The following is a 54705-nucleotide window of genomic DNA, read 5'->3' as shown; positions in this document are numbered from 1 at the left end:
CGTCTTCGGCAAAGCCCAGTTCTGTCAGCGCCTTGAACTCGTCCATCTCCTGATCGGAAGTGGCAAAATCGCGTCCGCCTACCCAGAAGTAATGCATGTGGGTCTGGTCAATTGGTGTGGTGGCGTGGCTTACCCGAAAACGCCCGGTAATCTGTTTGGAGCCCGGCTCGATCAGATCGACCGCGGCGATCTGCAAGGCCGGGCTCACGAACGAGCCATAGTTCGACCGATCATACGGCGTGCCCACCGGAAGCCCCATGGGCACTGCAAAAGGCGGGGGGAGCGGAGAGGCAGAAAAGGCCTGATGATAGCCGCAAATGTCGCCCTCGCCGGTCAAGCGCGGCGCCTCTACCCAATCGGTGATCTGGAAAGATTTTGCGTGGACAAATCCGAAGTGGGTAAGGTCCAGCACATTCTCTTTCAGCAACAGATAGTTGGCGGCAATGTCAATTCTGCCATGGACTTCAGCGAAAGCCGGATCGGTCGCCCAATCCAGCACATGGGGGGCGGGCACATCATCGATCCTTGCCGGGTCTCCCAGGTAAACCCAGATGAACGGATAGCTCTCGATGACCGGAAAGGCGCGTACACGCAATGCGGGCGGCGGCGTCTTCATCGACGGCACCCGGACACACGAACCATCCGGGCTGAAGGTGAAACCGTGATAGCCGCATTCCACGTTATCGCCCTTGCGACAGCCCAGGCTGAGCGGTGCGGAACGGTGGGGGCAGCGGTCCTCGATCGCGATGGCCGTGCCGTCTTCCCGCCGATAGAGGAGCACCGGGGTGTCGCACAGCCAGCGCCCGAGCAGGTCCTGCGTCACTTCGTCAGCCAACGCGGCCACCCACCAGCAATTCATGGGATAGTTGCGTTCGCCAGCAGGCCGGGGCGGCGGCCAGACATTCTCCGGGGTCGCCTGTGCCTGACCGCTCATTCTCCGGTCTCCGCATCAAGTCCGGCGGCGGCAATGCCAGCCAGGGCGCAGATTTCGTCGTTGTCGGACGTGTCTCCACTGACGCCCACCGCACCCACCAGCTTGCCGTTCGCCTTGACCAGCACGCCGCCGGGCACCGGCAGTATCCCTTTGGGAAAGACTGACTGCAGCCCTGCGAAGAAGCCCGGCATTGCCTCAGCCCGGCGCTTCAGTTCACGCCCGCCGAACCCCATGCCCAAGCATCCCGCAGCCTTCGCTGTGGCAATTTCAGGACGAAAGATGGATGCGCGTTCGTCGCGCAGGGTGACAATGACGTGGCCCCCGATATCGAGAACAACGCAGCACAGGGGTGCGAGGTTGCGCTGCACGCCTTCGGCAAGAGTCCGCTGCGCTATCGTCAGCGCTTGTTCCAGTGTCAGCATCGGGTGGCCCTCTCCCTTGGTGGTCCGGGATGCAAAGCGGGCACCCGGTCGTGGATGATCTGCTTACCCGCACGAGGCACGGGGCGAAAAATCGTTGTTTCAATCCCTGCTATCGAACCAGCCTATATCCGGCGACGTCATCCGTTGTGGCGATGGCAAGCACTCAGGCCCAGCAGTTCTGCCGCATTGGCGCCGACAATCTTGCGGAGCGCATCGTCGCTCAACCCGGCGTGGAAGCCCACTGGATCGGGCTCTGCCATGTCGAACGGATAGTCGGTGCCCAGGCAAAGCCGATCCGCGCCGTGGGTTCTCACCAGGGATATCAATTGGTCATGGTCGAACACCAGCGTGTCGAGCCAGACCTGCCGAAGGTAGGAAGACGGTTCTCTCGTAATATGCTCGCGGCAATCCTCGCGCGCGCGGAAAGCATGATCCATGCGCCCCCAGTACCCTGGCAGAAAACCGCCACCGTGAGCCACGCACAGACGCAACCCCGGATGCTGGTGGAGCACGCCGCCGAAGATCAGGTGGCTGAGAGCGATGGCGGATTCCAGGGGATTGCCCAGGATATTGTCGAGATAATGCCGGGACAGCCGCTGGCCGTGCGTAAAGCCAAGGGGGTGCATGAACAGGAGTACGCCAAGCTCTTCCGCTTCGGCAAAGAATGGGCGGAAGTCAGGATCGGCGAGTTCGCGGCCGTTCACATGCGAGTTGATTTCGATCCCCCGCAATCCCAGTTCACCAACGCAACGCCGCATTTCGGCAATTGCCATCTCGACATTCTGGAGCGGGACCGATCCCATGCCAACCAGCCGATCCGGATAGCGGGCGACCGCATCGGCGATGCCGTTATTAACCATTTGCGCGGCCTCGCGCCCTACTTCAGGCGGAGCGAAATAGTAGTATTGGCCGGGCGATGGGCTGATTGCCTGCACGTCCACCCCCAGCGCGTCCATGTCCCTGATCCGCTCATCCACGCCGTTCAACTTGGGGCCGATGGTGGCAAACAACTTGCCGTTGACCGCCTTCGATGCCGCAGAGGTGAAGGATAATGGATCGGGCGGGTTGTCGATTTGCGAACGGATATAGCCTTCGGCAGCGGGCACGCTGAGGTGGCAATGGATATCGACCACCAGGTGCCGCCCGCGCTGGCTTACCGGAATGGGCTTGCGATCATGGCCGCACGTGGAAACCACTCCCGTCATCAGATAGCCTCCGCCAGACGATGCATGGCCTGCCCCATCATCACGCCGATTTCTTGCGGCGGAGCACCATCGAGCTCTCTCCGCGCAATTGCCAGGCTGGTTTCGACCACGAACTTGCAGCGTTCATACCGGCGGTCGGTGAAGGCATCGAGCGCCACCCCGACGTTCCAGTCGGCCCGGCGAAGCTCTTCAGCCAGCACAAGGCCATCTTCCACCGCGATCCCGGCCCCGCTCGCCAGATGCGGGGTGGTCGCATGGGCTGCATCGCCCACGAGAATGATCCTGCCAGTGCGCCACGGACGCTCCTGGAAGGCGAACTCGAACGGTCGCTGCACGATCGAGGAGTCGGGCCCAAGACTGGCGCGAATCGCAGCCATCGGACCACCAAAGTCGCGCAACAGCTCGCCCACGATGGCGACCTTCTGGTCATCCGGAACACGTGCGGGGTTTGGCTGTGGCTGCAAGATGAAGGCATACACGTTGTCGCGGGAACAAGGGATGATTCCGGCGATATTCTCGTGCCCGAAAAAGAAGCTGGAAACTTCCATTTCCGGAGGACGGGGGGCAACAATTCGCCAACTCATCTGCCCGCAATAGGCGGGCTGGACCGCATTCTCGAACAGCTTTGCCCGGATGTTGGAATAGATGCCATCGGCTCCGACGACCAAGTCATACCGATGAGCTGATCCGTCGGTGAACGTGACGCGGACTCCATCGTCGTCCTGCTGGAAATCGGTAGCGGTCACGCCCAGGCGGACATTTACTCCAAGTCCAAGGATCCGCTCGGACATGATCTCGTGCAGCTTGGGCCGCATGATGCCGCCGGAAGAGGGCAGTCCTTGCTCGATGGAAGGAGATACGGTTTCGGAAAGGAGCGTTCCATTGAACAGGTATAAATGCCCGCCCTTGGAAAAGAAGCCGTGCTCCGCGATATCGTCGAGCAAGCCAAGATCGCGGAACGCTCGCAAAGTGGGGCCGGTAATGGTCAGACCCGCTCCGTAGACCTTCCACTCGGGGTCCAGCTCGACCATGTCGACAGCGGCACCATCTTTTCGCAGCGCGATAGCGGTGGCCATGCCGCCAATGCCGCCTCCGATGATCAAAACTCGGCGCTCGTTTGTCATCCAATTCCTCTCAAACCGCCCTTGGCAGGACCCCTCTTTGCAGTTGTCCTAGACAGGGGGCCTTGCAGCGCAAAAACGAATTACCTGATCGGACCTATCGCGCGTGGCGATTGGTCTGCGCCACCAGCAGCAAGCGTGCTTGGTTGAGGTCATCGGCGTCTGCGAGGATCGCATCGACACAAGACCGCCGAAGATCGGCCTGCTGATCGCGCGACAGGTACTCCACGGGCGATTTGCCATCGATGCGGGCCAGCGCCAGGGCCGGAAGAAGGCGAGCGGCACGCGCTGCGACGGCTGCTGGATCCTCCCAATCGACAAGTCCAAGATAGCTTGCCGTCAAATCATCCAATGCCTGATCAATAGAACTTGCCCACTCCGGCAGGATTCGGCGCTTGATCACCAAGTGGTTGAGGCAGAAAGCCAGATCAAATGCCGGATCACCGAACCACGCGACTTCGGCATCAAGCAGGACCGGCTGCCGGGGGCCGACAAGGATGTTCTTAGGGCTGACATCGCCGTGAACCAGCACCCGGCGCGTCTTCGCGGTCCTGTCAGCAAGCAAGCGAAGCTGCGGGGCGACCTGTGGATTGCGTTCGGCGGCTGCCAGAAAGTACGGTTCCAGCCGCAGCGCGTAGAATGAAGTGTCGGTTGCAAAGCGGGTCGCAAGCTCGCCGTCGTCCGCTGTCGCGGCGTGGATGCGCCCGAGCAGGTCGCCGACAGATGCTGCGAAGGCTGGGTCCACCCTGCCCGCCAATAATCTTGATTTCCAAAGGCCGAAGCGATCTGGCGGAAACCACTCCATCGCGAAAAGACCGGCCACCGGGTCGTGAGCGATCGGTTTGGGTATCGAACCGGGAGCAATCCTGCAGCCGACTTCGAGAAAGGCCCACTCGGTAGCGTTGCGTTCCACCGGCGCTTTCCAGTCACCCGCCACCTTTAACTGCGCCAGAGCCCGCTTGACGCAATAATCGCCTGATTGGGTGCTGACTTTCCAGATATCGGAAGAAACGCCGCCGGCCAGCGGTGTCCAGATTCCCTGGTCCTCTTGATCGGCAAGTCCAGTACGGTGGAGGAAGTCGACGAGTTCCGAGGAAGGCTCGATCATAGCGGCGCGAGACCCGAACGCCCGGCCCAGGCCAGGCCCGCCTCCTCGATGCGCAGCAACTGATTATATTTTGCCTGCCGCTCGGAGTTCCGCGTAGATCCGATCTTGATCTGGCCGCCGGCCACTCCGACAGCAAGATCGGCCAGGAAGTCGTCCTCGGTTTCGCCCGACCGGGCGGAGATCACGGTTGCGTAACCTGCTGCCCTGGCAATCCGGATAGATTCCAGCGTCCCCGTTACCGTGCCGTTCTGATTGACCTTGATCAGGGCCGCATTGGCAATGCCGGCTTCAATGCCGCGCTGGATTCGCGCCGGCTGAGTTGCAAACAGATCGTCGCCCAAAAGCTGGGTCCGGCCAAGCCTACGGGTCAATTCGGGCCAGGCTTCCCAATCGTCTTCGCCCAGGCCATCCTCGATCGATACGATCGGAAACGCATCGATCCACCGGGCCTGCATCTCGATCATCTCGGACGATGTCATGGCCATCCCTTGCCGGGCAAATTGGTACAGCCCGGCCCCGTCAACCAGTGAGGACGATGCCACGTCAATGGCGATGGCACCATCGTGACCCGGCGAAAGGCCCGCCAATTCGAAAGCGCGCACCATCAGTTCAAGCGCCTGCTCGGGCTTCTCGAACCCCGGCGACAACCCGCCCTCGTCCGCCAGCAAGGTGGGTAGGCCCATCCTTTCGCACAGGATGGCAGCGCTGTCGCGCACGCGGCATGTCCATTCCAGCGCCTCGCTGTAGGATCCGGCGTTGATCGGCACGAACAGAAAGTCCTGAACGTCCATGCCCCGACCAGCGTGCAGTCCGCCAGACAGGATGTTAACCATCGGCATCGGCATCGTCGGACTCGCCCCCGACAGTTCGGCAAACCGAGCATAGAGCGGCTGCTGCTGGGCCGCGGCGGCCGCTCGTGCCACCGCCAGGCTGACGCCCAGAACGGCGTTGCCACCCAGCTTTGCCCAGTTCTGCGTGCCGTCCAGCTCGCGCATCCGTTTATCGATGCCCGCTTGATCCAGCACATCCATGCCTGCCACGGCCTGGGCGATTGCGCCGCGCACGTTGGCTACCGCATGGGTGACCCCCCGCCCGCCCCATGCTTCGCCACCATCGCGCAGCTCGATCGCCTCCGCCTTCCCTGTCGAGGCACCGGACGGTGCGGACGCCCGCGCGGTCATGCCATTCGCCAAGGTCAATTCTGCTTCCAGCGTTGGGCGGCCGCGACTGTCGAGGATCTGACGCGCATGAACTTTGGCAATGGACGTGGCGGTCACGCAGTTTTCTCCGGCAGGTTACAGGGGTGTCGCGGGGGTTCACCGGCGAGGACGCGAACAACTTCCTCGGCAGAACGTCGCCGCAGCTCGACGAGCGAAGCCTCCGACGAAAACGCCACGTGGGGGGTAACGATCACGTCGGGACGGTCGATCAGGGCACGCGGCGGGCACGGCTCGCCTTCCACCACGTCCAGACCGGCGCCGGAAAGGTGGCCACTTTCCAGCGCCGCGATCAGCGCATTGTTCTCGACCAACGGTCCCCGGCTGACATTTATCAGATAGGCTCCCGGCTTCATCGCCGGAATCGTTTCGCGATTCAGCAGGTGCGCCGTGGATTGGGTAAGAGGCGCATGGATGATGACGACATCGCTTTGCCCAAGGAGCGTGGGCAGGTCACACGACATGCCGATATCGACAGCCCCGCCGCTGGCACGATTGATCAGGACCTGGCAACCAAAGGCGGATGCCTTCGCGGCTGTGGACCGTCCGATGGGGCCATAGCCGATGATGCCCACGGTCAGATCAGACACCCGGCGCAGCTGAGCCGCTGCGGGATTCCAGTTCCCGTGCTTCACGTCCCTGTCGAAACGGACGGTTCCGCGCGCCCAGTCCAGCAGCAGCGCAATGGCATGGTCGGAGACCTCATGCACGCAATAGTCAGGAACGTTGGCCACCCACGCGCCCCGCGCTGTTGCGGCAGGCACGACAATATTGTCGAGGCCAACGCCAAGCCGCTGGATAATCCGCAAGTCGCCAGGCAGTTCGATGGCAGCCCGGCTTACCTGTGCCCAGCAAGTCATGATGGCTTGGGGATCGTGCCTGGCTACCAACCCTTCAATTTCCTTCGCCGATAGCGGCGTCGATGGGCCGCAAACCAGCCGGTGGCTGGCAGCTTCGATGATGCCACGCTCGATGCTGGTGTCTGGCCAAGCAAAATCGGTCTGCAGAACTGTCGCCATGATGCTTTAAGCCCTCAACGCCACACGCAAGACAATTCGATCCCGCTGCCGATCGGCAGCAGGATCGTTTGGAGGTCAGGCTTTGCGCGGACTGCCGCGCGATAGGCTTCTGCGTCCGCTCGGGCGCTTTCAGGACGCAGGATGTTGTCCGCTGCCACGATGGCGCCCTGGGCCAGCTTGGGATGCAGGATCTCAAGACAAGGCACATAGAGATCCTTCCACAGGTCTATCAGGACGAAGTCGATCCCTTCCTCGACTTCGGCGAGCAGTTCCACCGCATCGCCGCATTGCCAAGTGACATACTCACCCAGGCCTGCCTTGGTTATCTGTTCCCGCGCATGGGCCTGCTTTTCGGCATCGAGCTCGAATGTGACCAGATGCCCGCCGACCTCGCAGGCGGCAGCGGCCAGAAACAAGGTGGAAAAGCCATAGGACGTGCCCACCTCGACCAGGTGCTTCGCCCCCCGCGCGATGATTAGGGATTGCAGCACACGCGCAACCTCCTCGCCAATCTCCAGCAACAGCTCATCCCGGCGGGCGAAAAATGCCGGCCCGCCAGCTTCCAGCAACGTGCGCTCGGCGGCGGCCCGCTCGCGATAGGTTTGGAGAACTTGTTGAAATTGCTGCTTCACGCGGTCAAGTCCCTCAGATTGCTTCAGCGTCGAGCATCGCCTGGATCCTGTGTCGCACCTTCATCGCGTGGATGTCGGACTTTGCCAGAAGCTCGCGCTGTACCGCCGAGGCGACATCGATGCGCACCTCAATCGCCTCGATCGCGTCGATGTCCTGCTGGCGGACTTCGATGTCCATTGCGTCGAGCAAGCGATCGAGCTGCTCGTCGTCCAAGCGGTGATTGCGGGTCGTGAAAGACCAGTAATGCGTCGACGTCGCTGTCTCTGGGGTTATGCCGTGCACAAAGTAGACATGGCCCAGAGCTTCGGAGACTTCGGCGAAGCCTTCGACTGCACTGATGATCGGTCCGCTCGTGCGGATCAGCTCTGGGCCGTAGAAATCGGTGACGGATTCCATTTCGCATGAGCCATCGAAACGATGCTGTGGTCCGAACAGCAGATCAAAAAAGCCGCTCCATTCCGTTTTGACCGATCGCCGCAACTGGTAGGAATGGCTACGCTCTACAGCCACCATCGGCGTCCTCTTGAACGCGTCGCCGCCATCGATCTGGTGATGGATGTAGGGCAGGTGAGTGAGGTCCATCAGATTGTCGACCAGCAACTGGTATCGACCCTTCATGGGTAGGCGAACGAGGCTGGCGTGCGCCCAGCCATCGCCTATTCCGAAGTCTTCATGCGGCGGTATGAGAGCGGGATCGCACTTGCCGGGTTCGCCCATCCAAATCCAGCACAGCGGGCCATGTTCTACGACAGGGTAGCTTGGCTGGCAAAAATCGGCACCGGTTTCCTGCGAGGGAATGCGCGTGCACTTGCCGTCAGCCGCGAAAGTAAAGCCGTGATATCCGCAGACAATGGCGTCGCCATCGAGCCTGCCTTGTGCGAGGGGGAAATAGCGATGAGGGCATAAACCATACATGGCGACCGGCGCACCCGCCTGAGTGCGGTACATGACGACCGGGATGCCGAGAAGCGTACGTTCCATCGGCTCTCGCCCAATTTCGTGAGAAAAGGCGGCGATGTACCAACGGTTTCTGACCATTGAGCGGTCACCGGTGAAGGGGTAGGTCACTCAGCCGCCTCGTTTCTGACCATCGCCTGCACCAGACGCCGCCCCTCGATTGCGGCTCGGTCGGCTGCCACGCTGAATTCGACAGCCTTGTCGTGATCGGCGGTGCAGCGGGCCATTTCCTGGCTGGCTTCGACAATCTCGATGTCTTCGCCAAAAATCACGCTCGCCTGTGCCCGCATTGCCGCGAAATCGAACGGCTGGCCATGATCCCGCGCCATCGCCCAGTAATAATGGGTCTTGCCGATCGAGACCGGCGTGGTCAGGTGAATGATGCGGAGCGCAAAGCGCTCCAGACCGTCCGGACCCGGATCGGGATCGTGCATGTCGACCGCTCCATGGTGGGCGCCCGGGCTTAGCTGCGTCCCCCAGTTGTCGCGATTGACGAGCTTGCCCGGCGCCTTGCCTGCGGGAACGGCATAAATCGCCGGCAGCGGCTGCATGTCGAACAACTGGCGGAAGGTAACCCGCCCGTTGGCCACTTCTACTGCAGGCGGGCGATCCCAGCCGGTGATCTGCGCCGAGTTTTTGTGCAGGAAGGCAAAATGCGTCAGGTCGAGCACATTCTCCTTCATCTGCATGAAATTGCCGCTTACCGGCAGGTATCCCCACACCACGTGCCACGCGGGATCCGAGAGATAGGCCAGATCGGCCGGGATCAGGTCGGGGTCAGCCCGCTCTACCTCACCCGTCCAGACCCACACGAACCCGTAGCGTTCGACCACAGGATATGACCTGACGCGGATGGCCGCAGGGGTCTTCTCCTGGGTCGGCACATTCACGCACTGACCGGAGGGCGCGAACTGGAAGCCGTGATAGGGGCAGACCAGGTTGTCACCTTCGACATCCCCCTTATGCAGCGGGGCAAACCGGTGGGGGCACCGATTGTGCAGCGCAGCCAGGGTTCCTTCAGCCGTGCGATAGAACGCGATCGGCATCTCGGCGATCCACCGCAAGATGGGCTTTTCGGTGACTTCGCTGGCGTGGGCCGCGACCCACCACGAATTGAGCGGCCAATTGCGGTCCGGCCCGGTAGTGCTGGTTCCGGCGCGGACCGGATCGGGCTTCGTCTGTGCTGGATCGTCCATGCGATGTGCCCTTTCCGCTCAATCGGCCCGGTAGGTCGTGCGGGCGTAGTCATAATACGGGGCCGGCTGGACCACCGCGCGAATGGATTGGAAGTCGGGCTGGTAATCCGGACCCGCATCGGGCCCAGGATGCTGGCCCCACAGAACGGTTACCTCAGTACCAGGCTCGGCGTGGGCTACATCGACGATTGCCAGCGAGTGGACCGTTCCCGCCGGGCCCATGTAGGTCGCGTATTCGGACACACCCACGAGAGCGCCGTCGATCTCCACCCGGTCCTTGGTGTAGCTGTGCGCGGCGATCAGATCGGTGCCGAACACCCGCTTCACATCATCGGCATTCCAGACCAGCGTCACCTTGGTCCGCCGGATATCGTCCTTCATCTTTTCGAGCGCTTCGCGGCCGACGAAATCATGGTTGAAAGCGATCGACCGCCCGTAGCCCAGTTCATAAGGCGTGCGGTAATAGTCCCTGATGTCGGGCGAATAGAACGTGCCCTGCAACGCCCCCATCCCCTCATAGGAATAGACGCTGGTGGCCTCGCGGAAGCCCTGGAGTTCGGGCGCCGTGTACACGGCGGCAACCGGCGTAGCATGCCAGCCGCTGTCGACGCCAACGGTGTAATATGCCTCGCCGCCGACCTGCTGGATCCCGTCTACCTGACCGGCCTCAAGCAGCTTCTCCTTCAGGAATGCACCATGCTCCCACGGGCCGAAGAACTCGAACCCGGCCTGACCCGCCATGCCATGGCGCAGGGCAAAGAACTTGCGACCATCGAGCTCGATCTCGCGAAAGTGGAAGAACTTGATCCCGTCAAGCTTGTCGCCGAACAGACGCTCGAGCAACCCGCCCGCCTTCGGTCCCTGCACCTGATACCGGAATAAGACCGGATCGGCACCGCCCCGGTAGTCAGATGAAGGATCGCTGGTGATGGTTACGTCGTAGTTACCGGCCTTGGCGTGGTAGGCGGCCAGATTCTGGATCGTGCCGATGCCGATAACATGGAAACGGTCCTCGGCGAGCCGGAGCATGATGGCGTCCTGGATCAGAAACCCTTCCGGTGAAACGGCAATCAACTGCTTCGCCTGTCCCACCGCGAACTTTTCGTAATTGTTTGCGCTTATGTGGGACAGGAGCTGCTTGGCACCCGGCCCCTCGATCACCGTATCAAACATGTGATGTGAAAGGTCGTACAATGCGACGTCTTCCTCCCAAGCGCGCTGCTCTTCCTGCCAGCCAGCAAACTCGGCGGGAACGACCGGCACCTTGGCGAAAGGCGCACCCGGCTTCCACAGCAACTTCACCGCGCTGCCCGCCTTATCGAGGGCACCCTGGACCGATGGCACGTTCATACTCTTGTCTCCCAATGATATCTGTTCGGCGGGCCTTCGGCCTCACCTTGTGCGTGGCTTGAGTGCAGTTGAAATCACCGCTGGGGCGCTATTTCGCGCCCGAGGTGTCCTGCGCATGATAGGCTTCCTTGTGGGCCACGTTTGGCAGCGCGCCAGCCGCATCGGTAGGCGATACAGGGAGCACCTCGCTAGGCTGCTGCGCATGTGGCTGGGTTTTCCGGGCCGGAGTGGCCCCATCCACATAGGCCACGCTCCAGGGTGCTTCGTCGAAAATCCATGGTTGCAGATTGTGCATAAAGCTCATCGAGCCGAACCGAGAATTCCAAGTGCGAGGAATCCAGCTGTCGTCCAGCACGTCGCTGTCGGTCCCATATTCCGCGTCGCCGCCCGCAGGGCATGGCAGGTACATGAAGACCGAGCTGGCAATCCGGTGCCGCCCCAGGCCCCAGATGGACTTCTGCCATCCGCGCCGCTCCATGTAATTGGCCCCGACCATCACTTCGTCCAGATCTTCCACACCGTAATTGACATGGTTGAAGCGCACTTTGCCGTCGAGGCCCGGGAAAGGCAGATCGGCCTTCAGCCAGTAGATCGAATGGTGCTCGTTAGTCCCGGGTGCCCGAGCAAAGACCCCGAAGCCTTCCTGGACGTCCGAGAGCCGGAAATCCAGGTTGTCGCGATACCATTCCCAGCTCGCCTGCGGATCGGGCACCTGGTAAACTACGTGCTCGATGGTCTTGGGATTGGCCTTCAGCTTCCATTTGCGGTGCTGGTTCATCCGGCCGACATTGCCGAAACTGTTGACGGGATCGGGCGCACCCCAAATCCGCTGCTTGGCATAGATACGGATGCCCATGGCGATGCCATCGCAATCGAAGAAGCGGGCTGTGCCGTCCTCGTCGATCGTCACCTCGGTTGCCCTGCGCAGCTTGTCGACCACGCGGTCGAACTGCTTCTGGTTGGGTACGCCCCAGATGACCTGTTGGACACCGAAGCCTTCGAGTCGCTGAGCGGCCACCACGGCCTCTGCCAAAGGAAGAATGATTACGCTGCAGCCCTGCTCCAACTCGAAAAGAGCGGAGGCACCGGAGGAATGCTCTGTCAGGGGAAGCCCGAAGTCATCGAAATATCGAACGCACTCATCGACATCTGCAACACCGTAAACGACGGTTTCGATCCCGTTAATTCCACGCACGGCTCAACCTCCAGGGCAATTTGTGCTGCTGGATTAGTCCAAGCAGAGTGGACTGCGGAAATCGTTTAGCGTGATACGTTGTATAGCCGAAAGCTGCCCCTCTTCAGAGGGCTCCTGCCGCTTGCTCGATCGTCTTGACGAGCCATTGCACCCCGGCATCTTGCGACCTCATACTGTGCCATTGCGCCACTTCGGTCAACATCGGCACGGGATAGGGCACCGGAAGTACCGAGATAGGCATGACGCGTGCGCAACGCACTGCATACCGTCGCTGGATCGTGGCAAGCCGCTCGGTCCCGATCACTGCATCAGGCAGCATGGTGAAAGTAGGAACGTAAACTTCGATACGTCGATCAATCGCGTGCTGTTCAAAATAAAGCTCGGAAAATGCTGGTGCGCGCGCCGGCCCAAAATAGCTGACCGCGTGGCCCGCAGCGCCAAATGCCTCCCGGTCGATTCCGGCGGCATGCCGCGATCCAGACCAGCAGATAACCGCCTGTTCATCCTTGAACAGCTCCAGCCGGGGAAAATCGGGTCGGACGCGCGTGTCGATCGTGATGAGCAGATCTGCCTCGCCCCGATCGAGGAGGTCCATGGTGCGCTCCTCGGGAGAAAGAATCTCGAAGGAGAGACCAGGGGCAGTCTTGGCTAAGCCTGCTACCATTTCGGCCAAGAACACAAGAAACACATAATCCGAGGCGATTACGCGAAAGGTACGCTCGACCCTTTCCGGATCGAACCGGGCTGGCGTGGTAATGCGGGTGCGGATCAACATCAACGCATCGTTCACCGGTCCCGCCAGTTCTTCCGCCTTGGGAGTAAGGACCATTTGGCGCCCGCTTTGCACGAGCAGCTCGTCGCCAAAGAAGTCGCGTAACCGATTCAACGCGCCGCTTACTGCGGGTTGACTGAGATGTAGGCGACGTGCCGCAGCCGAGACGCTGCGCTCCTCGATCAGCACCGCGAGAGCCACCAGCAGGTTCAGGTCGAGCCGTTCGAAGCGCATGCATCCTCCAGTTTGGGATTTGCTTCTATAAAGCCAAATGCCCACACGAAGGTATCAGAGGTGCTGATAGCTGCATACCGGCGATCCAATTGGACGCGCACACGTTTGAGCAGTTAGCGCTTAACCAGACAGGCTAGCGAGCAGACGCGGGGATCTCGGGCGATGACTTCCACACTAGAAGAGGAACTTTTGCTTCGCGAGAAGGAGCGCCAGGCCGCACTGGTATCGGATGACATGGCGGCGTTTGCCGCGCTGATGTGTGACGATATTGTGCATGTTCACGCGACCGGCAACGTACATGGCAAAAGTGAAGTTCTCGGACATGCGGGCGGCTTTATCCGCTTCCACGCGATTGAACGAGGCGACCTGCTGATCCGCCCCATCGGCGACGACGCGGCAATCATGACAGGTCCGATGACGAATACGGTCGGCCGTCGCGAGAGCGACGAGCGGGTCACGGTGGAGGCGTATGTAACCCAGGTCTGGGTGCGGGAATCGTCCGACTGGAAGATGAAGAGTTTTCACGCGGTGCGCTTGCCGGTTGATGCGCCAACGCAGGCTACCGGGGCGAAAGGCAAGGATAGCGATTAATGACCGAAATGTACGCTCTGGGAACCTTCAATCGCGATGGTGGCCCGCGCTGGCCAGGTGTTGTGCGGGACGGAAAGGTCGCAGCGCTGCAGGACATATTGCCTGACTGCCCCGCAACACTCCTGGACATCTTCGAGAACTGGGAACGGCTTTCGCTTGCTATTGACAACGCCGTTGCCAGAGCACCCGGCGACGCGTGGCGGGATGAAGATCTCTTCGTCGCGCATTTACCGTTGAAACCGGAAAACCTGTTTGGCGCGGGTGCCAATTATCGCAATCATGTCATCGAGCTCGTTGTCGATAGCGGCGCGGGCGGGTTTCAGGATCTGAGCCGCGAGGAACGCAGGGAGCGGGCGACCAGGGAAATGGACGAACGTGCCGCAAGCGGAATGCCCTTTATTTGGGTCGGGCTGCGCAGCGGCATCGCCGGTCCGGCCCGCGGCCTGACGATCCCATACGATATGGAGCAAGTGGATTGGGAACTTGAACTGGCGGTAGTTATCGGCAAGTCAGCCCGGCGGGTCTCGCGCGAAGATGCGCTGGACTATGTGGCCGGCTACACGATCGCCAACGATATCACCGCCCGTGAACTGGTCAGTCGGCCCGACTTGAAAGCTCTGGGCATGGACTGGCTAGCTTGCAAGAGCGCTCCCGGCTTTCACATCTTGGGGCCCTATATCACGCCTGCCCGCTTTGTTTCTGATCCGCAGAAGTTGCACATTCGCCTGTCGTTGAATGGTGAGGTGAAGCAGGATGAGGGGACCAGCGACATGATTTTCGATGTCGCCCGTCTTGTCGAGTTCGCTTCTTCATATGCCCAGCTTCAGCCCGGCGATATCATTATGACAGGGTCGCCATCAGGCAATGGCACTCACTACAACCGGTTTCTGCGGGACGGTGACGTGATGGTTGGCGAAATTGAAGGCATTCTGGGCAAGCAAGTGATCAGATGTTCGGCTGAAGCACCCTGAGCGAGTGGGTTGTTGTCAAGCTAAACACAACTCATCTCCGATTGACGGGGTTCACCTTACCGCAGCCGGCTATGGCCAACAGCGCCGCCACTCGGCAAACTCGCCCGGCTGGTGGGTTAGGCAGATATGTCGTTCGACAAGGCGGCGCCAGAGGCCAAGATGGTCGCCTGGGGCCGAGCCTTCGCGCTCGGCCCCGCTCTTCATCTCGCGATATCGACTGACTTCGGATGCTATTCCGCGACTTTGTCTGCCGGCATCTCGACCGGGTATGGCTGGCCAAAGTCGGCCGACGAACTGACAGCCTGCCAGGTGCGAGCTTCGACGATCTGGCTATCAGAATAGGCGATCGCCCCCTGAACGGCATGATCGCCCAGCAAGAGGTGACTGGGCAGGTTCTTGCGCTTGACCACATCGACAATGATGGCGGCGGCGCGGTTGGGGTCACCGGCCGATTCCATGCTGCGGAGCATCTGCGCGAAGGCACCGACCGTAGCTTCATAGCCTGGTGCCAGCTGCTCGGTCTCCATCGATTTGCCCGCCCAGTCCGTCGCAAACCCACTGGGTTCGATCACCAGGAAGCGAATGCCGAAGACCGCCGTCTCTGACGCGAGAGAGCGGGTAAGGCCATCGACTGCAAACTTCGCTGCAGCGTATGCTCGCTGGCATACTCTGGAGCGCAACACCCCACCGCCAGCTGTGGCCTTGGAAGCGGCAGCGGAGAAACGTGCAGCGATAAGTGTCGCGCAAGAAGCCGGCCTCATCACGTGCTCATTCCCAGCCGAGAACCTGCTCGAACTCATCCTGACCATGTCTAGGGTTGGCGCGGAAAGCTCTTTCGAAGGCGGAGAACCGAGCTCGACTTGCCGCGAGTTGCGCAAGTCCCTAACAGAAGCCGTACGACGTGTCGTCGCCCCTCATCCGCCCGAGAGCGGAAGAGGGGCATGATCCGACTAGTTTGTCCCTTTCGGCGAAAAGGGCCGGGTAATTCTAGGCCGCGCCCAGTGGAACAAGCTCGGCTCAGGCTGCGAGGTAGGGTCGATAACCCTCGCGGACCGCGCTTTGCAGCGGGCTGGGAGCGACGGTTGCGCGCACGGTGCACTGACGGTGACGTTCGACCAGAGGGCGGTTCGACCCGCCGTTCGGTTCGCCCCAAGTCAGTTCCACTTCATCGCCATCTCCAACACTGTTCGCATCCAGCAGGGCCAGTGAAATCCACCGGCGAGCGTTCGAGCTGTAGACTACGTATGTCGAGAAGCCGCCGATCTTCCTACCGTTCTTCATCACCGTGTCGAACGGGAAAGTGGCGTAATAAGCAGCGGGCGCTTCCATGAATTTGCAGCGTTCGTCACCTACGTTGAACTGCGAGCGGAAGATGTCTACCACATCATCGTTGTTCCACAGCAACGTCACCTTCTTCAGGCGCGGCTGGTGCCTGGCGGCCAGCAAAGCATCTCGACCGACGAAGTCGCGATCGAAATCAATGAAATTGTAGCCTGCATCCCACGGCTTGATGTAGTAATCTTCGATGCGGTCGCTCATCAGGCTTCCGCCGAGCGACGCTCCAGCCTCGAAACCGCGATCGGGCAGCCAGTTGCGATAGTCCTTCAGTTTTGGATCGGTGTAGATGGCAGGCAGAACCGAGGCATACCAGCCGCTCTCGGTGCTGGCTGTCGAATAGGCCCTCGCACCACCTTGGATGAGACCAAGGTCACGACCAGCCTCCAGGATCGCGGCACGAACCTCTTCTCCCTCGTCTGCCGGCCCCCAAAGTTCCAGACCAGGAGCTGCCGCCATACCGTGCTTCAGCGCGCGAACGTTGCGACCGGCAATTTTGATCTGACCCATCTGGAAGAACTTGATGTCCTCGATCGGGCCACCGTTAACCCGTTCGAGCACTTCCCAGGCCTTCGGCCCCTGAACCTCGAACCTGTAGGTGCGGCGTCCGCGAGTGCTGGCGATGCTGCGCTCGTCACGGTCCACTACCACGTCGTAGCCGCCGGCTACCGCGTTATACTGAACCCAGTTGGGGATATGCGGACGGCCAACAAGACTGATGCGATTGTCATCGAGGCCGAACAGGACGGCGTCGCCGATCACCTCGCCCTCGTGATTGCAGCACACGAACTGCTTGGCCTTGTTGCGACCAAAACCCTGGAACTTGTTGATGCCGAGCTCGGACAGTAGCCGTATCGTATCCGGCCCCTCGACATAAAGGTCGACCATGTGGTTGGATTGATCGAGCAGAACGGCAGTGTTGTTCCACGCCTCGGCCTCGTCGCGCCAGTTCGAGAACTCCGGCGCGACCGGGAAAACGTAGCTCCCGATCTGGGAGTTGCGCAGCATTGCCAGCGCGCCTCCCGCCTGATCGATCTTGTGCTGCAATGTACCCATAACGTCTCTCCGGATTCGTGATTTCGGCTATGCCTCCTAGAGAAGAAATTCCTTGCTCGCAATCGCATTTGTATCCCAAATTTGGGCAATTTTGGGGGCCTTCCGCACAATTCGGGACGATTTCCAGGAATTTGTATCCCAAACCGGTCGTTCACAATCTAATCAGTTTGACAATCTTCCCCCGCAGCCGTCAAATGTGCCGATGAAGAACGGATCCCTCGAGAACAAGGTGAAGGAGATGATCCTTCGTGAAGACCTCGCTCCTGGCGAGAGATTGACCGAGGCCGGGCTGGCCGAGCGCCTGGGCGTATCCCGCACACCAATACGCAACTTGCTTCCGATGCTGGCATCTCAAGGGTTCATTGAGCCGGTCGGCAAGCGCGGTTTCATGGTTTCGTCGTTCGGTGAGAAGGAAACCTTCGAGGCGCTCGACCTGCGCGCGACCCTCGAAGGCTGGGCTGCACGCAAATTGGCTGAGGATGGCACCAGCAAGGTCATTCTGGCTGCTCTCGATCAGTGCCTCGCAGATGGCGATCGTCTGTTCGAGAAGGGAGAGCTCACTCTAGAGGATGAAAATTTATATGGTGCCATGAATGGTAGGTTCCACCGGCTTATTATCGAAGCATGCAACTCGCCGATCCTGACGTCATTCTTGGAACGCCTGGAACACGTGCCGTTCGTGGCGCCCTCAGTGATCGTCTTTGACCAGATCGGTCTGCGCAAGGCGTTCGAAATGCTGCATCGCGCCCACGGTTTCCACCATGCAATCGTGGAGGCAATTCGGGAACGCGACGGCTCGCGCGCCGAATTTCTCTTCCGCGAGCACGCCAATCACCAGCGGAGGAGCATGTTCGCAAGGCGCAAGACAAGCGGTGACTGAGATACGCACCTCGCCGCCAGCCCAATGCATCCTCAGCGCGTACAACCAGACAAAAGCATCAGAAACGCTCGATGTCGTCGCGCCGCTCCTTGGCCGATCAACGTTCATCTACCGACCTGCCCATCGCACCATCGTGGAAGAACCACGGGCAAGTTCTGATCGGCAAAGCGTTACAATGTGGCGGTTCCTGCGGTCTGCTTCCATGGTCGTATGTCCGAAGACTGGAATAGGCCGACTTGGGCATAGGGGTCGCAGGCGGCAAAATTACGAGCGTCTTCCAGGCTGGCGACCTCGACGATCAGCATCGAGCCGACCATGTTGCCATCATCATCGAGAAACGGTCCGGCAACCTTGACCCCCGAGGACTCGGCGAGGAATTGGAGGTGCTTGGGACGAGTAGCCATGCGCAGGTCGAGCGAGCCCGACCGATCGATGCAACTAATAATGTAAAGTCCCATTTTGTCATCCCCGCGAAAGCCGTAGCCGGCTGCCCACCACAGTCCCTATGCTTGGCCCGACCGACCTTGGGAAATTACATTTTCGCAGCAGTCGCATAGACAACAGTAATAGCTGACCTCTGACGCCGATTGGGGCGTTAATGCGCATCCTGACAATCCGGCGACGACACGTCTCATGCCAGACAGCGCCACGCTTCAGCAGCGACATCTCGAGCGGCTCAAAGCACTACCGTTTCGGCAGATAGCAAGGCGCGCGCAGCTTATGTGCCTTTCAGCTCTGCTGATATCCAGTGGCTGAGGGACTCCTTATGTGAAAGCCCTGCGTGATGCCGGAGCGAACAACATACCGTGGCCGTCGTCCGCTCTCACCGTCAGAGATTTCCGGCGTTTCCGGAGCAGGAGGATGAGAACGAGCAGGAACGACCTGCATTTTTGCTTATCTGGCCAGGATCGGAAATAAACAGGCAAGCGTAAGGAATGTGCATTTCAAACTCTTAATCAAAAACACGTCCAATTTTCGAACCACATTATGTATTCTATTATATTGTCAATTAAATGATTTGCGAAATCCAGTCTTCGATCTCCGCTTCGACCCAGACCGTACACTTTGACCCCAACGAACGCGATTTCGGAAAACGCCCGTCAGCCATTTTCTTGTAGATGGTTGACCGGCTCAGCCCGACTCGGTGTTGCACTTCCTTCAGCCGGATCAGGCGCGAAGCTGGCCGGACCTGCGATTGGTCGGCTTGATCAAATTCAGACACGTGCACCTCCCGCTTCGCCGGCAAAGAAGTTGCCGAGGAACGCATCTTTTCGCTCAAGCTCGACGATGTGATCCGATAGCAGCCGCGCCACACGCAACGCAGTTCCCTTCGCCCAGCGCGGCTTCACATCGGCAATCTGGTTGCCGAGGATACGTTCGAGCGCAACCGGGAACTCTGCGCTGAACTCGGCGAAGAAATCGGCGAGGTCAGATTGCAGCCAGGCCACGGCCTGATCGCTGCCGCAGACCAGGAACAACAGCATCTGCGCGTGCGGCTTGACCTCGCAGGCGGCAAGGATGCGCATGGCTTCGCCGAGGGAAGCCGAGCGTGTTCCGGCAAGGATCCGCCGCAGAGCATCACGGTGGACATGGGCATCGTGCGCGATCTGCCCGCGTGATCGGCCGCTTTCTTCGACTGCGGCAACCAGCAGGCGGGCGAGATCGGCCCGCACCACTTCCTCGGTCAACATCATCGTCGTTCGCATTGGCAGGTCCTTTTTATCCTGATTGCTGGTCGACTCAGGGCTAGACGCGAAGGATTGGTGTAGGAAAACAAAAAGAACATTTGCGGAACATAGGAGAACGCCCGCTGAGCGCGATTTCCAAGATTCGCGCAAAATTCGGATGGCGACGCGCAAGTTCCGGCAGGCCTGGCGCAGTTTCCGGTAGCCGGGACGCAGATCACATCGGGCACCACGCACAAACCGCCCCGACCATCGCCAAATGTCGCTTTTTGCTTGGTCGACCCGGCCAAAATCACAGCAGAGCATTTCCTACACCCCGACGCGTGGCGAAGGAAAGAACATACAGCGAACGAGCAATCGCCCGCTGATGTTCAACCAGGAGCCCCCTCCCATGCATTCCAAGCTTGCCCTGCCTGCCGCGCCGCGCCGCCGCGACTATATCGTGCCGGCCCTCGCCGCTCTGACCATCGCGGGCGCCGCCTATGCCGGCGCCGACACCACGTTCGACCCTGCCCTGCAGAAGTTCACCGACTTCCTTGAAGGCTCGGGCGGCAAGATCATCACGGTCATGTCGCTCGCCGGCGGCCTCATTGCCCTTGCCTCGGGCCGCTTCGCGCTCGGCCAGGTGGCCGTGCCGGTGGCGGTCGGGATCGGTGTCGGCACCGGCGTGCCGATCGTCACCTCGGTCGTGACCGCGGTCATCTGACCCGTCTCTCGCGGTTTACGACACGAAGGAGGGCGGCATGGCCGACAAGTACCTTGTTCCACGGCGGCTCGACGATCCGGAGCTGATCGGCTTCTGGACGATCGACGAGTTTGCGGGGCTGCTGGTCCCGTTCGCCTGGGGCATCCTGGCGCAGCATATCATCATCGGCACGGGCCTTGCGGTCCTGACCTGGTTCGCCTTGCGGAAGGCCAAGGCAGGCAATTCGGGCGCGAAGCTGGTGCATGCTGCCTACTGGTACCTGCCCGGGGGCTTCCTCGGGCTGAAGGCCACGCCGCCCTCCCATTGCCGCCTGCTGGCAGGCTGAGGGAGGACCAGCAATGCACACCGAGTTCGCCCACGCCCAGGCGCAGAAATACCTCGCGCAGCGCAACCGCCTTGCTGTCACCAGCGCCCTACTCGGTGTGGTGAGCGTGCTTGGCCTGGGCGCAGCGATGACTCGCGACCAGGAGATCGTGCTCGTCCCGGTCACGTCGGAGACGCTGACGCTGTCGAGCGGCGGGGTCGATGCGCAGTATCTCGAGCTGATCGCCCGCGACACTGCGCTGATGCTGCTGAATCGCGCGCCCGAAAGCCTCGACTACTGGATGGAGCAGATTCTGAAGGTGGCCGATCCGGCAGCGCACGGACGGCTGAAGGCCGAGCTCGTGGCTATCGTCGAGGAACAGCGCGGCTCGGACATTTCGCAGGCTTTCGTGATCCGCTCGATCACGCCCGACACCGACCATCTCACCGCCGTGGTCAGCGGCACGCTCAAGACCTTCGTCGGGGCGCAGGTGATCGCCAGCCAGCAGCGCAGCTTCCGCTTCACCTGGACGCGGCGCGGCCTGTCGCTCGGGCTCTCCGCCTTCGAACAGCTTTCCAATCCGCAAGAGGACCAGGACCAATGACCCTCCTCCCCCACCCCCTGCGACCCCATATGGCGAGTAGCGGCTTTGCCGTGCTCGCCCTGACGCTTGCCCCTACCTCGGCCCTGGCCGACCAGGTGATCGAAGCGGCGGACAACGCGACGATCGATTGCCAGCTGTCGCGCGGCGAGCTCTCGCGCATCGCTCTCATTGACGATGGCTTTGCCAGCGTCTCGAAGATCGCCAGCGGCTATCCGTACAACGACTTCGAGGTGACGCACGAACCGGTGCGCGGCGACATCTATATATCGGTCCCGCCGCTCTATGCCTCGGACCGGGTGAGCTTCTTCGCCACCAGCACCGCAGGCTATGTCTACCGCTTCGCCTGCCATCTCGCGGGCGAGGACGCGACCCAGCTGTTCATCACCAATCCTGCCTTGCGCCATGCTGATGCAAACGACTGGGAACAGCAGGCCGGACCCGACGAGACCGGGATCCGGTTGATCGAGGCCATGGCGAGCGACGCTGTGCTGCCCGGCTTTACGGCCCGCGCCGAGCTTTCGCGCCCACGCCGGACCGGCGCGATCGAAGTGCAGCAGGTTGCGCAATACGACGGCGCGACGCTCACCGGCCAGCGCTTCGTCATCCGCAATCTCGGCGCAGAGCCGCTCGATCTTGGCAGCGAACGCGAAGGCCCCGCCGGCGCGCTCGCCTTTGCCTATGGCCGCGGCGTGCTGTCGCCGGGCGAGACGACCAGCGCCTTCCTTGTCTTTGCCAGTGGAGGGCTCGAATGATGGCCGACAACAGCAACACCACGCCCGCGCCCACACCCACCTCTGTCGCTGCGTCAGCGCAGAACGACAGTGCCCGCGAGCAGGGCCGCCGCAGTCTCAACAACCAGATCGCGCAGCGCCAGAAGCTGCTGCTTGCAGGGATCGGCGCCGTAGTCCTGATCGGCGGGGCGTGGTTCGTGCTTGGCGACGGCGACGAGGCCGGCAGCGAGGGCGCGGGCTCCGCGACCATCGACACCGGCAGCCTGGTCAACCGCAACCTGTCGCAACGCGAGTTCGTCGCCACTTACGGCAACCGGCTCGATGCACAGGGCCGCGCGATCAAGGACCTGCAGGATACCGCGGTCCCGCGCCCGGCAATCGACCAGGAGCTTGAGGCCCTGCGCGCCGAGAACGCGGCGATGATGAACGACGGGCAGGCAGCAATCGATGCGATCTCGGCCGAGAACCAGGCCTTGCGCAGCGAGCTGCAGCAGGTTCGCAACGCCGAACCTGCCCCTGCCCCGCCGCCGCCCGCCTATGGTCCAGGAGTCATGCCAGCGGGACCGCAGCAGGCAAGTGGTCCCGGTCAGGCTGCACCGAGCGGCGGCGGACTCAGCCTCACCAGCTTTGCGCCGGCGCGCGACACTGCAAGCCGGCCGAGCGGCGAGCGAGCGCCCGCACTGATGCTTGAGGCGAGCCGCGACTACCTGCCGCCCAATTCCTATGCACCGGCAAGGGTCATCGTCGGGGTCGATGCCTCGACCGGGGTGACGAGCCAGAGCGACCCCTTGCCAGTGGTGCTCCGGATCACGGGTCCGGCGCGTTCGGTGATGAGCGGCAATCGCCTGCTCACGACCGATCTCACCGGCTGCCTCGTCAACGGCGCCGCGCGCGGCGATCTCTCGGCCGAGAAGGTCTACGTCAAGCTGGTGCGCATGACCTGCGCACAGCCGGGAGGACGCTTCGCGGTAAGCGAGGTCAAGGGATTCATTGCCTTTGCTGGCAAGTCGGGCGTGCGCGGCCGTGTCGTCAGCCGCGAGGGCAGCCTCGTCAGCCAGGCCCTGCTCGCCGGGATCGTCGGCGGGTTCGGGCGTGGCTTTGCCGCCAAAGCCAATTCTGTGTTCACCCAGAGCAACGGGGCCGACGGCCAGCGCCAGGCGCTGTCACCGACCGACATTCTGGCCGGAGGCCTTGGCCAGGGCGCGGGCGAAGCTGCCGATACGGTCAGCCGCTACCTCATCGAGCGCGCCGAACAATACCAACCAGTCGTCGAGATGCCGACCGGCATCGAGGTCGAGATCGTGTTTCTCGACGGCGTCCACGTCAGGAGCAGCGAGTAACATGACCTATTCCAACCACACGCCCGGCCTCAAGGCCCGCCTCACCCACATGGCGCTCGCCGCCACCGGCGCGGCAACCGTGCTCACCATCGGGCTCGGTGCCGTCACCGCCATGCCCGCCTCTGCGCGCGATGACGCGGTCGAGACCGCACTCAAGCTGCGCCTGCCCAAGACCCCGGTCGATGCACTCACTTGCGATGGGCTCGGCCCCTGGTGCGAGGTCGTCTCGGGCGACACGCTGTTCTACATCGACAAGGCGGCGCGCTACCTGTTCGTCGGGCGGCTCTACGACATGGAACAACGCAGCGACCTGACTGCCGCGCGGCTTCTCGAACTCAATCCCGACCTGATCGCAGCCGGCGGCGCTCGGGCGCAGGCCACTGACAAAGAGGGAGCCAAGGAAAAGCCGCAAGGCCCCGAGCAAGTCGACCTGTCGGGCCTGCCTGCCGAAGGCGCGATCCGCTGGGGCAATCCCGATGGGCCCAAGCTGGTGGTCTTTTCCGACTTCCAGTGCGGCTATTGCAAGCGGCTCGCGGGCGAACTGGCCAAGGCCGGGGTCCTGGTCGAGGAACGCCCGATCTCGATCTTCGGCAAGGAAAGCCGCGACCTCTCCGAGGCGGTGACCTGTGCGGGCGATCCCGTGGCGGCTCTCCATGAAGCCTACGAAGGAAGGGCGCCGCAGGCACAGCACAAGTGCCCAGGTGTGCGCGGTCTCGATGCCAACGAAGCGTTCGCCCGCGCCAACGGCTTTGCCGGAACCCCGGTGATCGTGCGGGCGAGTGATGGCGCGGTACTGCACGGCTTCCGTGATGCCGACACACTGCGGGCCTTTGCAGCTGGCGGCAAGGAGAAGCGCAAGTGAGCGCGCCGCACCGTCCGGCCATCGCGGGCCTGTTCGGCAGCATGCTGCTGGCAGGCTGCAGCACGCTCGGGGGCAATGTCGGCGGCGATTTTGCCTGCCGCGCCCCCGAGGGCACCTGCGCGCCGACCACGCTGATCGACGAGCAGGCAACAGGCCAGGCAACAGGCGTCGCGACCAATGCGCCGGCCATGCCGGTCACGGCGGCGCACACCGCCGCAGCACCCGAGGCGGAAGCAATGGGCCGCACCTTGCAGATCGTGGTAACGGCAAAGCGCGATTCCGCCGGGCGCGAGCACGAGGCGCGCGTGATCCATGTCGTGTTGCCGGAACCTGCCGGAGAAGACTGGCGGCAACCGGCCAGCACCGGCGACCTGCTTCGCGCAATCGGCGCGGCAGTGACCACCGCCACGCCGTCCCCCGACGCGCCGCAGCAAGCGGCACCCGAGTCCTCACCCTTTTTCGCAGCTTCCGGACCAGTTGTTCCCCCCCTCCCCGTCTGGTCCGGGAAACTCCGGTGCCCTCGCGGCGCCGGATCCTGGGGCACCCGGTCGTCCCCCCCTCCCCGACCGGGTGCCCCTTTTGTCCGCCGATCCTGATCTCACTGAGTTCCAACCCCTGTCACCCGGAGTCATGCCATGAGCCTGTCCTTTGCCGCCGCGCGCGATGCCGTGCTCGCTGGCCTCTTCGCCGACAGCGACCGGGCCGAGCGCGGGCCTGCCCCGCTCATGCTCGACATGCTGTCCGATTGGCTGCCCTACCGGGTCTACGACGAGCGCGCGGGGCTCTACCGCAACCGCGCGTCGAAGGGTTTCGTGCTCGAGGTGACCCCGCTCGTCGGGGCCGACGAGCGCACCGGCGAGATCCTCGGCCAGTTCTTTTCCGAAGGGATGCCGCAAGGCGCCTGCCTGCAGATCCTCAACTTTGCCAGTCCGCGGATCGGCAGCGTGGTCGGCCCCTGGTTCGCCCCGCGCTACGAACAGGGCGGGATCTACGAGGCTATTGCCCGCGCGAGGACGGCCAAGCTCTACGACCTCGTCTGGCAATCGGGTTCGGCGCACGCTCCGTTCCACGCCCGCGCCACCCGGCTCGTGGTCTCGCTCGGTGTGCCGGTGCCCGGCCCGGTCACCGACCTAGAACTGACCCAGTGCCGCGACGGGCTTGTCGGCATGCTCCATTCGCTGGGGCTCCATGCCGCCGGGCTCGAACCGCCGGGCCTGCTCGCGCTGGTCGATGAATTGACCTCGCCAACGACCGCGCGCGAGCCCGAGCGGATTGACTGGAACCGGCACGAGACGCTGCAATCGCAGGCCATCCGCCGCGACATTGCGCTCACCGTCGAGGATGACCGCATGACCTTGCGCACCGAGCGGTTCCGCGAGACCGGTCGCGACCGCCAGGGCGTGCCGGCGGTTGGCGAATGCTATCCCGACCGCTTTGACCTGCGGCACTTTGCCGTGCGCTCGGCGCCTGAGCGCTGGGCCCCCTGGGAATGCGCCCGCCTGATCGGCGACATGTTCACCGACAAGCTGCGCTTTCCCTGTCCGGTCGCGACCATGCTGTGCCTCGTCTATCCGGACCAGGAAGCGGCCGCGGCGCGCGCGGGCTACAAGTTCATGCGCACGACCAGCCTCGCCGATACGAAGAGCGCGCGCTTTCTGCCGCGCCTCGCCGAGCAGTCCGCCGAATGGCGCCACGTCCAGGCCGAGCTTCAGCAAGGCAAGAAGCTGGTGAAGCTGTTCTATGGCCTGACCACCATGTCGCCGCTCGGCGAGGGCGATGCCCACGAGCGGGTGGTCAAGGCCATCTACAAGGCGGCAGGCTGGGACCTCACTGACGAGCGCTTCCTGCAATTGCAGGGGCTGATCGCGGCCTTTCCCTTGAGCCTGGCCGATGGCCTCGCCGACGACATGGTACGGCTGAAACGCCTCAGGACCATGCTCTCGACCACAGCGGCCAACGTGGCCCCGCTGCAGGGCGAATACCTCGGCAGCAATGTCCCGCATCTGCTGCTCGTCGGGCGGCGCGGGCAGCCGTTTTTCTGGTCGCCGTTCGAGAACAAGGCCGGCAATCACAACATCGCGATCTGCGGCAAGTCGGGTTCGGGCAAGTCGGTCCTGCTGCAGGAGCTGTGCGCGGCGCTGCGCGGGGCCGGCGCCAAGGTCGTGGTGATCGACGACGGGCGCAGTTTCGAGCACTCGGTCAAGCTGCAGGGTGGGCGATTTGTCGAGTTCACCTTGTCCTCGGGCTTCTCGCTCAATCCGTTCTCGCTGATCGACGATGCCCGCGCATCGCTTGATGACGATTACCGTCTCGACTGCATGGCGATGGTCAAGGCCATCGTCGGCCAGATGGCGCGGCCCTCGACTGCTCCGAGCGATACCGAGCGCGGGCATATCGACCGGGCGATCACCCAGGTGTGGGAGAGCCTCGGCAGTGGCGGGAGCATCGATGATGTCGCCCACAATCTGCACGGCGGCGAGAACGAGGTGGCGCGCGATCTCGCCACCGCGATCGCCCCGTTCTGCCGCGGCGGCTCCTATGCGGCGTTCTTTGCCGGCAAGGCGAGCTTTGCCTTCGAGGATGATTTCACGGTCTTCGAGATGAGCGACCTTGCCTCGCGCGAGGACCTGCGAAGCGTGGTTCTCTCGGCGATCATGTTCATGACCGGCCAGGCGATGACCCGCTCGTCACGCTCAACCCGCAAGCTGCTGCTGATCGACGAGGCCTGGGCCATGCTCAAGGGCGGCTCGATGGGCGAGTTCGTCGAAACCTATGCCCGCACCGCGCGCAAATATGGCGGTGCGCTCGCCACCGCGACCCAGTCCCTCAACGACTACTACAAGTCCGACGGGGCGCGCGCGGCGCTCGAAAACAGCGACTGGATGCTGGTCCTGCAGCAAAAACCCGAGACCATCGCCGACTTCCGCAAGGCCGCACGGCTCGACATGGACGACCGCACCGAGACGTTGATCCGCAGCCTCAAGCGCTCGGGATCGGAATACAGCGAGGTCTTCATCAAGGGACCGGACCTCGAGACGGTCGGCCGCCTGGTGCTCGACCCGCTCTCGGCCACGATCTTCTCGTCCGACCCCGACACTTACGCCGCGATCCAGCGCCATGTCGACGACGGCATGCCGCTCGCCAAAGCCATCGCGCTCGTCGCTGGCATAAAGGGAGACCTCTAGATGTGCCTCGAAATCGAGTCCATGCTTGATCGTATCGAGCACGGCCCGCGGCTGGCCCCGGAAATCGCCTGGCGTCCGTTCATCGAAGGTACCTGCCTGGTGCTGATCGAGACGGCCGGCTTTACCCTGACATCGCTTCTCATCGTGCTCGGCCTGCCGCTGTTCGTGTTCCTGTTCCTTGTGGGATGGGACCTGACGCTGCTGTTTGCCCAGCTCGGCAACCTTGCGGAGCACTACGACAGCGCCGAACCGCTCGCCCGCCGCCTGTTCAGCCGGGACTTGCAGGTTGCCTTCATCGCGCTTGCCGGCGGGTTCGCGCTGCTGCGCCTGCCCATGTTCCTGCGCCATCTGGCTCGCCGTCTCGATGAAGGAGGCCCGGACCATGACTGACCTGCTTCGTATCGAACCGCGCTGGGCAAAGCGCTCGGCGGTCATCCTTGGCACCTGCGCAGTGCTCGTGTGGGGAGGCTGGATCACCCACGAGGTCACCGCCAACCGGCCGCCCGAACTGGTAACCGTGCGGCTTGCCGAGACCATGGCCAGTTTTGTCGACGAGGCTGCACGCGCCGATGCCGACCCGGCCGAGGTTCAGGCGGCAAGCCTCGCCTATCTGCGAGCCGCCGAAGCCGCAGTCGCGGCAATGGATGGCAAGGGCCGCGTGGTGCTGGTCGCCGAGGCCGTGCTCGCGGGCGAAGCCGTGGACGCCACCCCCGAGCTCGAGCGCCGGATCAGTGAGGAACTGAAGAAGGACCAGCGGCCATGACCGACCTCCTCTCCCGCTGGCGCCGCCCATTGGTCCTGACCGGACTCGTCGCCCTGCCGCTCGCCTGGACCCCGCTCGACCAGTTCCGGCAGGATCATGCCCTGCTGATCAACGCCAGCCCGAGCCTGCCCAACTGGGCCTTCTGGCTCGACAGGCAGGCAGCGATCACGCGCGGCAGCCTCGTCTTCTTTGCGCCGCCCACGAGTTCGCTCATCGAGCGGCATTTCGGCAAGGATCCGCAGCTGTTCGGCAAGCGGGTCCTCGGCCTGCCCGGCGACGTGGTCACCCATCAGGGTATGGCGGTGCTGATCAACGGCAAGGCCGTCGCCACGCGGCTTCCTCGCACCCGCCTCGGCATTGCGCTTTCGCGCGGGCCGGAAGGGGTGATCCCCGAGAATTGCTACTATGTCGGCACCGAGCATCCGCGCGGGCTCGACAGCCGCTATGGCGAGATCGGCCTCATCTGCCGCCGACAGATCGTCGGCAGCGGGAGGGCGATCCTGTGACCGCACGCCCTGCTTTGTTCGCCGCCGCCCGTCTTCTCGCCGGTATCGCAGCTGTACTCACTGTGCCGGTGGCGCTGGCGCCGACCGTGGAGGCCCGCGATTACGGCCAGCACGGTGCGGTTTTCCCCGTGATCGAACGCGATCTGCTCGAGCAGATCCATTCCCGGCTCGCCGCCATGGAGCGCTCGGGCGAGACAGCGCGGCGCAATGAAGAGTTGAAACGCCGCACGCTTGCCCGGGTCAACCGCCCCGCTCCCGTCGCCGGAATCGCGCGGGCCAGCGAGGCGCGGCGCTGGCTGTTCGATCCGACCATCACACTTGCCGCCGATATCCGGGGCGCGCGCGGCGAACTGATCCATGCCGCCGGCACCAGGGTCAATCCGCTCGACAGCGTGACCTTGCGCGCCGAGCTGCTGTTTCTCGACGGCGACGATCCCGCGCAGGTCGCCTGGGCGCTGCGGCAAAAGGGTCAGGCCAAGCTCGTCCTCGTGTCGGGCGCACCGCTCGAGCTGATGAAGGCCCGCCAGCGCCGGTTCTATTTCGATCAGGGCGGCACGCTCACGAGCAAATTCGGGATCCGCGCTGTGCCCGCGCGCGTACGCCAGCACGGCCGCGTACGCCTGCGCTCGTGTTGTGGGACAGCGTGGCCAATCGTCCGATCCCAATCGGCTATGGCGTGCTCTCGGCCGACGAGCTGCAGGACCGCATCTATCTCCTGACCTCAAGGGAAGCCGGACATGACTATTAGGATTGCACGCGCCGCACTGGCGCTTGGGCTGACCGGCCTTGTCGCCGCGGCCCTGGCCGCGCCCGCCCTCGCCAATGTCGGCACCAGCATGGACCGGTTCATGGACGACATGGGCGCGGCCGCCAATGTCACTGGCCCCACCGCCTTCGAAGGCCAGGCGGCAGGCTATTACTCGATGGGCAATGTCTGGACGCGGTTTCCGCAGAAGACGACCAACATCGCCAATCTCCAGTTGCCGAGCGCGCGCGCCGGATGCGGCGGGATCGACATCTTTGCCGGGTCCTTCTCGTTCATCAACGCCAGCGAGATGGTCGCAATGCTCAAAGCCGTCGCCAACAACGCGGTCGGTTTTGCCTTCAGCCTCGCGATCGACACCGTTTGCCCCGAGTGCAACAAGATCATGCAGGAGTTCAGCCAGAAGGCTCAACTCATGAACAATCTCTCGATCAACTCGTGCGAGATGGCGCAAGGGCTGGTCGGCGGGGTCTGGCCGCAGGGCGACCTCGCCGACAAGGCGGTGTGCGAGGCGATCGGCAATGCCAGCGGCGTGTTCACCGACTATGCCGCCGCCAAGCACGGCTGCGGCACCAGGGGCCAGCGCGCCTCGACCACTGCCGGTGCTGGCGAAGAGTTCGCTGACGTCAATCCCGGCTTGCCGCGCAATTACACCTGGCACGTACTCAAACAGAGCGCCTTCTTCAGCCCCGGCGGCACCTTCGACCGCGAGCTCGCCGAATATGCCATGACGCTGATCGGCACGGTCATCTACGTCCCGCCAATCGACGATGATCCGGGCAGCTTCGTGCCGTTTGCCGGCGATGCCACCTCGACGCTGGTCACCGCGCTTCTCGACGGGACGCAAGGCCAGAGCGTGCGCGTGCTGCGCTGCGACGAGCCCGATCTCTGCCTCAACCCCACGTTCGAGCAGCTCAGCCTGCCGAGCGACAAGGCGATCCGCCCGCGCGTGGGGGCGCTCATCACCAATATGGTCGAGGCCATTCGCACCGATACCGCCATCGGCCCGAGCGAGATTGAACTGCTCCAGGTCGCCTCGCTGCCGCTTTACAAGATCCTCACCGTTCAGGCCGCCTTCGGGCGCGGCATGGCGACCGACGACCGCGAGACGCTCGCTGAGGTCGCCAGCATCGACCTGCTCCACGCTGTGCTCGAGCGGATCGTCTCGGAAGCCGGGCGCTCGATGGCGACCTTCATCGCCGCCGACGAGGCCAAGCTGGCGATCTGGCGCACACAGGTCGCCGAGGTGCGCGGGCAACTGGCGCAGCGCCAGGCGACCGGCCAGGCGCGGGTCTCGGCCATCGTCCAGATCATCGAGAAGACCGCCATGATCGAGAACATGCTCGCCGCCTCGATGTCGCCCTCGATGGCCGCCGCGCTCGACTGGTCGCGCGGGCTCCAGTCCCGCTCGATCACTCCCTAACTGTCAGGAACCTAAATCCCATGGTCGAGATCTTCACGGTCGGCGGCGGCGAATACGTGGTCCAGGTGCTCAATGCCGTGGCCGCCTGGACCGGCGCGGGCGGCTACAAGAGCCTGATCCAGGTGACCCTGGTCATGGGCATGGCGCTGGCGGTCATTGTCCTCGCGTTCAACCAGGACTGGCGCGCCTGGCTCAACTGGTTCTTGGGTGCCACGCTCATCTACATGTGCCTGATGGTGCCGCGCATGGACGTGCAGGTCACCGACCGCGTCAATCCTGGTCTTGCCCCTGCAACGGTTGCCAATGTGCCATTGGGTCTGGCGTTGATGGCGAGCTTTACCAGCCAGGTGGGCGACTATCTCACCCGCTCGGCCGAGCTGGTGTTCGGTCTGCCCGATGATCTCAATTACTCAAAGAACGGCATGATCTATGGCGCCCGCCTGCTCGAGGCGACGCGGTCCTTGCGCATCTCCGATCCCGAATTTGCCGCCAATTTCGACGAACATGTCCGGCAATGTGTGTTCTACGACCTGCTGCTCGGTCGCTATTCGATGCGCGAGCTCGCGGAGAGCGACGACATCTGGGCGACCATCGCGCCGGGCAGCGCGGCGCGCGCGCAGAAGTTCCTGACCCGGCAAAGCGATGACACCGTCACCGCCACCATCGTCACCTGCCGCGATGCCTACAGCGCCCTCAACAGCCAGTGGACGGGGCTGATCGATGCAATGACGCTGGCCACCGGGCGCCAGCTCTATCCGCGCCAGACTGCCGCCCTCGCCCGCGCCAAGCTGATCGCCGACCTGCCGGTTGCCTACCAGTATCTGACCGACGTCTCGCAAGATGCGAGCGCCATCTTCCGCCAAGTGCTGACCATCAACGCGATGAACCAGGCGATGCACGGTTTTGCCGGAGCCAGCGGAACCTCAAGCGTCGATGTCTTTGCCCAGACCCGCGCCGATATCCAGACCGAGCGAACCTATGCCTCGATCGCGCACAATGCGATGAAGTGGGTGCCGATCCTCAACGTCGTGCTGACCGTGGTGTTCTATGCTTTGTTCCCGGTGCTGTTTCCGCTGTTCCTGATGCCACGCACCGGACCCATTGCGCTCAAGGGCTATGTCACCGGCTTCTTCTACCTTGCCGCCTGGGGACCGCTGTTCGTGATCCTCCACATGATCCTCATGTTCAAGGGCGCGAGCGATGTGGCCGCCGCCGCCAACGGCACCGGGCTCAGCCTCGCAACCTTTACCGGGATGAGCGACGTCAACTCGGATATTGGCATTCTTGCTGGCTATCTCGTCGCCTCGGTGCCATTCTTGGCAGGCGGCGTCGCCAAAGGTGCGATGGCGATCTCTGGCCAGGCCACGAGCTATCTCAATCCCAGCCAGAACGCGGCCGAGGAGGCGGCGCGTGAGGCAAGCACCGGCAACGTCTCGCTCGGCAATGCCAATATCGACAACTCGAACGTGTTCTCGCGCCAGTTCGCGCAGGGCAATCTGGCACCGAGCGTGACCTATGGTGCGGGACAGATGCGCAGCGTCGGCGACAGCGGCACGCAGACCACGACTTTCCCCGAGGCCGAGTTCGCCCATGTGCCAAACTCGAGCTATCCGTTCATACCCACGCTGGGGCGGGATTTCAGCAGCAGGCTGGCAACGATTGCCGGGCAAAGCCGCAGCCAGAGCGAGACCTATGCCAACCTCGCCCAGCAATCGACCAGCTCGGCGGTCACCCGCTTCCACGAACTGCGCGAGGCCTGGTCGGCGAGCCGCTCAAACGACAGTGTTTCGGGAACGTCGGAGAGCGACAGCATCGGCACCGCCTTCAGCGAGATCGACAATGCCTCGCGCACGCTGCAGCAGCAGTTCGGCCTGTCACGCCGCGCGGCGGACGACATCACGGTTTCCTGGTTTCTTAATGGTGATGCTGGCATCAGCCTCAGGGGCGAACGGGGCCCAGTCAGGGGCACTTTGGGCCTTCGTGGCGGTCGCAATCAGAGCTGGACCGACAGCGATATCGGCATCGCCTCCGAGGATCGTTCACGACTTTTGGGTGCGCTGCACCAGATCTCGGACAGCCAGAACTGGTCGAGCACGCGTGAGGGCTTCCTGCGCGAGACCAGCTCGAGCTCGGAAGCCCTGGTATCGAGCAATGCCGCGGGTATGACCACCTCGCTGACCGAAGCGCAAAGCTACTCGGTCGAAGCGCGCCGTTCGGAAGAACTGGCGAGCCGGCTCGAGAGCCAGGCGAGCTTCTACGAAGGAGCCAGCGCCGCCGGCTCGCTGAACCTCAGCCAGGCTTACCGCGAATGGGGTTTGGCCGAGATCGAGGCCAACCGGGACTATTACGGCCCTGTGCGCTTTGACGACATCGCGTTCCAGATGAGTGGCCAGGGCCGCCAGTTGCAGGCTCGCTTCATTGAGGACTATTCTGGGCGAATCCGCGAGGATATTGCCGAAGAGCTGGTCTTGCCTTCTGCGCCTCCGGTCTCACGGCCAGGCATCGGCAGCGCGGGCGATGTCCGCGGCTCCGAGCGGATCGGCGGAGTACCGCAAGGCCTGCCGGATCCAGACGACAGGCGGACCGAAATCGGCGACGAGGTTGACCGGGTGCAGCAGCAGGGCGACCAGCGGCTCGGCACCGTGCGCGTTCACCTGCGCGAACTGACCAACAATGCCCGTGGCGCCTCGGCCGAAGCTGCCGATGAGGTCAAGGAATGGTAGGTCAGATAAGGCCGTCGTAGATCGCCACAAACAAGACGAATGCCGTGAACAGCAATCCGAACACAATAAACCCAAACTTGCCCCATGGGTCGGCCCATGCCTTCTTCCAGGTGTAGGCCGTCAGCCGGTTGTCGGCCATGGCCTGGTCAAGCTCGCGCAGGCCGCTCCACTCCCCGCTCATCGGGAGCTGGCTATCGTCTCGATCGGTCATGCGCGTTCTCCTTCGCCACCAGCCTGCAGGGCAGCCTTTGCTCCCCGCGCGACCTGCCCCGCCATGCGCGAGTTTAGCGCAATCCCTCCCGGAATTGAATCGCCATTCCTCGTTTTGCTGAGGCCAGTTGCACAGGGTGGCAGCGATGCCGGAGCCTTGGCTGCAGCCACAGGGTCCGCACTTTCACCCAATCCGGCGAGATAGGTTTCCAGCCTGGCGATCGTCTTGCGACGCGGACTGCGTCCATTGCGCAGGTCAAGCACAAAACGCGGATCACCGACCGCCAACCGGCCAAACCGCGTTGCGGAAATCCCACGCTCTTTCAGGTGGTTCTCGATCCAGTCGAGCAAGGTCGGGTTTTGCATTGGGCGAATCCGCAAATAGCTTGTGTTCCTGTTTTGTTCGTAGTAGGAAATCCTCCTTGAGTCTAGGAATTTTCCTGCAAAAGCCGTCAAGGGACGCACCACATGGAACAGGTTCGCGAGGAACTGGATCGCCTTATCCACCAGCGGAAAGTCGGCTACGCGGCCGTCTCGCGCATGCTTGATCGCAACCCGAGCTACATCCAGCAGTTCATCAAGCGCGGCTCGCCACGCCGGCTCGAAAGCGAGGACATCACGCGGCTCGCCAGGTTCTTCGGCGTGAAGGAGCAGGTGCTCGGCGGCTCGCCGGAAGGGACCGAAGGCATGGTAGAGATCCCGATCCTCGACCTCGAGGCCTCGGCCGGGTTCGGGGCGATTGCCTCAGGCGAGAACACCTACACCCGGTTCGGGTTCGATGAGCGTTGGCTACGCAATCTGACCGCGGCAAAGCCGGGAAGCCTGTCGATCATCCATGTGGCTGGGGACTCGATGGAGCCGACCTTGAGTGCGGGAGACGAGGTCCTGGTCGATGCTTCGGACAATGGCCGACGGCTACGAGACGGTATCTATGTTATCCGCACCGATGACCATCTTATGGTCAAGCGGATCGCCATGACGCCCGGCAGCCGGCTGATCACTATCGCCAGCGACAACCCCGCCTACCCCACCTGGAATGACATGGATCCGGCAGAGGTGCACTTTGTCGGGCGGGTGATCTGGTTCGGGCGATCGGTGTAGGTCTGTCGGCACAGTGCAGACCGCCGGAATTCTGCATCCTCAAAATGATCCTGGGATGGCGAACGAATTGGAACGTTGCGCGTTTGGCCGCACCGCGACCGTCGCACACGCAACGTCTCGAAAGCGCCTATGTCTTCGCAAGAGCCCTTCAGGTAATGTGCTGTTACGGATTGCCGATCTTCTATCGGCCGCATCCGCTACGACAGATCAGTTGCATGTCTCGCACGTCACGCGGCTTTCAGAATCCAGCGCCGGAGAAGCGTCAGACGCTGCAGCAGGCAAGGCGGGTGCCACTGAAGCCTGAAGCGGTTGCGCTCCGGCGTTGGGGTCAGTCGCGGTAAGAGGCTCTTCGGCCCTTCTCGGCACATATCCGGCGGGCACCGCGACCGGCAGATCCTGCTCGGTGTGCGCCATGGGTTCGCGGCCCCGAGGTATGACGCCGCTCTTGCCCGTGATGAAAGCCGCAAAAGGCCCGGCAAGGATGACGCCTCCGACAGTTGCGACAGTGTTGCCTTCGCCTTCCTGGCGATAGGTGCCGTTGACCGCGATCCTCCGGCCCCTCACTTCGACGTATTCGAGCTCAATATCCATTTTACCTGATTTGCCGAACATGCCCTTGTCGGTCAGCCAGGTGATGCGGCCGATGCCACGGCTGCCTCGCGGAATGACGATGAGGCCGTCGACCATGACATCGTGAACCACGCTCATTTCAAACGTGTCGCCTTCATTCCAGCGATCCCCGCGCGTGGTGACCTCCTCGTTCATCGAGAGGAGGATCTCGGAATTGGCCGGAAGGAGAATGCTGGGCGCTGCTTCAGGAGCGACGGCCATCAATGGCGGAGCGTCCTGAGCGGAAGCCGCACATGCGCACATCAACAAGCCAGCACCAATTACGATCTTGAGCATCATTACCCCCAGTTCACTCAGCCGAATCAACCCCTAGACCGAGAGACTAGATCGACTGCCACAGAAAACTATCCGAAAATCGGGTAGTGGGTCAGTTTGAAATCCAGCCGTCTTGACGCAGACTGGAATGCTTAGCGGTAAGGTGCCATATGCACGCTATGACCGATAGCCCGAAACGCCCCCGCGACCCAAACCAGCTTGCGAAGCTGATTGTCGACATTGCGACCGGTGATGAACCTGACACGGCGGGCCAGCCGAAAGACGCGGCTGCGCAGGCTATGGGCAAGAAGGGTGGTCAGGCAAGGGCGGCGACAATGTCACCAGAGCGGCGGGCAGAAATAGCGCGGAAGGCAGCGGCCAAGCGTTGGTCGAAACCTGTCCAATCTTAAAAAAAATATTCCAGGTCTATTCCATCTGCGGTTGAAGTGTGGTAGCGCACCTCCCGAACAACAGGGAATTCTGAGCGTGCCGATCCGTAGTGCTGCTGATGCCGAGGCCGAGATCGGCCACCATTTCGCCGGCCTTGCCCAGGTTGGGCGCGAGGCTCACGCTTTCTTCCAGTCCGAATGTCGCAGTGTCGCCCCGCTGATGGAATCTCGCACCCGCGCTTCCTTGTACCGCGACATCATCGTGCGGAAGCTGCGTGATTACTGTGATGGCACTGCTGGTGCCCACCTTCACCGGAAGAACCAGTTGACGCTTATCGGCCTTGAGAGCCTCTACGCTTTGCGAGTCAAGCGTTTGGCGGCAGGCTTTTCCGTCGGCGTGAGTCCGACCCGTGCGTCAGAGCAGTATGATGCCAACGAAATGCCGGAGTACGCCACGGACCTATTCCCTGATGCCCCAGCCGCGACGCTGCTTTACTTCGGGTGGAGCGTCCCTGAAAACGCCCCTAACGAATTCAAAATGTATCTGGTCTGCAACGATGCGAACCGCGACGTGCTGTGGGCAATTGCGCTTGATGATGGTGAAGATGATGGCCGTGGGATTTCGACCCCGCTGCCGCTCGACGGAGACGATGCAGGAGTCGGAATCCGTGTGCTGGTGAAGGGCAACGAACGGAAGGCCAATGGATAAGCTGTTCAATGGCTCTTTGCTTACTTTGGCGCGGCAGGTCCGGCGCAAAGGGCAGGCTGAGCTAGTGGCCCTACTTGAAGGGGCGATTACACAGGGCACACTTTCCAAATTGGAGCATGGTCGCATTCAGCCGCAACCAGAACTGGTAGAGAAGCTCGCTGCCGCTCTGCGCGTCCGACCGAGCTTCTTTTATCGTTCGGCATACGTTCGCGAGCCGATGGTGAGTTACCATCGGAAGCGGGCGAAGCTTGCCGTGAAAGACCAGGATGCGGTTCACGGGTTGGCTGAGATTTTCCGCCTCAACCTAAAGTCCCTGTTGGCATCGGTAGAGTTGGATCCAACCCTGCCGCCGCTTCCGGTGGTTGATCCTGACGAATGCGGCCGTGATATCGAAGAGATTGCACGGATGCTGCGGCAGCGTTGGCAGTTGCCCAAGGGGCCGGTGGATGATCTCACCAAACTCGCAGAGCGAGCCGGAATCATTGTGATCGCGTTCGATTTCGGGAGTGAGCTGATTGATGGCTTTTGCCAGCATGCATGCGACGGACTTCCGCCGCTCGTTTACATCAATTCCAATCAGCCAAAAGATCGATACCGGTTTAGTCTGGCGCATGAGATTGGGCATTTGATTTGCCACCAGACCCCCCACAAAGAGCAGGAAATAGAGGCAAATCGGTTTGCCTCAGAGTTTCTAATGCCAACTCGCGATATCAGAAATGATTTCGAGCCTCATTCTTTGACTAAATTCATGGATTTGAAATTGTATTGGGGAACCTCAATGCAAGCCTTGATTTACAAGGCGTGGCAAATCGGATCACTTTCTGATCGCATGTACAAGTATTACATGATTGAAATGTCGAAGCGCGGTTTCCGAAAGCGAGAGCCGGTCGAGGCATCACATCTTGTCGAGAAACCGGCCACACTTCGTTCTATCATTCGGTCGCACCTCAACGATTTGGAGTACAGCGTTGACGAGTTGGGGGAACTGTTTGGTTTGGTGACTGAGGATGTCGAGAGCCTATACCCAGTCCCATCCGCAAGGCCACGCCTTCGCCTAGTTTCGTAATATCCTTTTTCCTTGACGCTAAGCATAAAGGTCCATATAAAATGGACATGAGAAAGCTTGCCCCTAAAGACCGTGCTCAAATCCTCCACATGCTTTGCGAGGGGATGAGCATCCGTGCGATCACCCGTATGACGGGTGCAAGCAAGAACACAGTCGCCAAGCTGCTGGTGGATGCTGGGAAGGTTTGCGCTGCCTATCACGATGCCAACGTCCGTAACGTGAAGGCCGCGCGCGTTCAGGTCGATGAGATTTGGTCGTTCACCTATGCCAAGCAAAAGAATGTCGCGACCGCCAAGGCCGCACCGGAAGCCGCTGGTGATACCTGGACGTGGACCGCGATTGACGCTGATAGCAAGCTGATCGTTTCGTATCTCGTTGGTGGCCGTGACAGCGAATATGCCAACTGGTTTATCGATGATCTGGCATCGCGCCTTGCAACCCGCGTTCAACTCACCAGCGATGGCCACCGTGCCTACCTTGAAGCCGTTGAAGGCGCGTTTGGTGCTGATGTTGACTATGCACAGCTGGTGAAGCTGTATGGCTCTGTGGGCGGCAAGGGGACTGAGGTCCGCTACAGCCCCGCTGAATGCACTGGCATTCGCAAGCGCACCGTTGAGGGCAAGCCCGATGAGGCGCACGTTTCGACTAGCTACGTCGAGCGGCAGAACCTCACCATGCGTATGCACATGCGCCGCTTCACACGCCTGACCAATGCGTTTTCAAAGAAGGTGGAGAACCACGCGCACGCGGTTGCGCTGCATATGATGTATTACAACTTCATCCGTATCCATAAGACGCTCCGCGTGACCCCTGCTATGGCAGCTGGTGTTGCTGATCGGCTTTGGGAGATTGGCGACATTGTTGCGTTGATCGAAGCGGATGAGGCGAGCCAGCCTCGCTCTCGCGGCCCCTACAAAAAGCGCGCTTAATCGCCATATGGGAACCATTAAGGAAGCCAATGTTATTGACTTCATAAGGCTTGAATCGTAGTGACCGATCAAGGCCGCGCTACGGCCAAAGGGATAAACCAGCGAGCCAGTCGATCCTCTATGTTCCGCAGTAAGCGGTGCTTGGGTCGGCTGGCTCCGAGTTTTTTATGTTCCTAGCTCGCTACGCCATATTGCTCGACGGTGGCTTCGTAACAAAGAAGCTCCAGCAAAAGCTCAAACAGCCAGCTACCGCTGACGATATTGTCGCGCTTTGCGGCGAGATTAGCGCGCACGCTGAGTTGCGGCACTATGAGTTGCTAAGAACCTACTTTTATGATGCTCCGCCTTCGCTGGAATCGCTTAATCAGCCCGTGAGCGGTGAGCGCTACAATCTGGCAGTCACCGAAAGGGCGAAGCACGCGCAAAGCCTTTATGATCAACTTGAGTTGAAGCCAGGCTTCGCTCTGCGCATGGGCGAAACGCGACTGACTCCGCAGCAATGGAAATTGAAGCCCCGCTCCGTGCAGCAAATTAAGGCAGAGCCGCGTCCTCTTGTAGATGATGACTTCCTGTTGGACATCAACCAAAAGGGGGTCGACATTAGGATCGGTCTCGACATGGCCCGGCTGGCGCTGCGCGATATGGTGCGCGCCGTTGTCGTGGTAACTGGCGACAGTGACTTCGTTCCAGCGTTCAAGTTCGTGCGGCGTGAAGGGGTAAAAGTGATGCTTTGCACTCTCGGCCACGCCAGCGCACGGCGCGAATTGAAGGCGCACGCCGACTTTGTTCTATCCTGAAATTTCAGACTGACCCACTACCGAAAATCGGTCTTCTTGCTGGAGAGACGATCAACACTTTAGACTTCGATAATTTCCGCCAAAAATTCTGGCGGTAATGCTGAGACATCAGCGGGCACGACCGCCCTTATTGGACTGCTCGATCGAGTACGGAATAGTAGGCTATTCCGCTGCGCAATTTTTCCGCGCCACGCTTGAATTTTTTGATCCCTAGTCGAACGAACGAAGTAGCCGCTGTCCTAGTATGATCCGGGCGACCATCGGCAGAGAAGCCTGAGAAATCCTGGCGAATGGGTCTGTCTTGCTCTCAAGGCTTCTTTTTGCGTCGACCGGGACGTTGCCCTGGCTTGCGGCCAAGGCCGATCTTCTTGGCCAGTTCACGCCGCTTCTGGGCATAGTCGGGGGCAACCAGCGGATAATCTGCCGACAGGCCAAACCGCTCCTTGTACTCGTCCGGCGACAGACCGTGATCGGTCGAGAGGTGGCGCTTCAACATCTTCATCTTCTGCCCGCACTCGAGGCAAACGATGTGGTCGGCCTTGACCGAAGCGCGGATCGAGACAGCGGGTTCCGGCTTTTGCTCCACTACAGCTGGAGTTCCCAAGCCCGCCAGAGCGCCATAGACACTGGAAATCAGGCCAGGCAGCGCCGATCCATCGACCTCGTTGTTGACCACATGCGCGGTAATGATGTCAGCGGTCAGCGTGATCAGCATTTCGCTGTTGTTGGTGTCTCAATTTTCCATGGCCTCACCCCTCCCCTGCTCTTGCTGGCCCGATGGTATTGGCAGAACCAACCATCCAACTTCCAAAATAGACTACGGCAACTTGGTGGCATTGCAATTCGTGTTCGCACCAATTTCTGGAAATGCAGAGTCACGAGCCCCCTCGATGAGGACTTGGCCAGCTACTCGCAGCCCACTCCGTCACCGTCGCGGTCAAGGTGGCGCCCATAGCCTGGTTGGCCGACCCTGACCGGCGCCGCACCAGCCGCACGCGCGGCGGCACAGTTTGGATAGTAGACATCGCGGCCACCACCACGCTCGGGAACCGGGGTTGCTCCCGCGCTCGGCCCCCTGTGGCAATGCCGGACACCGGCACTGCGATCCATATGGCAACCATCCGCAGCAAGCCCTCCGGGGTGCGCAAAGGCCGGCACAACCCAGAATGCGACCGTGGCAATAGCACCTAAGATGAGAAGGCCAATCCAAGTATAGCCTTCAGCCAGCAAAAGACGATCTGGCTTGTCATCCTTTGAGGGGTCTGGAGTGCCCTCAGTCATGAGAATTGTCCCGCAGAGAAGGCGATCAGCACCATGGTTCACGCCTTCCGGTCCATGTCCGCGCCGGACCTTCGGCGACCAGCCTGTCGCCAAGCGAATTGCCCTCTCTAATAACAACACGGAGCTTACGACCGTACTGGTCTTCATCGCGCGTCCCGACCGGTTCCAGCGCAAATGGCCCTTCGTTGAGGAGATCTCGCAGACGGTCGCGCGCACGGATGCCAAGGGCATATTCGGCGTCACAGCGCGGTTCCGAAATCTCGGGCGTATCGATGTCGGCGATGCGGATCTTTACCCCTTCAAGCCAGAACGTATCGCCATCGACGACACAGGTTCGACGAACCATCCCGCAAATTGCGAAGTCAGGACCTGCCTCCGCAGCTTGCGCAACATTTCCCGAACCAAACGGCCCGAAGTCGCTAATCGCCACCAGCCCCAGCAGGGCTCCGAACCCGACACCACCTGCGAGCATGACGAGCGTGCGCAGCCGCTTCGTCCGCACTCGCGCCTTCTCATTGGCGCGGTACACCCGGCCCAGCTTGATAGGCACTGCTGCTTCACTCTTTCGTCGTGCCATAATTGCTGCCTAAGTGATCGACGACATTGGGAAGATGCCACACTTTGCCATCCAAGTGCAGTATTCAGTCGAATGATTAAGGAGTCTCAAGTGGACGATGATGAGCGCCGCCTCAACTTGAGCCGAGACCAAGAGATCTGGGGTATGGCCCTGTGGGTCGACCGGGTGCACGGAGAAAACGGCTGGTTCCACATTGCCACCCAGCAAGATCGGCTTCTGTCTGAAGGCGATCTCGACGGGGTTGACCTTTGGCGCAACGTCCAGCGCCAATGGGAAAAGCTGCAAAACGCCAAGGAAAAGCGCCACTAACCGTTGCGGAGCGCCTGATGGTAGCGTGATCGATGGAGCCAATGACCATCGAGGAGCGTTCGATGCCCGAGGAACCCAATCTCTCTCTGAAGCGGTGCGCCATCTATACGAGAAAGAGCACCAATCATCTGCTCGACCGGGACATAAACTCACTCGTCACCCAGCGAGAAATCTGCACCGCCTACATCGCCAGCCAGCGCTATCGCGGATGGGCTGAGGTCACCCAGCAATACGACGACGGCGGACACTCGGGCAGCGGCCTGGAGCGCCCTGCGCTTGCCCGGCTGATGCACGACATTGAGGCAGGGCTTGTCGATGCGGTTGTGGTCTACAAGATCGACCGACTGACTCGCAGCCTGCTCGATTTCGTCCGCTTGATCGAGATCTTCGACCGGCGTGGCATTGCCCTTGTGTCGATCTCGCAGGCTTTCGACACCTCGGACAGCATGGGCCGGATGATCCTCAATATCCTGCTGACGTTCTCACAATTCGAGCGCGAGCTCATCTCTGAACGGGTGCGCGACAGCATCCGCACACGCAAGCGCCATGGCAAGATACACGGCGGGACGGCTCCGTTCGGCTATGACTACACATCTGACGGCTTAAGCATCGTCGAGGAGGAGGCAGCCATTGTCCGCTTCATATTCGCCGAGTTTCTGCGATCACGCCGCTACACGTCGGTCATGACAGCGGTCCGCGAGGCGGGGCTGAAGAGTACGGTAAAATACACCAAGCGAGGAGCCCAGCGCGGCGGCACCCAGATCTGCGCAGGGCTGGTCTACAACGTGCTGCGCAACCCGATCTACGTCGGTGAGATCAGGGGGCACGACCGGACCTATCCCGGTCAGCACCCGCCGATCATCTCTCGCGAAACGTGGGATGCGGCGCAAGAATTGAGCGCCGAAAGAGCCAAGCGACGGCCGCACGCCAAGGATACCGATCATTTCCTTGCTGGGCTTCTATGGGACGACCTTGGCCGGCACATGTACCTTGAAGTCGACTGGCATAGAGGCAAGCCGTACTACTGCTATGCCTCCAGCAATGCGATGTGGTCGCATGCCGAGTTCCGCCGCGCCGATCGCAGCAATGCCGACCGTTTGGAAAGCCTGGTGACTGCCGCGATCCAGACTTTCCTTGCTGATCGCGGCAAGTTGCGTGAAGCTCTGAAGAGCCTTGGCCTCTATGGTTCCGATCTGGATGGGCTCGCGGCGAAGGGAGGCCAAGCCGCAGAAATGCTGGGCAACATCCCGAGAGAATGCATGGAGGAGGCTATCCAGGCTCTCGTCGAGCGGATCGAGATCGGCGAGGAGAGCCTCTCGATAGCCTTCCGATCGATCGAATTGCAGCGCTTCCTTCAGTGGATTGGCAAGGATGCATTTCGCGGCAGGCCAGCGGATTGGCCATGCAGCAGCGCCAGGTTTGAGCTCCATGTGCCGGTCTGCGCCATTTCCGCTGAGCGATGGCCGGTTCTAAATGTTACTCCCAGCGATTCTGAAGCGAGAGAAAAGCCCGACCCAAAATTGCTGGCCCTGCTGAAACGCGCGCGCAAGGCGCAGGAACTACTGGAATGCCGAAGGGACGAGACGCTCGCACAGCTCGCTCACAGAATGGAATGCCGGCCCGGCTTTTTCTCGCGCCTCATTCGATTGAACTACCTTGCCCCAGATATCACAACCGCAATCATCGACGGATCTCAGCCGGCTCAATTGGATGCCAGTACGCTTATCAAGGCTAACCTGCCGATGGACTGGCCACTGCAGCGCAAACTGCTTGGGTTCCCCTCCCCAAAACGAGACTTCACCCCTCGCAATCTTTTTCAGCGAGGCATGTGGCCAGAAGGGCCCAAGTGATGAACTCTAGGCTTAGGCAGCGTCCCCGATTGGGCCGATAGTAGACAGTCAGCTTGCGAGCGAGATTTCGCAAATGCTGCCATTCGACGCAACCAAACCGCACTTCAACCAGTACTCTGATCTTTTGCCATCCGCTCAACCATCCGGTTGAAGATCGTGACCGGCCGATCGTGCGCCGTCGGCATCACGGTTGGGTTTGGCGTCAGGGCGATGATCTTGTGCTGCGCTTCGATCATCACCTTGTCCTCATTGAAGGCCTGCAGGGCGAGATTGATGAGCAGGTCACGCAGCTTCTCATCGCCATGGTCGCGGTGGGGACCCCAGCAGAAGAAGTAGCGCGCGGTCCCGTCCGTCATGGGCGTGACTGCCTGGCTGGTGAAGGTCACGTTGGCGCAGGCCTGCGAACGATCGGGTGGCCCGAAAGCGCAAGCTTCGGCAGTGCCCGCCGGAAAGCCGCCGCTCCACATCAGCAGTACGCCCGGCACCAGGAACTCGTAGCTCATGTAGTTGTCGAGCAGATCTTCCGACCGGCGGCCCACCGGCCCCCGCGCATTGGGTGCCCAGCGTGAGTAGCGGATGCCGCGATCCAGCGTCTCGATCTTCGGCAGGCTGTGGGCGAACTGGTCACCGGCTTCGAAGCTGGCGGCATGGACATAGGTCAGGTGGCTGAAATCGAGCAGGTTATCGTTGATCAGTCGGGCCTCGGCGTCATAGTCGAGGAACCCCTGGCCCATGATGTAGTCCGGATGATCAGGGCCGATCGAGGGCGGGATCAGCGCCTCGTCAGCCTTGTCGGCATCGCCGAGCCACACCCACAGCCAGCTGGCCCGCTCAACAACGGGATAGGCCCTGACGCGGGCCTTGGGCGGGATCAGGTCCTGGCCGGGAATTTCCCGCGTCACGCCATCGGGCCCGAACAGCAGGCCGTGATACATGCAGCGCAGGTTCTCCCCTTCGCAGCGGCCAAGCGAAAGCGGAGCCAGCCGGTGGACACAGCGATCTTCCAGCGCCACCAGGCGGTCGCTGCCCACTGCGCGGTAGATCACGATGGGTTCGCCCAGGATCCTGATCGCGAACGGCTTGCCTGGCTCGAGATCGCTGCTCCAGCCAGCGACGTACCAGGCATTGCGTGTGTACATATTCTGGCTCCCAATCATGGCGTGGAGCGCGCCAGGCGCGCCTCTTCCCGCTCGCGGTCCATCATCCGCTGAAGAATCCTCCTACCCAGCACGGCCGTGCCGTCGCTCTTGAGCATTAGTTCGGGCGGCAGGTCGTCGAGCGTCTGGACGATCTTCTCGATCTCAACTGTGGCGAACATGTCTTCGGCGAGGACCGGTTTCAGGTATTCGACCATATCGTCCACGCCCTGACGGTCGGTCGAACCCATGGCGAAGAAATAGTTGGTGGTGAATGTCTTGGCCGGGGTCACCGCGTGCCACACGCGTGAAAAGTTGATCAGTTCACCGGCCCGCTCATGACCTTCGGGCAGGCGCACCTCGCCAATCCCCGCGTGGAAGCCGGGAAAGTAGAATTCCATGCCCGAAACCCGGTCAACCAGACCTTCGATGGCGTGTTTGGCCCTGACCGCCGGGGTGGGCGGCGTGTTACGCATGACCCGCCGGCTGCTGACACGGCGATCGGTCACGTCGCGCTCTTCCGGCGTTGCGGCATCGTCGGTGGTGCCGATGCTGGTGCCGTGGAGGTAGCCCAGGTGGCTCAGGTCGAGCAGGTTGTCGTTCAGCAGCTGATAGCGGCCATCGACATCGTGCGCATAGAATGGCTTGGCGTAGATGCCCTCGATCTCAAACCCGATTTCCGCCAGCGTGGGGATCAGGCTTTCATCAGCCTTGGCCGGATCACCCGGCCAGATCCAAGCCCACAGGCCGCGCTCGACCAGCGGGTAACTGCGGATCGTGTAGACGCCGGGGATCTTCTCCTGGCTGGGCACGAAAGTGCATTTGCCAGCCGCGTCAAAGGTGATGCCGTGATAGCCGCACTGGATGGCATCGCCCACGCGCTTGCTGGCTCCCAGCGGGAAGTGGCGGTGCGGGCAGCGTCCTTCGACGGCTACCGCCGTGCCATCGTCCTTGCGGTACATCACGACCGGCTGGTTGAGGATCCAGCGGCTGAGCAGGTCGTCGCCGATCTCGTTCCGGAATGCCGCTACATACCAGCCATTGCGGGGTGCATAGCTGCCTTCGGTGAAGGGATACATCGAACAATCTCCGGGAAGGAGCCGGGGCTGCCGGGGAGGAACCTGGCAGCCCCGACAAGGGAGTCAGAACCGGCGCCGGATACTGAGCGACCATTCCCGCGGGCGACCCACCACGCCGGTGGCCAGGCCGAAGTTGGCGGCGTTTTCGCTGGCGGCCACGTAGTAGAACTTGTCGAACAGGTTGGTGACGTTGGCGCTGACCTGCCAGTTGCCGTCGGCCGTCTCGTAGGCCAGCCGGGCATTGACCAGCGACCGCCCGTCGATGCGGTTGAGCGGATTGTTGACCGAGCCGTAGAAGAAGCTCGACTGGTAGGTCCAGTCCAACCGCGGCGACAGCGTGCCTGAAGTGCCCAGGTCGACATCGTACTGGGCGCTTGCCGACAGGTTCCACTCGCTGGTGAACGGCGCGACCATGTCCAGCGTGATGAAGGTTATCGTAGGTGCCCGAGACGCGGGCATAGAGCCCTTCACCAAGCGTCACCCCGGCGCTGCCCCGCAGGCTGATCCGGTCAAGGCTGCCATAAGTGGCTTCCAGGAAGCCGCCACCGTTCTCGTCCGGCACCTGGGTGAACAGCTTGACCGCGCCGCCCAGCGAGTTCTTGCCCGCCAGGGTGCCCTGCGGCCCGCGCAGGACTTCGACCCGCTCCAGGTCAACCAGGTCAAGCACCGCGCCAAAGGTCGTGCCGTAATAGACATCGTCGATGTAGATGCCGACGCCCGGTTCCAGCGCGAAGCTGGAATCGTCCTGCCCGATACCGCGGATGTAGGCGCTGAGCGAGTTGGAGTTGATCGCGGTCGATTGCGACAGGTTCACGTTGGGCACGTACTGGCCGATGTCGGCAATGGTCGTCTGGTTGCGCGCCTCGATTGTCTCGGCCGAGACGGCAGTGATCGCCAGCGGTGTATCCTGCAGACGCTGCTCGCGGAACTGGGCGGTGACGGTAATCACGTCGTCGCCGCTATCTTCGGTCGCATCCTGCGCCCAAACGGGCTGGGCCAGACCCACCATCAGCGCGATGAGCGAGGCCTGCGCCAAGCGGCTGGTGTACATGTGCTTCATAGATCCTCTCCCTAGGCTTGGCGCAGGTACCGGTTTGCCCGGAATGCCCCCGCTTTGATCCGCCTTCTAACGGTGTTCGAGAGAATGTCTAACACTGTTCGAAAAATGGTGCAACACTGCTATTTGCGGCTGGTCAGAGCCGGAGGAGCGGCTAAAGAATGTACGCATGGCAAGGCGCAACCTGACTTCGGAAGAGATCGTCAGCGAGGCGATCAAGCTTGTTCGCGAACAGGGCGTTGATGGCTTGAGCATGCGAAAGCTCGCCAGCCGGCTCAAGGTTCAAGCACCCACCCTCTACTATTACATCCCCGATAAGTCCGCCTTGCTGAACGAGATTCTCACGGAGCTATTCGCGAGTTGCTTTGCGCGGATACCGCCTTGCAAAACGTGGCAGGACTGGATGCGCGCATATGGCGCGGCGATTTGGGATGTTCAGCAGGAAGAGCGTTTCGCACCTCTCCTCATCCTCAATACCCAGCTCGACGAGGCGCATTTCCAGGACACGCTGGTGCGGATCAAATCGCAACTGTCAGCCTTTCCTGTCGACCAGGAAAAGCTGTTCTTCCTGCAAAGCGCAGTCCAGGCGGTGGTCACTGGATGGTCCGTTTTTGCCAATGCCCGGTATGCAGAAAAGGTCGAGCAGTTCTTCGACTTCAAGGACGCTGCGATGGATAGCGTCGATTCCCTCGTGAAGAGCTGGGAACCCAAAATCCACTGACGTGACCGCCGTGAAAGGGCGGTGCGTCATCGGCTCGAAATGGTCGAGGGTTGACGAAGGCGTCGCTTCGCTGCAATTTCTAACACTGTTAGATAAAGGCACGTGGAGAGGCGATTCGGTATGGCAAACACCCTTCAGCAGAAGATCGATCAGGCAGGCGGGCCGCTGGCCATGCTGCGCGACACGGGGGCTGGCGGCTACGTGTTCCCCGTCGTGCCGGGCGAGCAGACAAGCTGGCAGAACGAGCAGCGCGCGTGGATGGAAGACTGCGTCCTGATGGACCAGACGCACCACATGGATGACCTCTACATCGAGGGGCCGGATATCGTCCGCTTGCTGAGCGATACGGGGATCAACAACTTCGCCAAGTTCCGGCCTGGCATGGCCAAGCAGCACATCATGTGCAACGCCGAGGGCTACCTGATCGCGGACAACATCGTGGCCTGGCTAAATGACGGGCGCGCCATGTCGGCAGGCCTTGGGCCGGGTAACAATTGGCTGGAATACCAGGCCCTGACGGGCGGCTATGACGTGCAGTTGACCAAGAGCCCGCGCACCCCGCCGTTCTGGGATGGCCGGCCCATCGAGCGGGCCTACTGGCGCTTTCAGATCCAGGGGCCCAAGGCCTGGGCCCTGATCGAGAAGCTGAACGGCGCATCGGTGGCCGACATCGGCTTTTTCCGCATGACCACGATCAACATCGCCGGCCGTCAGGTCGAAGCCCTGCGCCACGGCATGGCGGGGGCTGCAGGACTGGAGATCTGGGGCCCGATTGCCGAGCAGCAGGAAATCCTCGGCACTATACTTGAGGCCGGCAAGGAGTTCGGCCTGCAGCAGGTCGGTAATCGTGCCTATGCCACCAGCGCCGTGGAATCGGGCTGGCTGGGTGCATTGTTCCCCGCCGTCTACACCTCGCCTTCGATGCAGGCCTATCGCGAGTGGTTGCCGGCACTGACGCTGGAAGGGTTCTTCCAGCTTGGCGGCAGCTTCGAATCCACGCGGATGGAGGACTATTACAAGACCCCCTTCGATGTGAACTATGACCCGTTCATCCACTTCGACCACGATTTCATCGGCCGAGATGCCCTGCGTGCGATGATGGCCGACAAGGACGCCCAGCGGCGCAAGGTGACGCTGGAGTGGAACGGCGAGGACGTGGCGCGCATCTATGGCTCGCTCTACACCGACGGGCCGCAGTACAAGTTCCCCGACATTCCTGTGGCCCTCTATGCCTTCGGCCTCAACGACCGGGTGGAGCTGGATGGCAGGCTGGTTGGCCTGTCAATGATCCCCGCCACCACGCTCAACGCCCGGCGGATGATCTCGCTCGCCTCGCTGGATCGCGATGTGCCGATCGATGCGCAAGTGGAGCTGGTCTGGGGCGAACGTCCCGGTGCCTACACCAACGTCCGCGTGGAGCCGCACGAACAGACCCGCGTGCGCGCCACCGTGCGCCCGTCGCCCTACACCAAGGTCGCTCGCGAAGAGCTGCGCCAGCGCTGAAGGAACACACCCGATGACCCGCGAAGACTATGAAAACTACCTGCGCCTGTTCAACGCCAAGGATTATGACGCGGTGTTCAACCACTTCACCGACGATTGCGAGGTGGTGTTCGCCGGCTACTGCTTCCAGGGCAAGGACACGATCCGCAAGTTCTACGACTTCTTCCACGCCCACACGAAGGAGACGATCACACTCCAGCGGTTCGTTGCGGGGGATGACACGGTTGCTCTGGAGGCGATTGTCCGGCTGGAAGGCCTGAAGACCATCACTCCGGAAATGATGGCTGCGATGGGTATGCCGCGCCTCGCGGCAATGCCGGAAGGCGGCTTGTTCGAGATGCAGCAGTTCATCCATTACCACTTGGAAAACGGGAAATTCAAACGGGCGATGTGCGCCATTTTCGAGCCCGGCACCGAGGTGATCAGCTCGCTGCCCTGACACGCGCCATCAGCCACTTCCCAAAGCTCATCCCACAAAGGATCACCCCATGAACCGCGAGCAATACGCGCACTACGTCGACCTGTTTCACGCCCGTGATTACGATGCCGTCCTCGACCACTATGCCCCTGACGGCGAGTTTGAGGTCACTTTCTTTGGGCAGAGCCTGCGGTCGCGAGCCGAAGTGAAGCGTTTCTACGGCTTCTTCCACGACCGCGTGAAAGAGGAAATTCTGGTCCACCAGTTTATCTCCAACGACCAGATGGTCGCTGCAGAGGTCACGGTAAGGATCACAGCTTTCGCAGATTTGACCAAGGAAGCGGCGGCGGAGGCCGGTATCGACATCGAATACCCGATCGCCAACGGGCAGGTTCTCGAAGTGCCACAATTCGTCCACTACCATCTGAAGGATGGCAAGATCGTCGCGGCGCTTTGCGCGTTGTTCCAACCCGCCTAAATTCATCCGGTTTGGGAACCTTGGACAATCCTATGCAGCGGCTACAGTTATCCAGAGCCCGACCATCAATGAGGTAAGTTCACGGCTGATCCTGCTGAAGGGAAGCGACCCGCACGTAGTCGTCGTGACGCTTAAGTGGCGGCGTTTGGTTGCGCTCACAGCAGCTCTCTACCCTTATTGTGGCCACCTGCACCTTGCTGAGCGGATACTAAAGGCGGTCGACCGATCTCACCGGCCGACCGCAGAAGGGAATCAGATTTCGGTGCGCTCCGCGAGCAAGAGCGCATCTTCCACGTCCACACCGAGGTAGCGGACCGTGTTCTCGATCTTGGTGTGCCCCAGCAGGATCTGAATTGCCCGAATGTTGCCGGTAGCTCGATAGATCATCGCAGCTTTCGTCCGTCGAAGCGAATGCGTTCCGTAATCAGATTTCCGCAATCCGATCGCCGTCACCCATTCGTCGACGAGGCGTGCATACTGGCGGGTACTCATATGTCCGGCGCGATTCACGCGGCTTGGGAACAGATAATCGCTGACCAAACCACCCCGCCGCTCCAGCCACGCATGAAGCGTCGCGCGAACGTCAGCCGTGAGCTCGAACTGCACAGGTCGATGAGTCTTTTGTTGGATGATGATGGCACGGTTGCGCACATCAGAGCCCGCGACGACATCGCCAATTTTGATTTTCACCAGGTCACAGCCCCGCAGCTTACTGTCGATGGCAAGATCGAACAGGGCCTTGTCTCGCAGCCGGCCCTCGCGATCCAGATGGAAGCGGATCGCCCAGATCTGCTTTTGCGTTAGCGGGCGCTTGGTCCCGATATTCTTGCCGGCATTCCACGCTGCGCGTCCTTGCATGGCGGGGTCAAATCGAGAGTATCCCATTGCTCTTCTCCTTGGCCGCTATTGGCCAAGGAGGAGCCTGAAATTGGTAAGTGGCGATCAATAGCCGATACTGCGACGGCGCGGCGCCAATGACCGCTTTCGGGCGATCTAGGTGACCAACCTAACGACAGGGATAAGGCGCATAGCCGACCTGCTTAAGCCTGCACGTCACCCTGCAGATAGCAGGCCCAGTCAGTCATAAGTGGCTTGCGCTTGTCGAGATAATTGGTTCGCCGATAAGCCGCTTCGACCCTGTTCGCGTTGGTGTGAGCCAAAGCAGCTTCTGCAATTTCCCCAGGATAACTGGTCGTTTCAGCAACCCAATCGCGAAACGATGAACGAAAACCATGGACTGTGACGTCGTCTCCCTTGTCGCGCAGGATCTTGAGCAAGGTCATGTCGGACAGTGGCCGTCTGGGATTTTGGCCAGGAAAGACAAGATCACTGACTGGTGATCGATAAATCGCCGCTCGATCCAGCAAGTCCAACGCGGCCTTCGTGAGCGGAACGACATGTTCTGTTCCTGCTTTCATGCGCACGGCCGGGATCGTCCACACCTTCTTCTTGAGATCGATCTCACTCCAGCACGCACCGCGAACTTCACCAGAGCGTGATGCATTCAAAATGACAAATTCGAGCGCCAGACGACCGACAGTGGTCCTCTCGCGCAACCACACGAAGAACTTGGGTAGCTCGGGGTAAGGCATCGCTACAAAGTGTCCTTGCTTCTTAGGCTGGCGTGGCAGCCCCCGCATGACCGAACGCATCGGAGCCTCCGTCTCGCGAAAGCCTTTCGCGCACGCCCAGTCGAGCACAGAGACAATCCGCTGCCGTACTCTTCGGGCGGTCTCCGGCTTGGTCAGCCAGATCGGCGCCAGCACTTCACGAATTGCCGACCCGTCGATATCCGTGACAAGCTTGGCACCTATTGTCGGGAAGGCGTAAGTCTCGAGAGTGTTGATCCACTGGGACTGGTGCTTGCCATTCTTCCAGGCGATCTTGTGCTCCTCGTGAACGGTCTTGGCCGCCTCTCGAAATGTCGGGATGACGAGCGCTTCCTTGTCGCGCTCAGCCACGACATCCACTCCGGCCTTCATGTCCTTGCGAATGGCGCGCGCCGCGTCACGCGCTTCAGCTAATGGAAGGTCAGCCAAAGAGCCCAATCCGACATCCCTGCGTTTTCCATGTGCCTGTACGCGAACGATCCAGCTGCCTTTGCCGCGTCCAGCGAACTTGAGGATCAGGCCCTCACCATCAGAATATCGTCCGGGCTCCTTGAGATTTCTGATTCCGACAGCTGTCAGCTTGCCCATTTCCATGTCCTTTCAGACCCACACCCAGACCCACACTCGCATCCAGATGGCGCGAAACATATAGAGAACATCTTGGATAACGAAAAGGGCCAGAATGCCGCATTTCTGCGGTTTTTAGGACTATATGGGATGGTGTGAGAAAGGCTAGCTGGCGGAGAGGGTGGGATTCGAACCCACGTTACGGTTGCCCGTAAACCGCATTTCGAGTGCGGCGCATTCGACCACTCTGCCACCTCTCCGCGAGGCGGGCGGGCGCTTGCGAACAAGGCCGGCCGGTCAGGAAGGGCGGCGGTTAGCCGATGATGCGGCGCTTGCCAAGCCTGCTTATCGCCGCTTTTTGCCATGCGGTGGATTGCTGGCCCTGCCGCCTTGTCCGGCGGGCGCAAAAGCCTATATTGGCGGCATGGAAAGCCCGGATTTCTCCTTTCCGCAGGCGCGCCACCCCCTTGGTGCCCCCCGCAAGTCAAGCGCCCGCTTCGCCATTGGCGACGTGGTGCGCCACAAGCTGTTCGATTTCCGCGGCGTGGTGTTCGATATCGACCCGGTGTTCGCCAACAGCGAGGAATGGTACGAGGCGATTCCCGAAGAGGTGCGCCCCAGGCGGGACCAGCCGTTCTATCACCTGATGGCCGAAAACGAGGACGCCAGCTACATCGCCTATGTCAGCCAGCAGAACCTGGAGCATGACGGCGACGGCGGCCCGGTGGATCACCCCGGCCTGGGCCAGTTGTTCGATGACTATGCCAAGGGCCGCTATCGCCTGCGCCGCAAGCTGACGCATTGATGGTTGCGGGTTAGCATACGACCCACCCCACCGCCCCACCCGGCAACCATTGATACCACCAGGCTATGGTGGCCGGGTTAGCGGTGGGGCGGGAGGTTTGACCCCCAAAAAAGAGCTCTTCAGCTCTTGATCTTCCAGCCGCTTTTCAGCGCGCGGTAGCAGACGAAGCCCAGCACCAGGTTCAGCAGCCCCATCGCCAGCGCCGCCATGGCCACGTGGGCATTGGTGTTGCCGATATCGCTCTGCCCCAAAAAGCCGAAGCGGAAGCCGCTGATCATGTAGAAGAACGGGTTGGCGCGGCTGATCGCCTGGAAAGCCGGGGCCAGGTTCGAGATGACATAGAACGTGCCCGACAGCAGGCTGAGCGGGGAAACGATGAAGTTGGTGACGGCCGCGTTGTGGTCGAACTTTTCGGCCCACAGGCTGGCCAGCAGGCCCATCAGCGCCAGCAGCATGGCTCCCATCAGGCCGAACCACACGATCGCCCACGGGTGCGCCGCCTGCATGTCCACCCCCGGCCACAGCGCCATGGCCAGGGCCACGGCCCCGCCCACCATCACCGCCCGCGTCATCGCCGCGCCGACGATGGCGATCATCAGTTCGGCAGCGGACAGCGGCGGCATCAGATAATCGATGATGGTCCCCTGCATCTTGCCGCCCAGCAGGCTGAAGCTGGCATTGGCAAAGGCATTCTGCATCATGCCCATCATGATAAGGCCGGGAGCCACGAAAGTGGCGAAGTTGACGCCCAGGATCTGCCGGTCCCCCCGCCCCATCGCCACGCTGAAAATGACGAGGAACAGGAGGGTCGTGATCGCCGGGGCCCAGACGGTCTGCGTCTGCACCTTGAGAAACCGGCGGATCTCCTTAATATAGAGGCTCCACAGCCCCACCCGGTTGATGCCGGTGATCAGCGCTTGGCCCTTGGGCGGAAAATTCCGTGCCACCACAGCTTGTGCGGCATCCTGTTGCGGGGTGTCTGCTTGGGCTTGATCGGCCATACGCTGCCGCCTATCGGCATGGCACAAGGCTGGCAAGCCATTGCCGGGGGAAGCCCCCCGCTTTGCATGATGAAAGTTGACTGATGAGTTGGACCGAAGAACGCATCGCCACCCTCACCAAGATGTGGGAAGGCGGCGCCACTGCCAGCCAGATCGCCGACGAGCTGGGCGGCGTGTCGCGCAACGCGGTGATCGGCAAGGCCCACCGCTTGGGCCTGAAGTCGCGCCCCTCGCCGGTCAAGGCGAACGAGGCGAAGGTGGAGCGCAAGAAGGACGCAGCGGTAGAGGCCCGCCCCGCCGCTGCGCCCAAGCCCAAGGCGCCCGCTCCCGCGCCAGCCCCGCGTGCTGAAGCCCGCCCTGCCGCGCCGTTCCGCCAGCATCGACGATATCTTCCGCAACCGTAGCGGGGACCGACGCCGCCCGGGTGGCGGTGGCG

At 61.7% G+C, this 54705-nt stretch carries 61 protein-coding genes, 1 tRNA gene and 3 pseudogenes (1 of these 65 only partly in view); 33 read left to right on the top strand and 32 right to left on the bottom strand.

Annotated elements, in window-relative coordinates; all coding sequences use genetic code 11:
* The 13 genes from GRI99_RS09125 to GRI99_RS09065 all read right to left on the bottom strand — a co-directional run.
* Positions 1-934, bottom strand: the 5' portion of a protein-coding gene (locus GRI99_RS09125; protein ID WP_160771758.1) for a Rieske 2Fe-2S domain-containing protein. 143 nt of this gene lie to the left of the window's left edge; the window shows 934 of its 1077 coding nt (coding positions 1-934); its start codon is at positions 932-934; the stop codon falls past the left edge of the window.
* Positions 931-1356 (bottom strand): GlcG/HbpS family heme-binding protein, encoded by a 426-nt coding sequence (locus GRI99_RS09120; RefSeq protein WP_160771757.1) that lies wholly within the window; start codon positions 1354-1356, stop codon positions 931-933. Before GRI99_RS09120 ends, GRI99_RS09125 begins: the two co-directional genes overlap by 4 nt.
* A gap of 137 nt (positions 1357-1493) precedes the next feature.
* Positions 1494-2561 carry an amidohydrolase family protein gene (locus GRI99_RS09115; RefSeq protein WP_160771756.1) on the bottom strand — a complete coding sequence of 356 codons (1068 nt, stop codon included), beginning with the start codon at positions 2559-2561 and terminating at the stop codon, positions 1494-1496.
* Positions 2561-3685, bottom strand: coding sequence for an FAD-dependent monooxygenase (locus GRI99_RS09110; RefSeq protein ID WP_160771755.1), 1125 nt, complete (start codon positions 3683-3685; stop codon positions 2561-2563). The genes GRI99_RS09115 and GRI99_RS09110 overlap by 1 nt, the downstream gene beginning before the upstream one ends.
* Positions 3686-3779: 94 nt before the next feature.
* Positions 3780-4790 carry a phosphotransferase family protein gene (locus GRI99_RS09105; RefSeq protein WP_160771754.1) on the bottom strand — a complete coding sequence of 337 codons (1011 nt, stop codon included), beginning with the start codon at positions 4788-4790 and terminating at the stop codon, positions 3780-3782.
* A complete protein-coding gene (eno, locus tag GRI99_RS09100) occupies positions 4787-6067 on the bottom strand; it encodes a phosphopyruvate hydratase (protein ID WP_160771753.1) in 1281 nt (426 codons plus the stop codon). Before eno ends, GRI99_RS09105 begins: the two co-directional genes overlap by 4 nt.
* Positions 6064-7026, bottom strand: coding sequence for a C-terminal binding protein (locus tag GRI99_RS09095; protein ID WP_202393021.1), 963 nt, complete (start codon positions 7024-7026; stop codon positions 6064-6066). Before GRI99_RS09095 ends, eno begins: the two co-directional genes overlap by 4 nt.
* A gap of 14 nt (positions 7027-7040) precedes the next feature.
* Positions 7041-7658: a class I SAM-dependent methyltransferase gene (locus GRI99_RS09090; protein ID WP_160771752.1), complete on the bottom strand. Its 618-nt coding sequence runs from the start codon at positions 7656-7658 to the stop codon at positions 7041-7043.
* 13 nt (positions 7659-7671) lie between these two features.
* Complete coding sequence (locus GRI99_RS09085) at positions 7672-8727, bottom strand: Rieske 2Fe-2S domain-containing protein (protein WP_337192894.1); 1056 nt, start codon at positions 8725-8727, stop codon at positions 7672-7674.
* On the bottom strand, positions 8724-9812 hold the full coding sequence (locus GRI99_RS09080) for a Rieske 2Fe-2S domain-containing protein (protein ID WP_160771751.1): 1089 nt from the start codon (positions 9810-9812) through the stop codon (positions 8724-8726). Before GRI99_RS09080 ends, GRI99_RS09085 begins: the two co-directional genes overlap by 4 nt.
* 18 nt (positions 9813-9830) lie before the next feature.
* The gene (locus tag GRI99_RS09075; protein ID WP_160771750.1) at positions 9831-11162 is read right to left on the bottom strand and encodes an aminomethyl transferase family protein; all 1332 of its coding nucleotides are present in this window, start codon (positions 11160-11162) and stop codon (positions 9831-9833) included.
* Between the two features lie 88 nt (positions 11163-11250).
* Entirely contained in the window at positions 11251-12357 is a 1107-nt protein-coding gene (locus GRI99_RS18980; protein ID WP_160771749.1) for a VOC family protein, read from the bottom strand.
* Positions 12358-12460: 103 nt separating this feature from the next.
* Entirely contained in the window at positions 12461-13363 is a 903-nt protein-coding gene (locus GRI99_RS09065; RefSeq protein WP_160771748.1) for a LysR family transcriptional regulator, read from the bottom strand.
* Between the two features lie 162 nt (positions 13364-13525).
* On the opposite strand from GRI99_RS09065, the gene GRI99_RS09060 reads away from it, so the two are divergent.
* Positions 13526-13954: a nuclear transport factor 2 family protein gene (locus tag GRI99_RS09060; RefSeq protein WP_160771747.1), complete on the top strand. Its 429-nt coding sequence runs from the start codon at positions 13526-13528 to the stop codon at positions 13952-13954.
* Positions 13954-14925 (top strand): fumarylacetoacetate hydrolase family protein, encoded by a 972-nt coding sequence (locus tag GRI99_RS09055; protein ID WP_160771746.1) that lies wholly within the window; start codon positions 13954-13956, stop codon positions 14923-14925. The genes GRI99_RS09060 and GRI99_RS09055 overlap by 1 nt, the downstream gene beginning before the upstream one ends.
* Positions 14926-15155: 230 nt before the next feature.
* On the opposite strand, the gene GRI99_RS18685 is transcribed toward GRI99_RS09055, so the two are convergent.
* Positions 15156-15608, bottom strand: coding sequence for an SDR family NAD(P)-dependent oxidoreductase (locus tag GRI99_RS18685; RefSeq protein WP_369126901.1), 453 nt, complete (start codon positions 15606-15608; stop codon positions 15156-15158).
* On the opposite strand from GRI99_RS18685, the gene GRI99_RS19005 reads away from it, so the two are divergent.
* Complete coding sequence (locus tag GRI99_RS19005; RefSeq protein ID WP_202393019.1) at positions 15508-15870, top strand: hypothetical protein; 363 nt, start codon at positions 15508-15510, stop codon at positions 15868-15870. The genes GRI99_RS18685 and GRI99_RS19005 overlap by 101 nt on opposite strands.
* Before the next feature lie 72 nt (positions 15871-15942).
* Here GRI99_RS19005 and GRI99_RS09045 read toward each other — a convergent pair whose 3' ends face one another.
* Positions 15943-17316, bottom strand: coding sequence for an aminomethyl transferase family protein (locus tag GRI99_RS09045; protein ID WP_160771744.1), 1374 nt, complete (start codon positions 17314-17316; stop codon positions 15943-15945).
* A gap of 202 nt (positions 17317-17518) precedes the next feature.
* On the opposite strand from GRI99_RS09045, the gene GRI99_RS09040 reads away from it, so the two are divergent.
* Complete coding sequence (locus GRI99_RS09040) at positions 17519-18196, top strand: GntR family transcriptional regulator (protein WP_160771743.1); 678 nt, start codon at positions 17519-17521, stop codon at positions 18194-18196.
* Between the two features lie 170 nt (positions 18197-18366).
* Here the strand turns inward: GRI99_RS09040 and GRI99_RS09035 are convergent, their stop codons facing one another.
* From GRI99_RS09035 to GRI99_RS09025, 3 genes are all read right to left on the bottom strand, one after another.
* Positions 18367-18654: a YciI family protein gene (locus GRI99_RS09035; protein ID WP_160771742.1), complete on the bottom strand. Its 288-nt coding sequence runs from the start codon at positions 18652-18654 to the stop codon at positions 18367-18369.
* 551 nt (positions 18655-19205) lie between these two features.
* On the bottom strand, positions 19206-19418 hold the full coding sequence (locus GRI99_RS18680) for a helix-turn-helix transcriptional regulator (RefSeq protein WP_337192893.1): 213 nt from the start codon (positions 19416-19418) through the stop codon (positions 19206-19208).
* Entirely contained in the window at positions 19411-19902 is a 492-nt protein-coding gene (locus GRI99_RS09025) for a helix-turn-helix transcriptional regulator (RefSeq protein ID WP_160771741.1), read from the bottom strand. Before GRI99_RS09025 ends, GRI99_RS18680 begins: the two co-directional genes overlap by 8 nt.
* Positions 19903-20272: 370 nt before the next feature.
* Between GRI99_RS09025 and GRI99_RS09020 the strand changes: the two genes are divergently transcribed.
* The 15 genes and pseudogenes from GRI99_RS09020 (at position 20273) to GRI99_RS08955 (ending at position 33791) form a co-directional block, all read left to right on the top strand.
* Complete coding sequence (locus GRI99_RS09020; protein WP_160771740.1) at positions 20273-20587, top strand: hypothetical protein; 315 nt, start codon at positions 20273-20275, stop codon at positions 20585-20587.
* Positions 20588-20624: 37 nt separating this feature from the next.
* Positions 20625-20912 (top strand): type IV conjugative transfer system protein TraL, encoded by a 288-nt coding sequence (gene traL, locus GRI99_RS09015; protein ID WP_160771739.1) that lies wholly within the window; start codon positions 20625-20627, stop codon positions 20910-20912.
* Between the two features lie 13 nt (positions 20913-20925).
* A complete protein-coding gene (locus GRI99_RS09010; RefSeq protein ID WP_160771738.1) occupies positions 20926-21495 on the top strand; it encodes a type IV conjugative transfer system protein TraE in 570 nt (189 codons plus the stop codon).
* Positions 21492-22247, top strand: a complete 756-nt coding sequence (locus GRI99_RS09005) for a type-F conjugative transfer system secretin TraK (protein ID WP_160771737.1) — start codon at positions 21492-21494, stop codon at positions 22245-22247. The genes GRI99_RS09010 and GRI99_RS09005 overlap by 4 nt, the downstream gene beginning before the upstream one ends.
* A complete protein-coding gene (locus GRI99_RS09000; RefSeq protein WP_439098431.1) occupies positions 22244-23566 on the top strand; it encodes a TrbI/VirB10 family protein in 1323 nt (440 codons plus the stop codon). The genes GRI99_RS09005 and GRI99_RS09000 overlap by 4 nt, the downstream gene beginning before the upstream one ends.
* A 1-nt stretch (position 23567) precedes the next feature.
* Positions 23568-24428 carry a DsbC family protein gene (locus GRI99_RS08995; RefSeq protein WP_160771736.1) on the top strand — a complete coding sequence of 287 codons (861 nt, stop codon included), beginning with the start codon at positions 23568-23570 and terminating at the stop codon, positions 24426-24428.
* Positions 24425-25024 carry a hypothetical protein gene (locus GRI99_RS08990; protein ID WP_202393018.1) on the top strand — a complete coding sequence of 200 codons (600 nt, stop codon included), beginning with the start codon at positions 24425-24427 and terminating at the stop codon, positions 25022-25024. The genes GRI99_RS08995 and GRI99_RS08990 overlap by 4 nt, the downstream gene beginning before the upstream one ends.
* 39 nt (positions 25025-25063) lie before the next feature.
* Complete coding sequence (gene traC, locus GRI99_RS08985; RefSeq protein ID WP_160771735.1) at positions 25064-27613, top strand: type IV secretion system protein TraC; 2550 nt, start codon at positions 25064-25066, stop codon at positions 27611-27613.
* Entirely contained in the window at positions 27614-28003 is a 390-nt protein-coding gene (locus tag GRI99_RS08980) for a hypothetical protein (RefSeq protein WP_160771734.1), read from the top strand. It begins immediately after the preceding gene.
* Positions 27996-28376, top strand: coding sequence for a TrbI F-type domain-containing protein (locus tag GRI99_RS08975; protein WP_160771733.1), 381 nt, complete (start codon positions 27996-27998; stop codon positions 28374-28376). Before GRI99_RS08980 ends, GRI99_RS08975 begins: the two co-directional genes overlap by 8 nt.
* On the top strand, positions 28373-28882 hold the full coding sequence (locus GRI99_RS08970) for a S26 family signal peptidase (RefSeq protein ID WP_160771732.1): 510 nt from the start codon (positions 28373-28375) through the stop codon (positions 28880-28882). Before GRI99_RS08975 ends, GRI99_RS08970 begins: the two co-directional genes overlap by 4 nt.
* Before the next feature lie 44 nt (positions 28883-28926).
* Positions 28927-29496 (top strand): annotated as a pseudogene (gene traW / locus GRI99_RS08965) (type-F conjugative transfer system protein TraW); the annotation flags it as partial.
* Positions 29497-29510: 14 nt separating this feature from the next.
* Positions 29511-29630 carry a hypothetical protein gene (locus GRI99_RS19000; RefSeq protein WP_439098430.1) on the top strand — a complete coding sequence of 40 codons (120 nt, stop codon included), beginning with the start codon at positions 29511-29513 and terminating at the stop codon, positions 29628-29630.
* The gene (locus GRI99_RS08960; RefSeq protein WP_160771731.1) at positions 29620-31068 is read left to right on the top strand and encodes a conjugal transfer protein TraH; all 1449 of its coding nucleotides are present in this window, start codon (positions 29620-29622) and stop codon (positions 31066-31068) included. The genes GRI99_RS19000 and GRI99_RS08960 overlap by 11 nt, the downstream gene beginning before the upstream one ends.
* Positions 31069-31088: 20 nt before the next feature.
* Positions 31089-33791, top strand: coding sequence for a conjugal transfer protein TraG N-terminal domain-containing protein (locus tag GRI99_RS08955; RefSeq protein ID WP_160771730.1), 2703 nt, complete (start codon positions 31089-31091; stop codon positions 33789-33791).
* A gap of 1 nt (position 33792) precedes the next feature.
* Here GRI99_RS08955 and GRI99_RS08950 read toward each other — a convergent pair whose 3' ends face one another.
* Positions 33793-34002, bottom strand: coding sequence for a hypothetical protein (locus tag GRI99_RS08950; RefSeq protein WP_160771729.1), 210 nt, complete (start codon positions 34000-34002; stop codon positions 33793-33795).
* Positions 33999-34508, bottom strand: a complete 510-nt coding sequence (locus GRI99_RS18460; protein ID WP_202393050.1) for a hypothetical protein — start codon at positions 34506-34508, stop codon at positions 33999-34001. Before GRI99_RS18460 ends, GRI99_RS08950 begins: the two co-directional genes overlap by 4 nt.
* Between GRI99_RS18460 and GRI99_RS08945 the strand changes: the two genes are divergently transcribed.
* A complete protein-coding gene (locus GRI99_RS08945; RefSeq protein WP_160771728.1) occupies positions 34470-35102 on the top strand; it encodes a S24 family peptidase in 633 nt (210 codons plus the stop codon). The two genes, GRI99_RS18460 and GRI99_RS08945, sit on opposite strands and share 39 nt — an antisense overlap.
* A gap of 207 nt (positions 35103-35309) precedes the next feature.
* Here the strand turns inward: GRI99_RS08945 and GRI99_RS08940 are convergent, their stop codons facing one another.
* Positions 35310-36011 (bottom strand): hypothetical protein, encoded by a 702-nt coding sequence (locus GRI99_RS08940; RefSeq protein WP_160771727.1) that lies wholly within the window; start codon positions 36009-36011, stop codon positions 35310-35312.
* A 155-nt stretch (positions 36012-36166) separates the two neighbouring features.
* Here GRI99_RS08940 and GRI99_RS18670 point away from each other — a divergent pair, with 155 nt between their 5' ends.
* The 5 genes from GRI99_RS18670 to GRI99_RS08920 all read left to right on the top strand — a co-directional run bounded on the left by GRI99_RS18670 (position 36167) and on the right by GRI99_RS08920 (position 39877).
* Entirely contained in the window at positions 36167-36397 is a 231-nt protein-coding gene (locus GRI99_RS18670; RefSeq protein ID WP_237438248.1) for a hypothetical protein, read from the top strand.
* A 76-nt stretch (positions 36398-36473) separates the two neighbouring features.
* Entirely contained in the window at positions 36474-37085 is a 612-nt protein-coding gene (locus GRI99_RS08935; protein WP_160771726.1) for a hypothetical protein, read from the top strand.
* Positions 37078-38151 carry a helix-turn-helix domain-containing protein gene (locus tag GRI99_RS08930; RefSeq protein ID WP_160771725.1) on the top strand — a complete coding sequence of 358 codons (1074 nt, stop codon included), beginning with the start codon at positions 37078-37080 and terminating at the stop codon, positions 38149-38151. Before GRI99_RS08935 ends, GRI99_RS08930 begins: the two co-directional genes overlap by 8 nt.
* 47 nt (positions 38152-38198) lie before the next feature.
* Positions 38199-39080, top strand: a complete 882-nt coding sequence (locus GRI99_RS08925) for an IS1 family transposase (RefSeq protein WP_160771724.1) — start codon at positions 38199-38201, stop codon at positions 39078-39080.
* Between the two features lie 167 nt (positions 39081-39247).
* Positions 39248-39877: an NYN domain-containing protein gene (locus tag GRI99_RS08920; protein WP_160771723.1), complete on the top strand. Its 630-nt coding sequence runs from the start codon at positions 39248-39250 to the stop codon at positions 39875-39877.
* Between the two features lie 307 nt (positions 39878-40184).
* On the opposite strand, the gene GRI99_RS08915 is transcribed toward GRI99_RS08920, so the two are convergent.
* The 3 genes from GRI99_RS08915 to GRI99_RS08905 all read right to left on the bottom strand — a co-directional run bounded on the left by GRI99_RS08915 (position 40185) and on the right by GRI99_RS08905 (position 41708).
* On the bottom strand, positions 40185-40592 hold the full coding sequence (locus GRI99_RS08915) for a Ros/MucR family transcriptional regulator (protein WP_160771722.1): 408 nt from the start codon (positions 40590-40592) through the stop codon (positions 40185-40187).
* A 191-nt stretch (positions 40593-40783) separates the two neighbouring features.
* A complete protein-coding gene (locus tag GRI99_RS08910) occupies positions 40784-41158 on the bottom strand; it encodes an excalibur calcium-binding domain-containing protein (RefSeq protein ID WP_160771721.1) in 375 nt (124 codons plus the stop codon).
* Between the two features lie 25 nt (positions 41159-41183).
* On the bottom strand, positions 41184-41708 hold the full coding sequence (locus GRI99_RS08905) for a thermonuclease family protein (RefSeq protein WP_337192892.1): 525 nt from the start codon (positions 41706-41708) through the stop codon (positions 41184-41186).
* A gap of 117 nt (positions 41709-41825) precedes the next feature.
* Between GRI99_RS08905 and GRI99_RS08900 the strand changes: the two genes are divergently transcribed.
* Both GRI99_RS08900 and GRI99_RS08895 read left to right on the top strand, forming a co-directional pair.
* Positions 41826-42044, top strand: a complete 219-nt coding sequence (locus GRI99_RS08900) for a DUF6961 family protein (protein WP_237438290.1) — start codon at positions 41826-41828, stop codon at positions 42042-42044.
* Positions 42045-42085: 41 nt separating this feature from the next.
* Entirely contained in the window at positions 42086-43894 is a 1809-nt protein-coding gene (locus GRI99_RS08895) for a recombinase family protein (RefSeq protein WP_160771719.1), read from the top strand.
* A gap of 104 nt (positions 43895-43998) precedes the next feature.
* Here GRI99_RS08895 and GRI99_RS08890 read toward each other — a convergent pair whose 3' ends face one another.
* The 4 genes and pseudogenes from GRI99_RS08890 to GRI99_RS18995 all read right to left on the bottom strand — a co-directional run.
* Positions 43999-45033, bottom strand: a complete 1035-nt coding sequence (locus GRI99_RS08890; protein ID WP_160771718.1) for a Rieske 2Fe-2S domain-containing protein — start codon at positions 45031-45033, stop codon at positions 43999-44001.
* Between the two features lie 14 nt (positions 45034-45047).
* Positions 45048-46109 carry a Rieske 2Fe-2S domain-containing protein gene (locus GRI99_RS08885; RefSeq protein WP_160771717.1) on the bottom strand — a complete coding sequence of 354 codons (1062 nt, stop codon included), beginning with the start codon at positions 46107-46109 and terminating at the stop codon, positions 45048-45050.
* A 63-nt stretch (positions 46110-46172) separates the two neighbouring features.
* Positions 46173-46523, bottom strand: a complete 351-nt coding sequence (locus GRI99_RS08880; protein ID WP_160771716.1) for a TonB-dependent receptor — start codon at positions 46521-46523, stop codon at positions 46173-46175.
* A gap of 226 nt (positions 46524-46749) precedes the next feature.
* Positions 46750-47118 (bottom strand): annotated as a pseudogene (locus GRI99_RS18995) (TonB-dependent receptor plug domain-containing protein); the annotation flags it as partial.
* Between the two features lie 217 nt (positions 47119-47335).
* On the opposite strand from GRI99_RS18995, the gene GRI99_RS08870 reads away from it, so the two are divergent.
* From GRI99_RS08870 to GRI99_RS08855, 4 genes are all read left to right on the top strand, one after another.
* Complete coding sequence (locus GRI99_RS08870) at positions 47336-47887, top strand: TetR/AcrR family transcriptional regulator (RefSeq protein WP_160771715.1); 552 nt, start codon at positions 47336-47338, stop codon at positions 47885-47887.
* 120 nt (positions 47888-48007) lie between these two features.
* Positions 48008-49390, top strand: coding sequence for an aminomethyl transferase family protein (locus tag GRI99_RS08865; RefSeq protein WP_160771714.1), 1383 nt, complete (start codon positions 48008-48010; stop codon positions 49388-49390).
* A 13-nt stretch (positions 49391-49403) separates the two neighbouring features.
* Positions 49404-49829 carry a nuclear transport factor 2 family protein gene (locus GRI99_RS08860; protein WP_160771713.1) on the top strand — a complete coding sequence of 142 codons (426 nt, stop codon included), beginning with the start codon at positions 49404-49406 and terminating at the stop codon, positions 49827-49829.
* 49 nt (positions 49830-49878) lie between these two features.
* On the top strand, positions 49879-50286 hold the full coding sequence (locus tag GRI99_RS08855) for a nuclear transport factor 2 family protein (RefSeq protein ID WP_160771712.1): 408 nt from the start codon (positions 49879-49881) through the stop codon (positions 50284-50286).
* 252 nt (positions 50287-50538) lie between these two features.
* Here the strand turns inward: GRI99_RS08855 and GRI99_RS08850 are convergent, their stop codons facing one another.
* The 3 genes from GRI99_RS08850 to GRI99_RS08840 form a co-directional block, all read right to left on the bottom strand.
* Positions 50539-51171: a tyrosine-type recombinase/integrase gene (locus tag GRI99_RS08850; RefSeq protein ID WP_160771711.1), complete on the bottom strand. Its 633-nt coding sequence runs from the start codon at positions 51169-51171 to the stop codon at positions 50539-50541.
* A gap of 155 nt (positions 51172-51326) precedes the next feature.
* Complete coding sequence (locus tag GRI99_RS08845) at positions 51327-52484, bottom strand: tyrosine-type recombinase/integrase (protein WP_160771710.1); 1158 nt, start codon at positions 52482-52484, stop codon at positions 51327-51329.
* Positions 52485-52633: 149 nt separating this feature from the next.
* Positions 52634-52723, bottom strand: a tRNA-Ser gene (locus GRI99_RS08840).
* Positions 52724-52887: 164 nt separating this feature from the next.
* Here GRI99_RS08840 and hspQ point away from each other — a divergent pair.
* Positions 52888-53268: a heat shock protein HspQ gene (gene hspQ / locus GRI99_RS08835; protein ID WP_160771709.1), complete on the top strand. Its 381-nt coding sequence runs from the start codon at positions 52888-52890 to the stop codon at positions 53266-53268.
* Positions 53269-53387: 119 nt separating this feature from the next.
* Here the strand turns inward: hspQ and GRI99_RS08830 are convergent, their stop codons facing one another.
* Positions 53388-54269 carry an ABC transporter permease gene (locus GRI99_RS08830; protein WP_160771708.1) on the bottom strand — a complete coding sequence of 294 codons (882 nt, stop codon included), beginning with the start codon at positions 54267-54269 and terminating at the stop codon, positions 53388-53390.
* 83 nt (positions 54270-54352) lie between these two features.
* On the opposite strand from GRI99_RS08830, the pseudogene GRI99_RS08825 reads away from it, so the two are divergent.
* Positions 54353-54637, top strand: a pseudogene (locus tag GRI99_RS08825) (GcrA family cell cycle regulator); the annotation flags it as partial.
* Positions 54638-54705 lie beyond the last annotated feature (68 nt).

Source organism: Alteraurantiacibacter buctensis (assembly GCF_009827655.1).
Classification (GTDB): Bacteria; Pseudomonadota; Alphaproteobacteria; order Sphingomonadales; family Sphingomonadaceae; genus Alteraurantiacibacter; species Alteraurantiacibacter buctensis.
Note: the sequence above shows the minus strand (reverse complement) of the source record. Positions and strands in the feature narration are given on the sequence as shown.

Excerpts from the sequence above, each read along its gene's own strand:
- GRI99_RS08850 (WP_160771711.1), bottom strand. The coding sequence starts at position 51,171 with ATGGGATACTCTCGATTTGACCCCGCCATGCAAGGACGCGCAGCGTGG.
- GRI99_RS08855 (WP_160771712.1), top strand. The coding sequence starts at position 49,879 with ATGAACCGCGAGCAATACGCGCACTACGTCGACCTGTTTCACGCCCGT.
- GRI99_RS08865 (WP_160771714.1), top strand. The coding sequence starts at position 48,008 with ATGGCAAACACCCTTCAGCAGAAGATCGATCAGGCAGGCGGGCCGCTG.
- traC (WP_160771735.1), top strand. The coding sequence starts at position 25,064 with ATGAGCCTGTCCTTTGCCGCCGCGCGCGATGCCGTGCTCGCTGGCCTC.
- GRI99_RS08910 (WP_160771721.1), bottom strand. The coding sequence starts at position 41,158 with ATGACTGAGGGCACTCCAGACCCCTCAAAGGATGACAAGCCAGATCGT.
- GRI99_RS09095 (WP_202393021.1), bottom strand. The coding sequence starts at position 7,026 with ATGGCGACAGTTCTGCAGACCGATTTTGCTTGGCCAGACACCAGCATC.
- GRI99_RS08890 (WP_160771718.1), bottom strand. The coding sequence starts at position 45,033 with ATGTACACACGCAATGCCTGGTACGTCGCTGGCTGGAGCAGCGATCTC.
- GRI99_RS09055 (WP_160771746.1), top strand. The coding sequence starts at position 13,954 with ATGACCGAAATGTACGCTCTGGGAACCTTCAATCGCGATGGTGGCCCG.
- GRI99_RS09045 (WP_160771744.1), bottom strand. The coding sequence starts at position 17,316 with ATGGGTACATTGCAGCACAAGATCGATCAGGCGGGAGGCGCGCTGGCA.
- GRI99_RS09040 (WP_160771743.1), top strand. The coding sequence starts at position 17,519 with ATGAAGAACGGATCCCTCGAGAACAAGGTGAAGGAGATGATCCTTCGT.
- GRI99_RS08920 (WP_160771723.1), top strand. The coding sequence starts at position 39,248 with ATGTTCCTAGCTCGCTACGCCATATTGCTCGACGGTGGCTTCGTAACA.
- GRI99_RS09020 (WP_160771740.1), top strand. The coding sequence starts at position 20,273 with ATGCATTCCAAGCTTGCCCTGCCTGCCGCGCCGCGCCGCCGCGACTAT.
- hspQ (WP_160771709.1), top strand. The coding sequence starts at position 52,888 with ATGGAAAGCCCGGATTTCTCCTTTCCGCAGGCGCGCCACCCCCTTGGT.
- GRI99_RS08915 (WP_160771722.1), bottom strand. The coding sequence starts at position 40,592 with ATGCTGATCACGCTGACCGCTGACATCATTACCGCGCATGTGGTCAAC.
- GRI99_RS18670 (WP_237438248.1), top strand. The coding sequence starts at position 36,167 with ATGACCGATAGCCCGAAACGCCCCCGCGACCCAAACCAGCTTGCGAAG.
- GRI99_RS08870 (WP_160771715.1), top strand. The coding sequence starts at position 47,336 with ATGGCAAGGCGCAACCTGACTTCGGAAGAGATCGTCAGCGAGGCGATC.
- GRI99_RS09105 (WP_160771754.1), bottom strand. The coding sequence starts at position 4,790 with ATGATCGAGCCTTCCTCGGAACTCGTCGACTTCCTCCACCGTACTGGA.
- GRI99_RS08930 (WP_160771725.1), top strand. The coding sequence starts at position 37,078 with ATGGATAAGCTGTTCAATGGCTCTTTGCTTACTTTGGCGCGGCAGGTC.
- GRI99_RS09115 (WP_160771756.1), bottom strand. The coding sequence starts at position 2,561 with ATGACGGGAGTGGTTTCCACGTGCGGCCATGATCGCAAGCCCATTCCG.
- GRI99_RS09120 (WP_160771757.1), bottom strand. The coding sequence starts at position 1,356 with ATGCTGACACTGGAACAAGCGCTGACGATAGCGCAGCGGACTCTTGCC.
- GRI99_RS08970 (WP_160771732.1), top strand. The coding sequence starts at position 28,373 with ATGACCGACCTCCTCTCCCGCTGGCGCCGCCCATTGGTCCTGACCGGA.
- GRI99_RS08885 (WP_160771717.1), bottom strand. The coding sequence starts at position 46,109 with ATGTATCCCTTCACCGAAGGCAGCTATGCACCCCGCAATGGCTGGTAT.
- GRI99_RS08940 (WP_160771727.1), bottom strand. The coding sequence starts at position 36,011 with ATGATGCTCAAGATCGTAATTGGTGCTGGCTTGTTGATGTGCGCATGT.
- GRI99_RS09110 (WP_160771755.1), bottom strand. The coding sequence starts at position 3,685 with ATGACAAACGAGCGCCGAGTTTTGATCATCGGAGGCGGCATTGGCGGC.
- GRI99_RS09005 (WP_160771737.1), top strand. The coding sequence starts at position 21,492 with ATGACCCTCCTCCCCCACCCCCTGCGACCCCATATGGCGAGTAGCGGC.
- GRI99_RS09080 (WP_160771751.1), bottom strand. The coding sequence starts at position 9,812 with ATGGACGATCCAGCACAGACGAAGCCCGATCCGGTCCGCGCCGGAACC.
- GRI99_RS19005 (WP_202393019.1), top strand. The coding sequence starts at position 15,508 with ATGCCGAAGACCGCCGTCTCTGACGCGAGAGAGCGGGTAAGGCCATCG.
- GRI99_RS09010 (WP_160771738.1), top strand. The coding sequence starts at position 20,926 with ATGCACACCGAGTTCGCCCACGCCCAGGCGCAGAAATACCTCGCGCAG.
- GRI99_RS09025 (WP_160771741.1), bottom strand. The coding sequence starts at position 19,902 with ATGCGAACGACGATGATGTTGACCGAGGAAGTGGTGCGGGCCGATCTC.
- GRI99_RS09075 (WP_160771750.1), bottom strand. The coding sequence starts at position 11,162 with ATGAACGTGCCATCGGTCCAGGGTGCCCTCGATAAGGCGGGCAGCGCG.
- GRI99_RS09060 (WP_160771747.1), top strand. The coding sequence starts at position 13,526 with ATGACTTCCACACTAGAAGAGGAACTTTTGCTTCGCGAGAAGGAGCGC.
- GRI99_RS08895 (WP_160771719.1), top strand. The coding sequence starts at position 42,086 with ATGACCATCGAGGAGCGTTCGATGCCCGAGGAACCCAATCTCTCTCTG.
- GRI99_RS08975 (WP_160771733.1), top strand. The coding sequence starts at position 27,996 with ATGACTGACCTGCTTCGTATCGAACCGCGCTGGGCAAAGCGCTCGGCG.
- GRI99_RS08995 (WP_160771736.1), top strand. The coding sequence starts at position 23,568 with ATGACCTATTCCAACCACACGCCCGGCCTCAAGGCCCGCCTCACCCAC.
- GRI99_RS08950 (WP_160771729.1), bottom strand. The coding sequence starts at position 34,002 with ATGACCGATCGAGACGATAGCCAGCTCCCGATGAGCGGGGAGTGGAGC.
- GRI99_RS09065 (WP_160771748.1), bottom strand. The coding sequence starts at position 13,363 with ATGCGCTTCGAACGGCTCGACCTGAACCTGCTGGTGGCTCTCGCGGTG.
- GRI99_RS08845 (WP_160771710.1), bottom strand. The coding sequence starts at position 52,484 with ATGGGCAAGCTGACAGCTGTCGGAATCAGAAATCTCAAGGAGCCCGGA.
- GRI99_RS08960 (WP_160771731.1), top strand. The coding sequence starts at position 29,620 with ATGACTATTAGGATTGCACGCGCCGCACTGGCGCTTGGGCTGACCGGC.
- GRI99_RS08860 (WP_160771713.1), top strand. The coding sequence starts at position 49,404 with ATGACCCGCGAAGACTATGAAAACTACCTGCGCCTGTTCAACGCCAAG.
- GRI99_RS08955 (WP_160771730.1), top strand. The coding sequence starts at position 31,089 with ATGGTCGAGATCTTCACGGTCGGCGGCGGCGAATACGTGGTCCAGGTG.
- GRI99_RS08880 (WP_160771716.1), bottom strand. The coding sequence starts at position 46,523 with ATGGTCGCGCCGTTCACCAGCGAGTGGAACCTGTCGGCAAGCGCCCAG.
- GRI99_RS09035 (WP_160771742.1), bottom strand. The coding sequence starts at position 18,654 with ATGGGACTTTACATTATTAGTTGCATCGATCGGTCGGGCTCGCTCGAC.
- GRI99_RS08980 (WP_160771734.1), top strand. The coding sequence starts at position 27,614 with ATGTGCCTCGAAATCGAGTCCATGCTTGATCGTATCGAGCACGGCCCG.
- GRI99_RS08945 (WP_160771728.1), top strand. The coding sequence starts at position 34,470 with ATGGAACAGGTTCGCGAGGAACTGGATCGCCTTATCCACCAGCGGAAA.
- GRI99_RS08830 (WP_160771708.1), bottom strand. The coding sequence starts at position 54,269 with ATGGCCGATCAAGCCCAAGCAGACACCCCGCAACAGGATGCCGCACAA.
- traL (WP_160771739.1), top strand. The coding sequence starts at position 20,625 with ATGGCCGACAAGTACCTTGTTCCACGGCGGCTCGACGATCCGGAGCTG.
- GRI99_RS08925 (WP_160771724.1), top strand. The coding sequence starts at position 38,199 with ATGAGAAAGCTTGCCCCTAAAGACCGTGCTCAAATCCTCCACATGCTT.
- GRI99_RS09000 (WP_439098431.1), top strand. The coding sequence starts at position 22,244 with ATGATGGCCGACAACAGCAACACCACGCCCGCGCCCACACCCACCTCT.